49 protein-coding genes (2 of these 49 only partly in view) are annotated in these 56,506 nt (G+C 67.4%); 30 read left to right on the top strand and 19 right to left on the bottom strand.

Features of this window, described 5'->3' with window-relative positions; translation table 11 throughout:
• The 3 genes from recF to ACG3SL_RS20980 all read left to right on the top strand — a co-directional run.
• On the top strand, nt 1-655 hold the 3' portion of the coding sequence (gene recF, locus ACG3SL_RS20990) for a DNA replication/repair protein RecF (RefSeq protein WP_448663082.1). 407 nt of this gene lie to the left of the window's left edge; only the last 655 of its 1,062 coding nucleotides appear in the window; the start codon falls outside the window, past its left edge; its stop codon occupies nt 653-655.
• A 74-nt stretch (nt 656-729) separates the two neighbouring features.
• Nucleotides 730-3,228: a DNA topoisomerase (ATP-hydrolyzing) subunit B gene (gyrB, locus tag ACG3SL_RS20985; protein WP_448663081.1), complete on the top strand. Its 2,499-nt coding sequence runs from the start codon at nt 730-732 to the stop codon at nt 3,226-3,228.
• A 166-nt stretch (nt 3,229-3,394) separates the two neighbouring features.
• On the top strand, nt 3,395-3,709 hold the full coding sequence (locus tag ACG3SL_RS20980) for a hypothetical protein (protein ID WP_448663080.1): 315 nt from the start codon (nt 3,395-3,397) through the stop codon (nt 3,707-3,709).
• A gap of 64 nt (nt 3,710-3,773) precedes the next feature.
• Here ACG3SL_RS20980 and ACG3SL_RS20975 read toward each other — a convergent pair whose 3' ends face one another.
• Complete coding sequence (locus ACG3SL_RS20975) at nt 3,774-4,271, bottom strand: Dps family protein (protein ID WP_448663079.1); 498 nt, start codon at nt 4,269-4,271, stop codon at nt 3,774-3,776.
• Between the two features lie 106 nt (nt 4,272-4,377).
• A complete protein-coding gene (locus ACG3SL_RS20970; RefSeq protein ID WP_448663078.1) occupies nt 4,378-4,941 on the bottom strand; it encodes a TMEM165/GDT1 family protein in 564 nt (187 codons plus the stop codon).
• 173 nt (nt 4,942-5,114) lie between these two features.
• Here ACG3SL_RS20970 and rpmG point away from each other — a divergent pair, with 173 nt between their 5' ends.
• Nucleotides 5,115-5,282 carry a 50S ribosomal protein L33 gene (gene rpmG, locus ACG3SL_RS20965; RefSeq protein WP_025560997.1) on the top strand — a complete coding sequence of 56 codons (168 nt, stop codon included), beginning with the start codon at nt 5,115-5,117 and terminating at the stop codon, nt 5,280-5,282.
• Nucleotides 5,283-5,320: 38 nt separating this feature from the next.
• Here rpmG and ACG3SL_RS20960 read toward each other — a convergent pair whose 3' ends face one another.
• The gene (locus tag ACG3SL_RS20960; protein WP_448663077.1) at nt 5,321-5,707 is read right to left on the bottom strand and encodes a response regulator; all 387 of its coding nucleotides are present in this window, start codon (nt 5,705-5,707) and stop codon (nt 5,321-5,323) included.
• A 38-nt stretch (nt 5,708-5,745) separates the two neighbouring features.
• On the opposite strand from ACG3SL_RS20960, the gene ACG3SL_RS20955 reads away from it, so the two are divergent.
• From ACG3SL_RS20955 to ACG3SL_RS20940, 4 genes are all read left to right on the top strand, one after another.
• Nucleotides 5,746-6,024 (top strand): DUF3572 domain-containing protein, encoded by a 279-nt coding sequence (locus ACG3SL_RS20955; RefSeq protein ID WP_448663076.1) that lies wholly within the window; start codon nt 5,746-5,748, stop codon nt 6,022-6,024.
• Entirely contained in the window at nt 6,021-6,653 is a 633-nt protein-coding gene (locus ACG3SL_RS20950) for an HAD family hydrolase (protein WP_448663075.1), read from the top strand. The genes ACG3SL_RS20955 and ACG3SL_RS20950 overlap by 4 nt, the downstream gene beginning before the upstream one ends.
• Nucleotides 6,654-6,684: 31 nt before the next feature.
• Nucleotides 6,685-7,155, top strand: a complete 471-nt coding sequence (locus tag ACG3SL_RS20945; RefSeq protein ID WP_448663074.1) for a RidA family protein — start codon at nt 6,685-6,687, stop codon at nt 7,153-7,155.
• Nucleotides 7,156-7,438: 283 nt separating this feature from the next.
• Entirely contained in the window at nt 7,439-8,242 is an 804-nt protein-coding gene (locus tag ACG3SL_RS20940; RefSeq protein WP_448663073.1) for a TorF family putative porin, read from the top strand.
• A gap of 125 nt (nt 8,243-8,367) precedes the next feature.
• Here ACG3SL_RS20940 and ACG3SL_RS20935 read toward each other — a convergent pair whose 3' ends face one another.
• Genes ACG3SL_RS20935 through ileS form a run of 3 tightly spaced genes read right to left on the bottom strand, consistent with a single transcriptional unit; the run spans nt 8,368 to nt 12,249 of the window.
• Nucleotides 8,368-8,781, bottom strand: a complete 414-nt coding sequence (locus ACG3SL_RS20935; protein WP_448663072.1) for a DUF3035 domain-containing protein — start codon at nt 8,779-8,781, stop codon at nt 8,368-8,370.
• Nucleotides 8,774-9,310: a signal peptidase II gene (gene lspA / locus ACG3SL_RS20930; protein ID WP_448663071.1), complete on the bottom strand. Its 537-nt coding sequence runs from the start codon at nt 9,308-9,310 to the stop codon at nt 8,774-8,776. The genes ACG3SL_RS20935 and lspA overlap by 8 nt, the downstream gene beginning before the upstream one ends.
• Nucleotides 9,307-12,249, bottom strand: a complete 2,943-nt coding sequence (ileS, locus tag ACG3SL_RS20925; protein WP_448663070.1) for an isoleucine--tRNA ligase — start codon at nt 12,247-12,249, stop codon at nt 9,307-9,309. Before ileS ends, lspA begins: the two co-directional genes overlap by 4 nt.
• 90 nt (nt 12,250-12,339) lie before the next feature.
• Here ileS and ACG3SL_RS20920 point away from each other — a divergent pair, with 90 nt between their 5' ends.
• Nucleotides 12,340-12,804 (top strand): tryptophan-rich sensory protein, encoded by a 465-nt coding sequence (locus tag ACG3SL_RS20920; RefSeq protein WP_448663069.1) that lies wholly within the window; start codon nt 12,340-12,342, stop codon nt 12,802-12,804.
• Here the strand turns inward: ACG3SL_RS20920 and ACG3SL_RS20915 are convergent.
• The 4 genes from ACG3SL_RS20915 to ACG3SL_RS20900 form a co-directional block, all read right to left on the bottom strand.
• Nucleotides 12,795-13,724 (bottom strand): bifunctional riboflavin kinase/FAD synthetase, encoded by a 930-nt coding sequence (locus ACG3SL_RS20915; RefSeq protein ID WP_448663068.1) that lies wholly within the window; start codon nt 13,722-13,724, stop codon nt 12,795-12,797. The genes ACG3SL_RS20920 and ACG3SL_RS20915 overlap by 10 nt on opposite strands.
• Nucleotides 13,725-13,782: 58 nt before the next feature.
• On the bottom strand, nt 13,783-14,952 hold the full coding sequence (locus ACG3SL_RS20910; RefSeq protein ID WP_448663067.1) for a dipeptidase: 1,170 nt from the start codon (nt 14,950-14,952) through the stop codon (nt 13,783-13,785).
• Nucleotides 14,953-15,015: 63 nt separating this feature from the next.
• Nucleotides 15,016-15,498, bottom strand: a complete 483-nt coding sequence (locus ACG3SL_RS20905; RefSeq protein WP_448663066.1) for a dihydrofolate reductase — start codon at nt 15,496-15,498, stop codon at nt 15,016-15,018.
• Nucleotides 15,495-16,289, bottom strand: a complete 795-nt coding sequence (locus ACG3SL_RS20900; protein ID WP_448663065.1) for a thymidylate synthase — start codon at nt 16,287-16,289, stop codon at nt 15,495-15,497. Before ACG3SL_RS20900 ends, ACG3SL_RS20905 begins: the two co-directional genes overlap by 4 nt.
• Nucleotides 16,290-16,410: 121 nt before the next feature.
• On the opposite strand from ACG3SL_RS20900, the gene ACG3SL_RS20895 reads away from it, so the two are divergent.
• A complete protein-coding gene (locus tag ACG3SL_RS20895) occupies nt 16,411-16,812 on the top strand; it encodes a JAB domain-containing protein (RefSeq protein WP_448663064.1) in 402 nt (133 codons plus the stop codon).
• Between the two features lie 131 nt (nt 16,813-16,943).
• Here the strand turns inward: ACG3SL_RS20895 and ACG3SL_RS20890 are convergent, their stop codons facing one another.
• The 4 genes from ACG3SL_RS20890 to ACG3SL_RS20875 form a co-directional block, all read right to left on the bottom strand.
• Nucleotides 16,944-17,708 (bottom strand): class I SAM-dependent methyltransferase, encoded by a 765-nt coding sequence (locus tag ACG3SL_RS20890; protein WP_448663063.1) that lies wholly within the window; start codon nt 17,706-17,708, stop codon nt 16,944-16,946.
• A complete protein-coding gene (gene prfB / locus ACG3SL_RS20885; protein ID WP_448663062.1) occupies nt 17,705-18,832 on the bottom strand; it encodes a peptide chain release factor 2 in 1,128 nt (375 codons plus the stop codon). Before prfB ends, ACG3SL_RS20890 begins: the two co-directional genes overlap by 4 nt.
• Nucleotides 18,833-18,911: 79 nt before the next feature.
• Nucleotides 18,912-21,440: a penicillin-binding protein 1A gene (locus ACG3SL_RS20880; protein ID WP_448663061.1), complete on the bottom strand. Its 2,529-nt coding sequence runs from the start codon at nt 21,438-21,440 to the stop codon at nt 18,912-18,914.
• 116 nt (nt 21,441-21,556) lie between these two features.
• On the bottom strand, nt 21,557-22,804 hold the full coding sequence (locus ACG3SL_RS20875) for an N-acetylmuramoyl-L-alanine amidase (protein ID WP_448663060.1): 1,248 nt from the start codon (nt 22,802-22,804) through the stop codon (nt 21,557-21,559).
• Between the two features lie 502 nt (nt 22,805-23,306).
• Here ACG3SL_RS20875 and ACG3SL_RS20870 point away from each other — a divergent pair.
• The 7 genes from ACG3SL_RS20870 to ACG3SL_RS20840 all read left to right on the top strand — a co-directional run bounded on the left by ACG3SL_RS20870 (nt 23,307) and on the right by ACG3SL_RS20840 (nt 32,511).
• Nucleotides 23,307-25,982 carry an Rne/Rng family ribonuclease gene (locus ACG3SL_RS20870; protein WP_448665193.1) on the top strand — a complete coding sequence of 892 codons (2,676 nt, stop codon included), beginning with the start codon at nt 23,307-23,309 and terminating at the stop codon, nt 25,980-25,982.
• A gap of 189 nt (nt 25,983-26,171) precedes the next feature.
• Nucleotides 26,172-27,569 (top strand): M48 family metalloprotease, encoded by a 1,398-nt coding sequence (locus tag ACG3SL_RS20865; RefSeq protein ID WP_448663059.1) that lies wholly within the window; start codon nt 26,172-26,174, stop codon nt 27,567-27,569.
• Entirely contained in the window at nt 27,566-28,330 is a 765-nt protein-coding gene (locus ACG3SL_RS20860; protein ID WP_448663058.1) for a DsbA family protein, read from the top strand. Before ACG3SL_RS20865 ends, ACG3SL_RS20860 begins: the two co-directional genes overlap by 4 nt.
• A 73-nt stretch (nt 28,331-28,403) precedes the next feature.
• Nucleotides 28,404-29,360: an ABC transporter ATP-binding protein gene (locus ACG3SL_RS20855; RefSeq protein WP_448663057.1), complete on the top strand. Its 957-nt coding sequence runs from the start codon at nt 28,404-28,406 to the stop codon at nt 29,358-29,360.
• Nucleotides 29,357-30,127, top strand: coding sequence for an ABC transporter permease (locus ACG3SL_RS20850; RefSeq protein WP_448663056.1), 771 nt, complete (start codon nt 29,357-29,359; stop codon nt 30,125-30,127). Before ACG3SL_RS20855 ends, ACG3SL_RS20850 begins: the two co-directional genes overlap by 4 nt.
• A gap of 76 nt (nt 30,128-30,203) precedes the next feature.
• Nucleotides 30,204-31,154 carry an isopenicillin N synthase family dioxygenase gene (locus ACG3SL_RS20845; protein ID WP_448663055.1) on the top strand — a complete coding sequence of 317 codons (951 nt, stop codon included), beginning with the start codon at nt 30,204-30,206 and terminating at the stop codon, nt 31,152-31,154.
• Between the two features lie 64 nt (nt 31,155-31,218).
• A complete protein-coding gene (locus ACG3SL_RS20840) occupies nt 31,219-32,511 on the top strand; it encodes a homoserine dehydrogenase (RefSeq protein WP_448663054.1) in 1,293 nt (430 codons plus the stop codon).
• On the opposite strand, the gene ACG3SL_RS20835 is transcribed toward ACG3SL_RS20840, so the two are convergent.
• Nucleotides 32,508-32,837, bottom strand: a complete 330-nt coding sequence (locus tag ACG3SL_RS20835) for a hypothetical protein (RefSeq protein ID WP_448663053.1) — start codon at nt 32,835-32,837, stop codon at nt 32,508-32,510. The two genes, ACG3SL_RS20840 and ACG3SL_RS20835, sit on opposite strands and share 4 nt — an antisense overlap.
• 149 nt (nt 32,838-32,986) lie before the next feature.
• Here ACG3SL_RS20835 and ACG3SL_RS20830 point away from each other — a divergent pair, with 149 nt between their 5' ends.
• The 4 genes from ACG3SL_RS20830 (at nt 32,987) to ACG3SL_RS20815 (ending at nt 42,331) form a co-directional block, all read left to right on the top strand.
• Nucleotides 32,987-36,811 carry a LamG-like jellyroll fold domain-containing protein gene (locus ACG3SL_RS20830; RefSeq protein WP_448663052.1) on the top strand — a complete coding sequence of 1,275 codons (3,825 nt, stop codon included), beginning with the start codon at nt 32,987-32,989 and terminating at the stop codon, nt 36,809-36,811.
• On the top strand, nt 36,808-37,509 hold the full coding sequence (locus ACG3SL_RS20825; protein ID WP_448663051.1) for a LamG domain-containing protein: 702 nt from the start codon (nt 36,808-36,810) through the stop codon (nt 37,507-37,509). The genes ACG3SL_RS20830 and ACG3SL_RS20825 overlap by 4 nt, the downstream gene beginning before the upstream one ends.
• Before the next feature lie 296 nt (nt 37,510-37,805).
• Nucleotides 37,806-40,658 (top strand): TonB-dependent receptor plug domain-containing protein, encoded by a 2,853-nt coding sequence (locus ACG3SL_RS20820; protein ID WP_448663050.1) that lies wholly within the window; start codon nt 37,806-37,808, stop codon nt 40,656-40,658.
• Between the two features lie 89 nt (nt 40,659-40,747).
• On the top strand, nt 40,748-42,331 hold the full coding sequence (locus ACG3SL_RS20815) for a cisplatin damage response ATP-dependent DNA ligase (RefSeq protein ID WP_448663049.1): 1,584 nt from the start codon (nt 40,748-40,750) through the stop codon (nt 42,329-42,331).
• A gap of 81 nt (nt 42,332-42,412) precedes the next feature.
• Here the strand turns inward: ACG3SL_RS20815 and ACG3SL_RS20810 are convergent, their stop codons facing one another.
• Nucleotides 42,413-43,219, bottom strand: coding sequence for a cold-shock protein (locus tag ACG3SL_RS20810; protein WP_448663048.1), 807 nt, complete (start codon nt 43,217-43,219; stop codon nt 42,413-42,415).
• 209 nt (nt 43,220-43,428) lie between these two features.
• Here ACG3SL_RS20810 and ACG3SL_RS20805 point away from each other — a divergent pair, with 209 nt between their 5' ends.
• The 6 genes from ACG3SL_RS20805 to rpoN all read left to right on the top strand — a co-directional run bounded on the left by ACG3SL_RS20805 (nt 43,429) and on the right by rpoN (nt 48,584).
• Nucleotides 43,429-44,262, top strand: a complete 834-nt coding sequence (locus ACG3SL_RS20805) for a TerC family protein (RefSeq protein ID WP_448663047.1) — start codon at nt 43,429-43,431, stop codon at nt 44,260-44,262.
• 52 nt (nt 44,263-44,314) lie between these two features.
• Nucleotides 44,315-44,935, top strand: a complete 621-nt coding sequence (locus tag ACG3SL_RS20800; RefSeq protein WP_448663046.1) for a ribonuclease D — start codon at nt 44,315-44,317, stop codon at nt 44,933-44,935.
• 47 nt (nt 44,936-44,982) lie between these two features.
• Entirely contained in the window at nt 44,983-45,627 is a 645-nt protein-coding gene (lptC, locus tag ACG3SL_RS20795) for an LPS export ABC transporter periplasmic protein LptC (protein WP_448663045.1), read from the top strand.
• The gene (locus tag ACG3SL_RS20790) at nt 45,627-46,166 is read left to right on the top strand and encodes an LptA/OstA family protein (protein WP_448663044.1); all 540 of its coding nucleotides are present in this window, start codon (nt 45,627-45,629) and stop codon (nt 46,164-46,166) included. Before lptC ends, ACG3SL_RS20790 begins: the two co-directional genes overlap by 1 nt.
• A gap of 124 nt (nt 46,167-46,290) precedes the next feature.
• Nucleotides 46,291-47,067 (top strand): LPS export ABC transporter ATP-binding protein, encoded by a 777-nt coding sequence (lptB, locus tag ACG3SL_RS20785; RefSeq protein WP_448663043.1) that lies wholly within the window; start codon nt 46,291-46,293, stop codon nt 47,065-47,067.
• 5 nt (nt 47,068-47,072) lie between these two features.
• Entirely contained in the window at nt 47,073-48,584 is a 1,512-nt protein-coding gene (rpoN, locus tag ACG3SL_RS20780; RefSeq protein ID WP_448663042.1) for an RNA polymerase factor sigma-54, read from the top strand.
• 6 nt (nt 48,585-48,590) lie between these two features.
• Here the strand turns inward: rpoN and ACG3SL_RS20775 are convergent, their stop codons facing one another.
• Nucleotides 48,591-49,586: a ligase-associated DNA damage response exonuclease gene (locus ACG3SL_RS20775; protein ID WP_448665192.1), complete on the bottom strand. Its 996-nt coding sequence runs from the start codon at nt 49,584-49,586 to the stop codon at nt 48,591-48,593.
• Between the two features lie 91 nt (nt 49,587-49,677).
• On the opposite strand from ACG3SL_RS20775, the gene ACG3SL_RS20770 reads away from it, so the two are divergent.
• From ACG3SL_RS20770 to ACG3SL_RS20760, 3 genes are read left to right on the top strand one after another with little or no spacing between them, the layout of a single operon-like run.
• Entirely contained in the window at nt 49,678-52,092 is a 2,415-nt protein-coding gene (locus ACG3SL_RS20770; protein WP_448663041.1) for a ligase-associated DNA damage response DEXH box helicase, read from the top strand.
• A 46-nt stretch (nt 52,093-52,138) separates the two neighbouring features.
• On the top strand, nt 52,139-53,146 hold the full coding sequence (locus ACG3SL_RS20765) for an aspartyl protease family protein (RefSeq protein ID WP_448663040.1): 1,008 nt from the start codon (nt 52,139-52,141) through the stop codon (nt 53,144-53,146).
• Between the two features lie 42 nt (nt 53,147-53,188).
• On the top strand, nt 53,189-54,622 hold the full coding sequence (locus tag ACG3SL_RS20760; RefSeq protein WP_448663039.1) for a mannitol dehydrogenase family protein: 1,434 nt from the start codon (nt 53,189-53,191) through the stop codon (nt 54,620-54,622).
• A 156-nt stretch (nt 54,623-54,778) separates the two neighbouring features.
• On the opposite strand, the gene ACG3SL_RS20755 is transcribed toward ACG3SL_RS20760, so the two are convergent.
• Together ACG3SL_RS20755 and serA are read right to left on the bottom strand one after the other, a co-directional pair.
• Nucleotides 54,779-55,876: an ATP phosphoribosyltransferase regulatory subunit gene (locus tag ACG3SL_RS20755; protein WP_448663038.1), complete on the bottom strand. Its 1,098-nt coding sequence runs from the start codon at nt 55,874-55,876 to the stop codon at nt 54,779-54,781.
• Nucleotides 55,877-55,896: 20 nt separating this feature from the next.
• A protein-coding gene (gene serA, locus ACG3SL_RS20750; protein WP_448663037.1) for a phosphoglycerate dehydrogenase crosses the window boundary here: on the bottom strand, nt 55,897-56,506 show its end. Its footprint extends 968 nt past the window's final position; 610 of the gene's 1,578 nt are visible here — the last part of the coding sequence; its start codon lies beyond the right edge, outside the window — the gene reads right to left on this strand; its stop codon occupies nt 55,897-55,899.

Here is a 56,506-nt window from a genome sequence, read left to right as displayed (position 1 = left end):
GCTGACGCTCGCGCTGACCCAGACCCATGCCCATCACGCCACCCGCTACGAAGCGGCGATGCGCCAGCGCAACCGGCTGCTCGCCGACGATGCGCCCGCCGATCCCGACTGGCTGGCAGCGCTGGAGGCACAGATGGCCGAGCATGGCGGCGCAATCCATGCGGCACGGGTCGAGGCAGTGACGCTGCTCGCCGACCGACTGGCGGCGCAGCCCGAGGGCGCGTTTGCCCGCGCGGGGCTGGCCCTGTCCGGCTGGGACGGCGATGCCGAATCGCTGGCGCACAGCCTGCGCGAAGGCCGCCGCCGCGACGCCGCCGCCGGGCGCACGCTGGAAGGGCCGCACCGCGCCGACCTGATCGTGACGCATCTGGGCAAGGCACAGCCCGCGCACCTCTGCTCCACCGGCGAGCAAAAGGCACTGCTGCTCGGCCTGGTGCTCGCCCATGCCGAGCTGGTCGCGGAGCGGATCGGTCGCGCGCCGATCCTGCTGCTCGACGAAGTGGCCGCGCACCTCGACCCCAGCCGCCGCGCGGCGCTGTTCGCGCGGCTTTCCGGGCGCGGCCAGGTGTGGATGACGGGGACCGAGGCGGCGCTGTTCGATGCGGTGCCGGGGGATGCGACACGCTATGCGCTCGGCGGCGGCGCGATCGGCTGAATGCCCCTCTCCCCACCCGGCCAGCCCCTGCCATTTCGCTTTCGTTCGCGCGCGCGAATCCCTATATGCTTGGCATGGCAGAAACTCCTCCGAACAATATGAACGCCTATGGCGCCGACTCGATCAAGGTGCTCAAGGGGCTCGACGCAGTCCGCAAACGTCCCGGCATGTATATCGGCGATACCGATGATGGCTCGGGCCTCCACCACATGGTGTTCGAAGTCAGCGACAATGCGATCGACGAAGCGCTGGCCGGGCATTGCGACCGGATCATCATCCAGCTGAACGCCGATGGATCGGTGTCGGTCGAGGATAACGGCCGCGGCATTCCCACGGGCATCCACAGCGAGGAAGGCGTGTCGGCAGCCGAGGTCATCATGACCCAGCTCCACGCCGGCGGTAAGTTCGAGAACACGTCCGACGACAACGCCTACAAGGTGTCCGGCGGGCTCCACGGCGTGGGCGTGTCGGTGGTCAACGCGCTGTCCGAATGGCTCGACCTGACGATCTGGCGCGACAATGAAGAACATTACATGCGCTTCGCGCACGGCGATGCCGTCGCCCCGCTCAAAGTGGTCGGCCCGGCAAACGGCAAGAAGGGCACCCGCGTGACCTTCCTCGCGAGCCCGGCGACGTTCAAGATCACCGAATATGATTTCGAGAAGCTCGAGCATCGCTATCGCGAGCTGGCCTTCCTCAATTCGGGCGTGCGCCTGTTCCTGCGCGACGCGCGGCACGAAGAGGTCAAGGAAATCGAGCTGTTCTACGAAGGCGGCATCGCCGCGTTCGTGAAGTGGCTGGATCGCAACAAGGTGCCGTTGATGCCCGATCCGGTCGCGATCTCGGGCACGCGCGACGACGTGACGATCGACGTCGCGCTCGAGTGGAACGACAGCTATTACGAAAACGTCCTCTGCTTCACCAACAACATCCCGCAGCGCGACGGCGGCACGCATCTGGCCGCGTTCCGCGCGGCGCTGACGCGGACGCTCAACAACTATGCCGACAAATCGGGCGCGCTGAAGAAGGAAAAGGTCAGCCTCACCGGCGACGACATGCGCGAGGGGCTGACCGCGATCGTCAGCGTCAAGCTGCCCGACCCCAAGTTCAGCAGCCAGACCAAGGACAAGCTGGTCTCGTCCGAAGTGCGCCAGCCGCTCGAAAGCCTGATGGCCGACAAGCTCGCCGAATGGCTCGAGGAAAACCCCGCCGTCGCGCGTCAGATCATCCAGAAGGTGATCGACGCCGCCGCCGCCCGCGAAGCCGCGAAAAAGGCGCGCGAGCTGACCCGGCGCAAGGGCGTGCTCGACATCGCCAGCCTGCCCGGCAAGCTGGCGGATTGCCAGGAACGCGATCCGGCCAAGTCCGAACTTTTCTTCGTCGAGGGTGACTCGGCCGGCGGCTCGGCCAAGCAGGGCCGCGATCGCCACTTCCAGGCGATCCTTCCCCTGCGCGGCAAGATCCTCAACGTCGAGCGCGCGCGGTTCGACCGGATGCTCGCCAGCCGCGAAATCGGCACGATCATCACTGCGCTCGGCACCGGCATCCGCGACGATTTCAACATCGAGAAGCTGCGCTACCACAAGATCGTCATCATGACCGACGCCGACGTCGACGGCGCGCATATCCGCACACTGCTGCTGACCTTCTTCTACCGCCAGATGCCCGAGATCATCACCAACGGGCACCTCTATATCGCCCAGCCGCCGCTCTATAAGGCGACCAAGGGCCGCTCCGAAGTGTATCTGAAGGACGACGCCGCGCTCGACCAGTATCTGGTCGATGCGGGCGTGGGCGGCAACATCCTGGAGACGACGAGCGGCTCGCGCAGCGGGCAGGACCTCCGCGACCTGGTCGAGCATGCCCGCCGCATGCGCACGCTGATGCGCTATGTCCCGCGCCGCTATGATCCGATGATCATCGAGGCGCTGGCGCTCGGTGCCGGGCTCGATCCGGCGGCCACGCGCGAAGCACGGATGGCCAGCCTGACCTCGGTAGTCACGCGCCTCGACGCCGCCGACAGCGAAGCACGCTGGTCGGCGCGCGTCACCGAAGATGGCGGCTATCATTTCGAGCGGCTGTGGCGCGGCGTGACCGATCATCACATCGTCGAGGCGGCGTTCCTGGTCTCCGCAGAAGCGCGCCGGCTCCACAGCCTCGCGCAAGAGCAGGCCGCCAGCTACATGACGCCGTCCAAGCTGGTGCCGTCCAAGGCAGCGGCGCTCAGCGACGTCGAGGCGGCGCTCGCCGCCGATGCCGAGGAATCGGACGAGCCGGTGACCGTAGGCAAGGGCGAGGCACTCGTATCGCGCCCCAGCCAGCTGCTCGACGCGATCCTGGCGGCGGGCCGCAAGGGGCTGGCGATCCAGCGCTACAAGGGGCTGGGCGAAATGAACGCGGAACAGCTGTGGGAAACCACGCTCGATCCGCAGAACCGCTCGATGCTCCAGGTCGAAGTCGGCCAGGCCGATGTCGCCGACGCGATCTTCACCCAGCTGATGGGCGACGTGGTGGAGCCGCGCCGCGAGTTCATCCAGGACAATGCGCTGAACGTCGCCAATCTCGACGTCTGATCGCGCGATCCGCAACAAAAAGGGCCCGGCGCGCCGCATCGCGCGCCGGGCCCTTTTTTGCGACTCCCGCGCGCGCATCGGGCTCGCGGTGCGGGCGTGCCGGCGTTATAGTCGGGTACGGCGGTACGCAGCGCGCGGCCCGCTCGCACAAAAGGATCATACCTGCATGAAGCTCGTTTTCCTGACCGCCGCAGCGCTCGCCTGCACGCCGGCCGCTGCCTTTGCCCAGACCGCGCCGGCACCGGCGCCGACCGCCCCGGTTGCGGCGGCGAAGTTCAATCTCGACACGCCGGTCGAGGCGCTGGTCGCGGATGCCAAGGCAAAGGCCGTGCTCGACGCCGACCTGCCGGGCCTGACGACCCACGAATCGTACGACATGTTCAAGTCGATGAGCCTGCGCGAGTTGCAGCCGATGTCCGGCGGCAAGCTGAGCGACGAAGTGCTCAAGAAGGTCGAAACCGACCTCGCCGCGATCAAGTAACCACGCGAAACGGGGCCGGACGCACAGGCGGCCGGCCCCGTCGTACCGTCAATCGACGTCAGGCTCAGCCCTTGCGGCTGGCCTCGAACAGGAACCAGGCGCGTTCCTCGGCCTGGTCGGTCCATTCGTCGACGATGCCGCTGGTGGCATTGTCGCCCGCCTCTTCGGACGCTTCCTTCACGACGCGGAAGCTCTCGACCAGCTTGAGATTGTCGTCGCGCAGTTCGGCGAGCATCGCCTCGGGCGTCACGAAATCCTTGTCATTGTCGCTGATCGTCTGGCGGCGCGCGATGTCGCCGATCGAGCGCAGCGTGGTGTTGCCGGTCTTGCGCACGCGCTCTGCGATCGCGTCCGTGATGCCCAGGATCTGCGTCGCCTGATCGTCGAGCATCAGGTGATAATCGCGGAAATGCGGGCCCGAGACGTGCCAGTGGAAATTCTTGGTCTTGAAATACAGCGTGTAGCAGTCCGCCAGCGCACTGTTCAGCGCGTCCGCCACGCTCTTGGTGGCGTTGCTGTTGAGGTCGGTGGGCGTCTTCAGCGCCGCTTTGGTGTCAGCCATGCTATTCCTCCGGAAAATTGGTACGTGCGCACAACGAACGGATATAGTGTCGGGTCCATCCCTCGCTAAGCGGAAATATCCCTATCCGTGATCGACTGGCTGGCACTCACACCAGCCCGACCGCGCCCAGCCCGATATAGGCTGCCGCCGCGAGCAACAGCAGGGCTATTCCAGTGCGAACAGCACCCTGTGGCAGCGCCTGCCACCCCGATTCGCCGAGCACCGCCGCGACGAATGCGACGCCAAGCGACCCGAGCGTCGCCCCGATGGCGGCGAACCACGGCAGCCCCCCGGCGGCGATGGCGAAGGTCAGGAACTGCGTCCGCTCGCCCAGCCCCAGCGCGAACACGCCGATCAAGGGCCCAGCCACCGCGCCCAGCTTCCAGCGCGCGACTCGGGCCGGTGCCTTCATCGGCCACAGCCCGGCCCCGCCGGCAAAGCCCAGCGCGAGCGCGAGCAGCAGCGATCGGGCATTGGGGGTAAGCATCGGTGCCGCGACCGAGCCGCCCACCGCCGCCAGCGCGTTGCCGGTGCCATGCGCGATTGCGGCGAGCAGCGCGACCAGCAGCGGCCGGCGATAGCGGTCCGCCAGAATCGCCGTAAGCATCGCCGGCCGGTCCCCGATCTGGGTCAGCACCGCGAGGAGAAAGGCCGGGACGATCGCTTCCATAATCCTCCCCTGCCCGGCTTCCGCTTTCGCACGCGCGCGTTAAAAGGGCGTGAACCGGGGCGAATCGTCCGTGCGCCTTGACTTTTGCGCCGAACTCGCGCACTTCCCCCGGCCTGTCAGCGGTGCGCTAGCGCGTGCCGCTCTTTCTTTTCAAGATTCAAGGGTTTCGGGTCATGGCCAAGCCGACCACTGTCAAGATCAAGCTCGTCAGCACGGCGGACACGGGTTTCTTCTACGTCACGAAGAAGAATCCGCGCACCCAGACCGAGAAGTTCTCGTTCCGCAAGTACGATCCCGTCGTGCGCAAGCACGTCGAGTTCAAGGAAGCGAAGATCAAGTAATCGCGCGTCCCCGCATTGCGGGGACCGTCTGCCGGCGCTCAGCCCTGCGGGGCGAGCGCGGCGGGTATCAGCGCGCGGACTTCATCCATGAAGCGCGCCAGCGAAATCGGCTTCGAGACATAGGCGTTCGCACCTGCCGTGCGGATGCGCTCTTCGTCGTCGCGTCCGGCATAGGCCGTGACCGCCATGATCGGAATCGCGCGCAGCCGCGAATCCAGCTTCATCTCGCGAATCAGGTCCAGCCCGCTGACATGCGGCATCTGGATGTCCATCACGACCAGGTCGGGATCGAATGCCCGCGCCCTTGCCACCGCCTCGCGCCCGTCGCGCACCGGTTCCGGCGCAAAGTCGTGCGCCCGCAACAAATCGCAGAACAGTTTCAGATTGAGTTCGTTGTCCTCGACAACGAGCACCCTTTTTGCCACGCCCGGTTACCTTGATGATGTTCGGGACTACTTAAGCGATGGCGACGCCGGAAACAAATCGCGCGATCGGCGCGGAGACGCTGGCGCTCCAGGCGCTGGTGTGGACACTGGGCGAACCTACCCGCGCGACGCGCCTGCTCGACCTGACCGGGCTCAGCCCCGATGCCTTGCGCGAACGCGCCGGCGACCCGACATTGCTGGCAGCGACGCTGGGCTTCCTCGAAAGCTATGAGCCCGATCTGATCGCCTGCGCCGACGCGATCGGTGCGACGCCTGCCCAACTCGTTGCCGCCCGCGCGGCGCTGGAGATTCGATGAAACCCCTGCTCATCACCGATTGCGACGAAGTGCTGCTGCACATGGTGCGGCATTTCGGCACCTGGCTGGGCGAGGCGCACGACATCGATTTCACCCCCAATGGCGGCGATTTCGCCACATCGATGCGCCGCCGCGCCGACCAGAGCCTGATCGAGCGCGAGACGATGTGGGCGCTGCTCGACGGCTTCTTCCCCGACCAGATGGGCCGCCAGACGCTGGTGCCGCACGCGCGCGAGGCGCTGGAGGCGCTCGCGGAACAGGCCGACATCGTCGTGCTGACCAATCTGGGCGACCATTGCCGCGCGCACCGCATCGATCAGCTGGCGACGCACGGCATCGTCCACCGCGTCGAGTGCAACCAGGGGCCGAAAGGGCCGCCGGTGGCGCGACTCGTCGAATCGATGGGCGGGCCGGTGACGGTGTTCGTCGACGACCTGGCGGTGCATCACCAGTCGGTCGCCGAACACGCGCCGGGCGTGCACCGGCTCCACATGGTCGCCGAACCCAGCCTGGCCCCGGACATTCCCCCGGCGCCGGCGGCCCATGCCCGGATCGACGACTGGCGCGAGGCACAGGCGTGGATCGCGGCGCGCTTTGCCGCCGGAACCGCCGCCGCCACCGGGGCTTGACCCCCGCGCGCGGCGGTGGTTGATCCGCCGCATGACCGACATCATCGACGCGAAGCTGGCCGAACTCGGCCTTTCCCTCCCCGAAGCCGCGGCGCCCGTCGCCGCCTATGTCCCGACGGTGGAAACCAACGGACTGCTCTATGTCTCGGGCCAGCTGCCGTTCAAGGACGGCGCGCTGATGACCGGCCGGCTGGGGCAGGATCGCGACATCGCCTATGGCCAGGACGCGGCGCAGCGCTGCGCACTGATGCTGGTGGCGCAGATCAAGAAGGCACTGGGCGGAGACCTGAGCCGCGTCGAGCGGATCGTGAAGCTGGGCGTGTTCGTCAATTCCGCCGCCGACTTCACCGACCAGGCGAAGGTCGCGAACGGCGCGTCGGAGCTGTTCCAGGCGCTGTTCGGCGACGCCGGGCGCCATGCGCGCAGCGCCGTGGGCGTGCCCGTCCTGCCGCTGGGCGCAGTGGTCGAGGCCGATCTCGTGCTCGCCATCCGGCCCGCCTGACGCGCCACAGCCCTTCGAAATACTGACCAGCCAGCGGGCGGTGCGGGAGCGATCCCGCGCCGCCCGTTGTCGTTTCGCCGCTCTGGCTCAGCAATACTATGTTGCGATGCCGCAACACATTTCCACGAATATAGGGCGGTATGCCAAAAATCTTGTGCGCTGCGGGCAGTTCCGGCAATGTTATGTTACCGAACGGACAAGCTGTGCGGACCTTTCAGGTCTGAATAGACGCGGCACCGACGGCTGCAGGTGGGGACCCTGTTTTGAATTGAAAGGGATTTCCATGCGCTTTTCGATGATCAGCCTCGGCGCGCTCATGCTCGCCTCCACCGCGCCGGCAATGGCGCAGGAAGCGGCGGAGGCACCCGCCCCCACGCCTGAAGTCACCGTCACCGGCAATTTCGGCGTGACCAGCGACTATCGCTTCCGTGGCCTCAGCCAGTCGCACGAGCATTTCGCCGGCCAGGGCACGATCAACGTCAATCACAGCTCGGGCGCCTATGTCGGCACCTGGGCGTCGACGATCGACGACGATTACTCGCTGCCCGGCTATGGCGATGCCGAAGTCGACTTGTACGCCGGCTTCACCAAGACGCTGCCGAACGGCCTCGGCTTCGACGTCGGCATGCTCTATTACTATTACGCCTTCGCACCGCAGCATCGCGCCGACGGATCGAAGAACACCACCGACTTCTTCGAGCCCTATGCCTCGGTCAACTACACCGTGGGCCCGGTCAACGTGAAGGTCGGCGGCAATTATGCGTGGAAGCAGAAGGGCCTGGCCGACGACGACAGCCTGTACCTGTACAGCAACGTCGCCGTGACCGTGCCCAAGTCGCCGATCCCGCTCAAGCTGCTCGGCCATGTCGGCCGCTCGGCCGGCGCGCTCGGCAAGTTCAACCTGAATGCGGCGGACGAGAATTATCTCGACTGGTCGCTGGGCGCGGAGACCTCGTTCAAGGGCTTCACGCTGGGCGTGTCCTATGTCGACACCGACATCACCAACCAGCGCATCGCCGGCGATCGCTTCAGCAACACCAAGGGCGCGGACAGCACCGTGCTGGGCTATCTGACCTACGCCTTCTGATCCCTGTCGCCGGCGGGTCGCCCCCGCCGGCACGGCAAAGAAAAACCCCGGCCTGCGCAATGCGGGCCGGGGTTTTTCTTTTGTCTCCAAGGGGGCCGGAGGCGCGGACGCCCCGGCCCTTGGGCTTATTTGGGCGTGCTCGCGCGCGCGTCCTTGCCGTCGCCTTCCGGGGCGGCGACGATGTCGCGCGTGGTCGATCCCTTGTCGACGACGTTGGTGCCCGGGCTGCCCGCCGTGGTGCGCGCGGCGGGATCGGCAGCGGTGCGACCGGCAGCGTCGAGCGCGGCGTTCTCCGACGGGCTACGCGCGGCCGATCCGCCGAACAGCGCGTCCAGGCCCTGATTCGCGGCCGACGTGTCCTGCGGACGCGGCGCGCCCGGCTGCGGCGGGACCAGCGCGAAATCGGGCGGGATCACCAGCGGCGCGGCGCGGGCAACGGCGAATTCGTCCGGGCGCGCCCGGTCATAGCCGCGCTTGCCGCAGGCGGAGAGCGAGCCGACGAGCGCGATGCCCGCAGCGAGGGTGATCAGCTTACGCATTGACTTCATTCTCCAGAGGGGCCGGCTTGGCGTCGGACTTCGCCGGCGTCTTATCGCGCACGAACAGGGCGCGGATCAACAGGATCAGCACGCCGAAGGTAATCGCCGCATCGGCGACGTTGAAGACCAGGAACGGGCGCCACGTCCCGAAATGCAGGTCGGCGAAATCGACGACATAGCCCAGCCGGGTGCGGTCCAGGATGTTGCCGATCGCCCCGCCGAGCACGAGGCCCAGCGCCAGCACGTCGGGGAGCTTGCGCTCCTTCAGCATCCACCACAGCACGCCCACGGCGATGCCGGCGGTCAGCAGCACCAGCAGCCAGCGGGTGGCATCGCTATTGGCCTGCAACAGCCCCAGCGAGACGCCGACATTCTTGACGAAGCGCAGGTCGAAGATCGGCAGGATCGTCATCGACGCATCCTGCACGTTCAGCCCCAGCGGGCCGGTGACGTAATATTTGGTGCCCTGATCCAGCAGGAACACCAGCAGGGCCACCAGCAGGCCCGTCATCCGCGTCGTCATGTTCATGCGCCCACCACCTTCGTGCAGCGGTCGCATAGCGCGCCGTCCTGTGCAACTTCGGGAAGATGGCGCCAGCACCGGCCGCATTTATGGCGCTGGGTGGGCACGACCGTGACCGATTCGCCCTGCGTCACCTTCGATACGATGAACAATTCGGTCAGCTCCGCGGCGGCCATCGGCAGCGTGGGCACCGTGATTTCGGCCTCCAGGCTGGAGCGCACCGTCTTTTCGCGGCGATAGGGTTCGATCGCCTCGGTCACGGTCTGGCGCAGCGCGCGGACCTCGGCCCAGTCGCTCGCAACCGTAGCGCCCTCGGGCAGCACCGGCCATTCCAGCATGTGGACCGACTCGTCCTCGCTCGGGAAGCGCGCCTGCCACACTTCCTCTGCAGTGAAGGCCAGGATCGGCGCGGCATAGCGGACCAGCGCGTGGAACAGCACGTCCAGCACGGTGCGATAGGCGCGCCGCTTGGGATCGGTCGCGGCGTCGCAGTACAGGCAGTCCTTGCGGATATCGAAGAAGAAGGCCGACAGGTCCTCGTTAGCGAAATCGGTCAGCGCGCGGCTGTAGCGGTTGAACTCGAACGCCTCCGCCGCATCGCGCAGCTCGGCATCGAGCGCCGCCAGCTTATGGAGGATATAGCGCTCCAGCTCGGGCATCTCCGCCACGGGCAGCCGCTCGCTCTCCGCAAACCCGTCGAGCGCGCCGAGCAGGTAGCGGAAGGTGTTGCGCAGCTTGCGGTACGTGTCGCCGGTGCCCGCCAGCACTTCCTTGCCGATGCGGACGTCGTCGAAATAGTCGGTCTGCGCGACCCACAGGCGCAGGATGTCCGCGCCGCTCTCGCCGATGATCTTGAGCGGATCGACGACGTTGCCGAGCGACTTGGACATTTTCTTGCCCTGGCCGTCGAGCGCGAAGCCATGCGTCAGCACCGCGTCATAGGGCGCCCGGCCGCGCGTGCCGACCGATTCGAGCAGCGACGACTGGAACCAGCCGCGATGCTGGTCCGACCCTTCGAGGTACAGGTTCGCGCGGACGCCCTCACCATAGCGCGCCTCGATCACGAAGCTGTGCGTCGAGCCGCTGTCGAACCACACGTCGAGAATGTCGGTGATGACCTCATAATCGGCGAGCTTGTAGTCGGGGCCGAGCAGCGCCTGATGGTCCGCCTGGAACCATGCATCGGCGCCCCCGGCGCGGAAAGCGTCGAGAATGCGCGCGTTGACCGCGGGGTCCGCCAGATACTCGCCGGTGGCGCGGTTCACATACAGCGCGATCGGCACGCCCCAGGCGCGCTGGCGGCTGATGACCCAGTCCGGGCGGCCCTCCACCATCGAACGGATGCGGTTGATCGAACGCTCGGGCACCCAGCGGGTATGCTCGATCGCGTCGACCGCGAGTTGGCGGAGCGTTGCGCCATTCGAATGGGCAAGCCCCTCCCCTTCAGGGGAGGGGTTGGGGTGGGGCAGTGTCTCACCGAGACCAACCTCTGGTCTGGAATCCCTCCACCCCAACCCCTCCTCCGAGGAGGAGGGGCTAGAGGAAGGCTTATCCATCGGGATGAACCATTGCGGCGTCGCGCGAAAGATGATCTTCGCCTTGGACCGCCAGCTGTGCGGATAGCTGTGGTGGAAGTCGTCCGAGGCGGCGAGCAGCGCGCCGGCGGCGCGCAAGTCCGAACAGATCGGGCCTTCGGCGCTGGTGAACTTCTTGTTGATGACGCTGCCCTGGCCGCCCAGCCACGCCCAGTCGGCGCGGTACATGCCGGCGCCATCGACCGCGAACACGGGGTCGATGCCGTACTGTTTGCACAGCAGGAAGTCGTCCTCGCCATGATCCGGCGCCATGTGGACAAGGCCGGTACCCGCATCGGTGGTGACGAAGTCGCCCGGCAGGAACGGCCGCGGCTTGGCGAAGAACGCAAGCGCGGCCTCGCTCACCCCTCCGTCACCCCGGCCTTCGCCGGGGTGACGGAGGAAGTTGTAGATCGGGTGACGGGCAGTGGCACCGGCGAGCTGGGAACCGGAGAAGTAGCTGCCCGACAGCCTATCGAAATCGATCTCATCGACACCGACGCGCTGAACCCGCGCGCGGAACGCCTCAACAAGATCCTTTGCTACGACAAAATCGCGATCACCGATGGTGACGACGGTGTAAATCACCTCCGGCCCATAGGCCAAAGCCTGGTTCACCGGGATCGTCCACGGCGTGGTCGTCCAGATCACCGCATAGGCGCCCTTCAGCTCCGGCGCGTTCGGTGCATCCAGGATCTCGAACGCCACGTCGATCTGGGTCGACACGATGTCCTCATATTCGACCTCGGCCTCGGCCAGCGCGGTCTTTTCGACCGGCGACCACATCACCGGCTTGGCGCCGCGATAGAGCTGGCCGCTCTCGGCGAACTTGAGCAGCTCGCCCGCGATCCGCGCCTCGGCGTCGAACTTCATGGTGAGGTACGGGTCTTCCCAATCGCCTATCACGCCCAGCCGCTCGAACTGGCCCCGCTGCACCGCCACCCATTTTTCCGCATAGGCGCGGCATTCGGCGCGGAAGGCGACGGGGTCGACTTCGTCCTTGTTGAGCTTCTTGGCGCGGTACGCTTCCTCGACCTTCCATTCGATCGGCAGGCCGTGGCAGTCCCAGCCGGGGACATAGGGCGCGTCCTTGCCCATCAGGGTCTGGCTGCGGACGATGATGTCCTTCAGCACCTTGTTCATCGCATGGCCCATGTGAATGTCGCCATTCGCATAGGGGGGGCCATCGTGCAGGATGAAGCGTTCGCGGCCCGCACGCTGCGCCCGCAGTTTGTCGTACAGCCCGATCTTCGCCCAGCGCTCGAGGATCGCCGGCTCCTTGGCGGCGAGCCCTGCTTTCATGGGGAAATCGGTCTTCGGCAGGAAGACGGTGTCGCGCCAGTCGCGCGTGCTGTCGGTTTGATCGCTCATGAGTGGGCCGCAATTAGAGTAGACAGGGCTATATTCAAAGCCCCCGCTGCGATTCGCACGGCACGAGGCCGAAATCGGAGAGGACCGTCGATGGACCACGCCACCGCAGAAGCGCCGCCACGTGCCATTGCGCTGAACATCGCGCTGTTCGTCGGGGCCGCGCTGATCGGCAACGGGCTGATCTTCGCCACCGGATCGGGCAATAGCCCGCCCCCGCCGGGCGCCGAGGGATTGTTGCCGCCTGGCCCCGTCGTGGGGGCGGTGTGGCTGGTGCAATTCGCATTGATGGGGCTGTCGCGGGCCTGGCTGGTCGCGGATGCCCCACGCGATCGCCGCCGCTGGCTGCCCGTGGCGATCGCCCTGCTCTGCCTCGCCTTTCCGCTCTACACCAGCGGGCTGTCAGACCCCGCAGCGGGCGCGATCGGGACGCTGGCGACGTTGGTGGTGACGGTGGCGGCGATGCTGGCGATCGGCGCGCGTTCGGCGCGTGCGGCCTGGGCGCTGGTGCCGCTGGCGTGCTGGCTCGGCTATGTCGCGGCGGTCTATTACCGCTGAGCGAGCAGGCTCCGCGCCCGTGCGGCGTCCGCATCCATCTGGACGATCAGCGCGTCGAGGCTGTCGAACTTCGCCTCGGGACGCAGATAGTCGAGCAGCGCAATCTCGATCGTCTGGCCATAAAGGTCGCCCGAAAAGTCGAAGAAATGCGTCTCCAGCAGTTCCTCGGGCACTTCGATCACCGGGCGGATGCCCAGATTGGCGACGCCGTCGATCACCCGGCCGTCCGCCATCCGCCCGCGCACGACATAGACGCCGTATGCCGCGCGCAGATAGTTGTTCAGCACCATGTTGGCGGTGGGATAGCCCAGCTGCCGCCCCAGCTTGGCCCCGCCGGTCACCACGCCCTGGATCGCGAACGGGCGCGTCAGCAACGTGGCAGCCTCACGCGGGCGGGCGGCGCGCAGATGCTCGCGGATGCGGCTGGATGACACGATCTGTCCGTCCAGCGTCACCGGCGCGACGACATCGGCGGAAAAGCCCAGCGTCTGGCCCAGCGCGGCCAGCGTCGCCACATCGCCCTCGCGCCCCTTGCCAAAGGTGAAGTCGGTGCCGCTCACCACCCCGCCCGCGCCGATCCGCTCGACCAGATGCTCCTCGGCAAAGCCGCGTGCGCCCAGCGCCGCCATCGCCGCGTCGAAATGGAACACCAGCATCGCATCGGCCCCGGCCTCGGCGAACAACCGCTCGCGCTGGTCCAGCGTGGTCAGGCGGAACGGTTCGGCATCGGGCTGGAAATAGCGGCGAGGGTGCGGATCGAACGTGGCGATGATCGCCGGGCGCCCCTCGGCCCGGGCGCGCTCGATCGCGCGGCCCGCCACGGCCTGGTGCCCCAGGTGAAACCCATCGAAATTGCCCAGCGCGACGATCGCGCCGCGAAGCCGCGCCGGAACCGCCGAGCCGCTGTCCAGCCGCTCCATACCGAACCGGCTATAGGGCGCACATCGGCGGGCCGAAACCCCTTTGTGGCCCTTGTTTTTACGGGCGCGGCGCGATCCCGGCGTGCAGGACGCGCAGCACGTTGCCGCCCATCACCTTGGCGATCTGTTCGGGGGTGAAGCCGCGATCGACCAGCGCCTGCGTCACGGCGACCAGTCCCGCGCTGTCGAACCCGGTGGTCACGGCGCCATCGAAGTCGGAGCCCAGCCCGACATGGTCGATCCCCACCAGATCGCGGACATGCGCGATGGCGCGAGCGACTGCGGCGGGATCGGTCGAGCACACCGCCCCGTCCCAGTAACCGATGCCCACCACCCCGCCGGTGCGCGCCACGCCGCGCACTTCGTCGTCGGTCAGGTTGCGATTGACCTTGCACGTCGCCTGCACCCCGCCATGGCTGGAGACGACCGGGCGCCTCGCCATGCGGAGGATGTCGGCAACCGACTGGTGGCTCGAATGCGCGATGTCGACCACCATCCCCAGCGCCTCCATCCGCCGCACCGCCTGCGCGCCCATCCGCGTCAGCCCGCCCTTGTGCAGGCCATGCATCGACCCGGCGACGTCATTGTCGAAGAAATGCGCCAGCCCCGCCATGCGAAAACCGGCGGCGTAGAGCGTCTCGAGATTGGAGAGCCGCCCCTCCAGATCCTGTAGCCCCTCGATCGACAACATGCCCCCGACCACCTTCGCACCGCGCGCGCGATCGGCGAGCAGCCGGTCGAGATCGGCAGGGGTGCGGATCACGCGCAGCTGCCCGCCCGAGTCGGCGGCAGCGCGCTCCAACTTCTGCGCGTGCCACAGCGATCGCTGGAGCAACGATGTCCAGGTGCGCGGCGGCTGGAGCTGGGCGATCGTCAGCAGCGTGATGTTGTCGGTATCGGCGCCATTGGCGTCGTAATTCTGGTGCTTGGGCGTCTTGGTGACCGAGGAAAAGACCTGGAGCGCCACATTGCCCTCGATCAGCCGGGGCAGGTCCACTTGCCCCCGCGTCGCGCGCGTCAACAGGCTGCGGCGCCACATCAGCGTGTCGGCATGCATGTCGGCGATGGCGAGCCGGGCGTGGAGTGCGCGCGTCTGGGCGGTGACGGCGGGCTGCGTGGTGGGCACCACCACGTTCATCCCCCGCTCGACCAGCGCGGGGGCGATTCCGAAAAAGCCGATCGCGACCAGCACCACCAGTGCCGCCACGCCCCACAGCAACTTGCGCATCCGCCCACTCTCCCCCAGCCGCTCGTTAACCGAGCCTGTGTCTGGCGGCGATCCTATGCCGGTTCAGGCCCTGCGCACCAGCGTGACGAAGCTATAGGCCGGGCGCTCGCCCTCTACCGGATGGTCCTCGCGCGCGGTTTCGTGCCATTCGGGGCCGAAGGGGGGCATGGTCACGTCACCCTCGGCGTCGATATGCACTTCGGTCAGCTCGATGGCGTCGGCGCGATCCAGGAACAGCGCGAACACCTCCGCCCCGCCGATGATCGCGACGTCCCCCGCCCCGGCCAGCGCCAGCGCCAGCGCCGCATCGGGGCTGTGCGCCACTTCCGCGCCCTCCGCCTGCCAGCCCGCATCGCGCGTCAGCACGATATGGCGGCGGCCCGGCAAGGGGCTGGGAAAGCTCTCGAACGTCTTGCGGCCCATCACCATCGGCTTGCCCATGGTCTGCGCCTTGAACCGCTTGAGGTCCGCCGGCAGCCGCCATGGCAGCGCGCCATCGCGCCCGATCACGCCATTGTCGGCGCGGGCGAGGTGGAAGGTAATCAAACCGCCACCGGCGCCTTGATATGTGGCTGGGCCACATAGTCGTGGATCACGAAATCCTCATAGGCATAGGCGTCGATCGACGGCGCGTGGCGCAGGATTTCCAGCCGGGGCAGCGGGCCCGGCGTGCGGGACAGCTGCTCGCGCGCCTGGTCGAGATGGTTCAGGTACAAATGGCAGTCGCCGCCGGTCCAGATGAACTCGCCGACCTCCAGCCCCGCCTGCTGCGCGAGCAGATGGGTGAGCAGCGCATAGCTGGCGATGTTGAACGGCACGCCCAGGAAAATGTCGGCGGAACGCTGGTAGAGCTGCAGGCTCAGCCGGCCGTTCGCGACATGGCACTGGAACAGGCAATGGCACGGGGCCAGCGCCATCGCGTGCAGCTCGCCGGGGTTCCACGCGGATACGACCATCCGGCGCGAGGCGGGGTTGGTCTTCAGCGTCTCGATCAGTTCGGCGATCTGGTCGATATGGCGCCCATCGGGCGCCTCCCAGTCGCGCCATTGCTTGCCATAGACGGGGCCCAGGTCGCCGGCCTCGTCGGCCCATTCGTCCCAGATGCTGACGCGCTGTTCCTGGAGCCAGCGGACATTGGTGTCGCCGCGAAGGAACCACAGCAGTTCGATCAGGATCGAGCGCAAATGCAGCTTCTTGGTGGTGAGCAGCGGAAAGCCCTCCGCCAGATCGAATCGCATCTGGTGCCCGAACACCGATCGCGTGCCGGTGCCGGTGCGGTCCATCGTTTCGGCGCCGTGGTCGAGCGCGCGGGCCATCAGGTCTAGATATTGACGCATCGCCAGAGCCTAGCCGCGCAGCGGCGCCGCGCCAAGGCGCGTGCGCGATGGTCCGAAACGGACGTCCGAAGCGGAGCCGAATCGACTTCGGGCGCGGCGCGCGACCTGCCAGCCTGCGGCAATGCTGTTGCCCGCGCCCGCGCTGTTCTCGACTCGGGTCGCAAACGCCGAGTCGGCAGCGCTGCTGTTCGCGCCGCTGGTGATGGAGACGTGCGAGACGCTCGCCTTTGCCTATGTCGATGCCATGCAAAACCTATTGGGGATGCGCCACGCCCGCTCTAACTGCGCGGACGCGATGCAGATCCCGATTCGCGCAGTCGCCGCCGATGCGATCGCGTTCGACGCCTGCGGCGTGGTGATGGCGCACAACCACCCCAGCGGCGACCCCAGCCCGAGCAGCGCCGATCGCGAGGCGACGCGGCTGCTCGCACGCGGGCTCGACGCGCTCGACGTGCGGCTGATCGATCATCTGATCCTCGCCCGATCGGGCAGCATCAGCTTCCGGGAATTGGGGCTGCTTTAGCGCCTGTTCCCGTGAAACGGAAACAGGACGGTGCCGGCCCGCTCCCCCGCCCGGCCACCCAGCGACAGCATCCTATGGGTGGCCGGGTGGGGGCGGGCCGGCACCGATTCAGCGCAGCTGAAAACAGGCCTCTATTCCTCGCCCTTGGTGCCCTTGCCCAGCGCGGTCGGCGTAGCGGTGGCGCCGGTCCGGCATGCCTTGATCGTCTCGGGCTCGGGGCGCGTGCCGCTAACCTTGAACATCGCCATATAGCCGCCCGCCGAAGGCATCGGGCGCATCGACGCCAGCGCATAGCCGACCGCCGCGAATTCGCATTTCAACAGCGACGGCGGCGTGCCGTGCTGTTCGGTCGGGCGGTTCGCATCGACCACGATCACCAGGCCCTCGGCAGTGAGCGAAGGGCGCAGCCGCCACAGGAATTCGTACGGGCTCTCGATCTCGTGATACATATGCACCATCAGCACGCGATCGAAACTCGCCTCGGGCAGCCGGGGGTCTGCGGGCAGGCCCAGCCGCACGCTGACGTTGTTCAGCCGTTCGCGCACCACGCGCTTGGCCAGCGCATCGATGATGTCGGGGACGATATCCTCGGCCACCACGCGGCCCTTGTCGCCCACGCGCTGCGCCATGCGGATCGTGTAATAGCCTTCGCCCGCGCCGATATCGGCGACGGTCATCCCAGGCTTGATCCCCGCCAGGTTCATCACCTGCGCCGCTTCGTTCAGCCGATCGCGCGATTCCTCGTTCGACCAGCGCGCGGAGACGATCGTCGCGACCGGCCGGTCCGCCGCCGGAAAGCCGGTATGCGCCTCCGCCTGTTTCCCGCCCGGCACGCGCGCGCCCCCGTCGCACGCGGCGAGCAGGAGCACGGGGGCCAGAGCGAGCGCCAGCTTCAATCGACATCCTCCACTTCGACCGTCTCGCCGGTCACGCGCTGCGAAAGCGCCGCCGCCATGAACGGATCGAGTGCACCATCCAGCACATCACCGGGCGCAGTGGAAGTCACTCCGGTGCGCAGGTCCTTCACCAGCTGGTACGGCTGGAGCACGTACGAACGGATCTGGTGCCCCCAGCCGATATCGGTCTTGGTCGCGTTCTGGGCGCTGGCGATCGCCTCGCGCTCGGCCAGTTCGCGCTCGTACAGCCGGGCGCGGAGCTGGTTATAGGCCTCGGCCTTGTTCTTGTGCTGGCTGCGCTGGTTCTGGCACTGCACGACGATGCCGGTGGGCAAGTGCGTGATGCGCACTGCCGAATCGGTGGTGTTGATGTGCTGACCGCCCGCGCCCGATGCGCGATAGGTGTCGATGCGCAGTTCGCTTTCGTTGATCTCGATGTCGATATTGTCGTCGATCACCGGATAAACCCACACGCTGGAAAAGCTCGTGTGGCGCCGCGCCGCGCTGTCATAGGGCGAGATGCGCACCAGCCGGTGCACGCCGCTCTCCGTCTTGGCATAGCCATAGGCGTTCTCGCCCTTGATGAGCAGCGTGGCGGACTTGATCCCCGCCTGTTCGCCGGCGTGATAGTCGATCAGCTCGACCTTCATACCGCGCCGCTCCGCCCAGCGGGTGTACATCCGCTGGAGCATCCCGGCCCAATCCTGGCTCTCGGTGCCGCCGGCGCCCGAGTTGATCTCGACATAGGTGTCGTTGGGATCAGCCTCGCCCGACAGCAGCGCCTTGACCTTGTCGACCTCGGCACGCGCGGAAAGCGCGGCAAGCGCCGCGGTGCCTTCGCTCGCCATTTCCTCATCGCCCTCGGCCTCGGCCATCTCGATCAGCTCGGCGGTGTCGCTCAGCTCGGTCTCGATCGCTCGCGTCGCGGTGATCGCCTCGTCCAGCCGGCGGCGTTCGCGCATCACGTCCTGCGCGGCCTTGGCGTCGTTCCAGAGCGTCGGGTCCTCGACCCGCGCATTGAGTTCGTCGAGGCGGCGGAGCGCGCGATCCCAATCGAGGAACCGGCGCAGCAGCGCCAGTGCATCGTTGATCTTGTCGACATGAGCCTGCGCTTCAGCGCGCATGGGATTTCTCCAAAAATACAAAAAACAGCGGTCGCGAACGGCGCGGCCATACCGGACAAATAGGAACGAAGCGCGCGCGCTAGTAGATTCCGCCCTCGCGTTGCAAGAAATCGCTGTCGCTCTGGCGATCCGCCTTGGGTGCCGCCTTCTTCTCGACCGCCTTGGCGGCAGCCTCTTCTTCGGGGCTGCGGCGGCCGCGGCGCGGTTCGCTTTCGGGTTTGAACGCTTCCCAGATCACCGGCGACAGCGGATCGTTGGACGGCCACGCGCCAGAGACCGGCTTGCCGCTCGCGCGGTCGATCCGCACCATGCGAATGCCGGCGGGCGCCGTGAAGGGCAGCTTTTCCATCCCCTCGAACGCCGGGATCGCGAATTGCTTGAAGATCGGCGCGGCAATCGATCCGCCCTGGGCATAGCCGCCCAGATTGGAGGGGCTGTCAAAGCCCAGATACAGCCCGCCGATCATCTGCGGCGCACCGCCCACGAACCACACGTCGGTCGGGCCGTTGGTGGTGCCAGTCTTGCCCATCAGCGGACGATCCAGGTCGCGCAGCACCGTCGCGGTGCCGCGCTGGATCACGCCTTCGGTGATGTGGACGATCTGGTACGCGCTCTGCGCATCGACCACCTGGCGCGCGCGGGTGATCGGGCGCGGCATTGCCCCGCCGTCCCAGTCGCGCGCGTTGCAGCGATCGCACGGCCGCCAGTTTTCCGGCCAGATCACCTGGCCGCGCCGGTTCTGGACGAAATCGATCAGCGTCGGATTTAGCGCGCGGCCATGGTTCACCAGGATCGAATAGGCGTTGACCATCCGCATCACGGTCGTCTCGCCCGCGCCCAGCGCATAGCTGAGATAGGGCGGAAACTTGTCCCGAGACACGCCGACGCGCTGGATCAGGTCGACGACATGGTCCATCCCCACCTGATTCGCGGCCTGCACCGTCATCAGGTTGCGCGACTGTTCGATGCCCCAGCGCAGCGTATGCGGCCCGGCGCCGCGCGAATTGCCGAAGTTGCGGAAGCACTTGTCGCCCAGCCCCGCGCCCTGCCACACGCAGAACGGGCCATCGACGATGATCGATGCGGGGTTCATCCCCTGCTCCATCGCGGCGGCATAGACCAGCGGCTTGATGGTCGATCCCGGCTGGCGCATCGCCTGCGTCGCGCGGTTGAAGCTCTGCAGGCGCGAATCGAACCCGCCCTGCATCGCCAGCACGCGGCCGGTGCGCGGGTCTTCCACCACCATGCCGCCCGAAATCTTGGGCACGCTGCGCAGCGCATAGGTGCCACCGCTGCCCTCGGGCGCAACGGCGATGATGTCGCCCGGCTTGATGGTGTCGAATGCCTGACCGCCCTGGTTGCGCACCGGCATCGTCGCCGCCCATTTGGGCAGCGTGCCGGTGGAACCGTCGTCGAAGCCGATCTGCCACGCATCGCCTTCGCGCGCGATCACGACGGCGGCGCGCCAGTCCTCGTAATCGACGCCGATATTGGTGTTGAGGAACGGCTGGAGCCAGCCGTCCGACACGTCCAGCCGGTTCTTGGCGTTCAGCGGCCCGTTCCACCCGCGCCCGCGATCATAGCGGAGCAGCCCGTCGCGCAGCGCTTTCTGCGCATATTGCTGGAGTTTCGGGTCGAGCGACGTGCGCACCCACAGCCCGCCCGCATAGACGCTGTTGGGGCCGGCATCTTCCTTTTCGCCGAACCGGTCGATCAGCTGGCGGCGGACTTCCTCGATGAAATAGCCGCCGACGCGCTCGTATTTCGGGGTCTGGCGCGGGATCGTGCCCAGCGGCGCGGCGATGGCGGCGTCGTGCTGGGGCTGAGTGATGAAGCCATTGGCCAGCATCTGCCCCAACACCCAGTTGCGCCGTTCCAGCGCGCGCGCGGTATGGCGCTCGGGATCGTAATTGGCCGGCCCCTTGGGCAGGATCGCCAGATAGGCGGTCTGCTCGAGCGAGAGCTGGTCCAGTTCCTTGCCGAAATAGGCCTGGCTCGCCGCCTCGACGCCGCCGGCGTTGCGGCCCAGCTCGATGGAGTTGAGGTACAGCTCCAGGATCTGCGGCTTGGTCAGCGCGTTTTCGATCCGCCACGCCAGCACGGCCTCGCGCGCCTTGCGCAAATAGCTGGCCTCGTTGCCGACGACGAGGTTCTTTGCCACCTGTTGCGTGATCGTCGAGGTCCCGCGCGGAGTCGATCCGCTGATCACACCTTGCACCGCTGCGCGCACCAGACCGGGGAAATCGACGCCGTGATGGCTGAAGAACGTCTTGTCCTCCGCCGACAGGAACGCGTTGACCAACAGCGGCGGATATTCGCCGAAGCTCAGCTCGACCCGGCGCTCGCGCGCATAGCTGTGGATCGGCAGCCCCTCGGCCGAACGGACATTGGTGGGCAGCGGTGGCTCGTACGTACGCAGTGTGTCGATCGACGGCAGGTTGCGCGCGATGAACAGCCAGACCAGGAAGATGAACAGGCCCGTCACCAGCGCAAGCGCCGCCAGGATGCGGAACCACCACCGGGTGCGAATGCGCCCAAGGAATCCGCGAAGACCGCCGATCTCCCGCTTGATCCTTAGCTTTTCGCTGGAAACACTGTCTTCGGCCATCGGAGGCGCGGTGTAGCAACTTTCCCGCCGGATGCCAGCCGATCAAAACGCCTGCGAAACCAGCTTGGCGATTCTTCGTCTATAATTGTCGTGTGGGGATGATCGGAACAACTCGGCTATCGGGAAGCCATGCGCGTGGCGAAGTGGATTTCCACTGCCTTGCGCACGCTTTGCGCCACCCGCCGGCGCCCGTCCTCGGACGCCAGGAACTCCGCGTCGCGCCCGTTGGAGAGATAGCCGGTCTCGAACAGCACCGATGGCATGTCGGGCGCCTTGAGCACCATCAGCGACGCCATCCGGTGGTAATTCTCCTTGATCGGGATCAGCGGCTGCGCCTCGCGGCCCAGCAGGCGGGCAAAGCCGGCCGACAGGTTCATCGTTTCGCGCTGGGTAAGGTCGATCAGGATCGACGATATGTCGGGACTGGCCTCGCCCAGGTCTATTCCCGCCAGGATGTCCGCCTTGTTCTCGCGCGCCGCCAGCCGCGCGGCTTCCTTGTCCGATGCGACTTCGGACAGCGTATAGACCGTCGCGCCCGACGCATCGCTGTTGCCGGCACTGTCGCAGTGGACCGAAATGAACAGATCGGCCTTGAGCCGCCGCGCAAGGCCATAGCGTTCCTGGAGCACCAGGAACCGATCGTCGTCGCGGGTGAGCGCCACGCGCACCCGGCCCGAGGCGAGCAACGCATCCCGGATCGCCAGCGCGACCTTGAGCGTCAGGTCCTTCTCGCGCAGCCCGCTGGGCGCGATCGCGCCGGGATCATGCCCGCCATGCCCGGGATCGATGACGACCAGCGGACGCCCGGCATCGCCATAGACCGCAGGCAGCAGCGCGGGCGCCGCACGGCGCGGCACCGGCATCGACACGCTATAGGCGTGCCGGGTGGCGGGCTGGAGATAGGTGAAGGGCGGCAGGAAGCTCAGCCGCCGTTCGGCGGCGGCACGCGCGAAGCGGGCGTCGTCCACGGTGCGCAGCTGGAGCGTCAGCGTGCGGCCGTCACTGCCGAAACCGCCCTCGGTCACGATCGCTGGTCGCGCCAGATCGAGGACGATGCGCGCACCGTCGGCCCCCTGTGCGCCCTGGCGGATCGACGCGACGACGCCCCCGGCCAGCGCGCTGCGGCCCGGCGTGGCGCCCTGCACGTCCAGCGCGATGCGTTGCGGCCCGGCGAGCATGAAGGCGCTGGCCCGCGCGACCGGCGCATCGAAGGTGATGACGACGCGGTCCCCGCGCACGCGCACCTGTTCGACTGCGCCTGCCCAGCTCGGAGCGCCGGTCAACCAACCGGCAAGAAGGGCAAGCAAGAATAGCACCCGCGCGATATGCCGTGTCTGTCGGCGGGGGGTCCAGCCCAAATCCATGCACCGTACTCAACAACAAAGGTGACCCTGACCGGACCAGTGCTAGGCGGCGCCCCTCAAGCGGCGATGAAGCAGTGCGGTTAATGCGGCGGCAGGCATGTTTTTGCCGGCAATCCGGCAAGGCCTTGCCGCTCGGGGCAATAATCGCAGGAAAAAGCGGCGCAGTTGCCGCGCCGCGCGGGGGGTGCTACGCAGTCTCCGCTCCCTTCATTATAGGGGGGCCGTACCCGCGATTTATCTATCGCGACTTTTCAGGTTGACGTTTGCATGAGGCATTTTCCCCACCGTCCGCGCGCCCAGGCCATGCTGGCCGGCCATGCGACGGCTGCGGAGCTTCCGGACCGCAGGTCCGGGCGTGCGCATGCGGCAACAGCATATTTTGAAACCTGCGGGACCGCAGCCGGCGTCGCCGGCCCTGGCCGCATCGTAACTCGCGCGCTTGCGCCCCAGCTCCTGACAGGAACAGGCCGGCGCGCCCGGAGAAAACTAAATGACCATGCGTATGCTTATCGACGCACGCCACCGGGAAGAAACCCGTGTGGCTGTCGTCAAAGGGAACCGAATCGAGGAGTTTGATTTCGAGTCCGCCGAGCGCAAGCAGCTCAAGGGGAATATCTATCTGGCCAAGGTGACGCGCGTCGAGCCGTCGCTCCAGGCGGCGTTCGTCGATTACGGCGGCAACCGCCACGGGTTCCTGGCTTTTTCCGAAATCCACCCCGATTACTACCAGATTCCCAAGGAAGACCGCGAAGCGCTGCTCGCCGAAGAGGCCGAGCATGCTGCCCAGGAAGCCGCGCTGCGCGACGATGACGACGATGACGACCACGACCATGAGGGCGAGGACGGCGTAGAAGTTCTCGAGCGTCCCGAGGACGAGGACGGCGAGCACGACGAAGACCGCGCCGAGGGTGAGGAATCGTCCGAGGGCGGCAACAATCGTCGTCGCGGCAAGCGCGGCGGCAATGGCGACGAGGCGGAGGCACTGCGCCAGCGCCGCATGAACCTGCGTCGCCGGTACAAGATCCAGGACGTGATCCGCCGCCGCCAGGTGCTGCTGGTCCAGGTCGTCAAGGAAGAACGCGGCAACAAGGGCGCGGCGCTGACGACCTATCTCAGCCTCGCCGGCCGTTACTGCGTGCTGATGCCCAACACCGCGCATGGCGGCGGCATTTCGCGCAAGATCAGCTCGGCCGCCGATCGCAAGCGGCTCAAGGGCATCATGTCGGACCTCAAGCTGCCGCCGACGATGGGCTGCATTGTCCGCACCGCCGGGCTCCAGCGGACCAAGGTCGAGATCAAGCGCGACTTCGATTACCTCGCCCGGCTGTGGGACGGCATCCGCGAGACGACGCTGCAATCGTCGGCGCCGGCGCTCGTCTATGGCGACAGCGACCTGATGAAGCGCGCGATCCGCGACATCTATAACCGCGATATCGACGAAGTGATCGTCGAGGGCGAGGACGGCTATCGCCAGGCCAAGGAGTTCATGCGGCTCCTGATGCCCAGCCACGCCAAGAAGGTGAAGCAATATGCCGACGCGGTGCCGCTGTTCCAGCGCGCCGGGGTCGAAGAACAGCTGTCGGCGATGTACCACCCGGTGGTGCAGCTGAAGTCCGGCGGCTATCTGGTCATCAACCCGACCGAGGCGCTGGTGTCGATCGACATCAACTCGGGCCGTTCGACGCGCGAGCATTCGATCGAGCAGACCGCGACGGCGACCAATCTGGAAGCCGCGCAGGAAATCGCGCGCCAGCTGCGCCTGCGCGACATGGCCGGCCTGGTCGTCATCGACTTCATCGACATGGATCATGGGTCCAACGTCCGTAAGGTCGAAAAGGCGATGAAGGAGGCGCTGAAGAACGATCGCGCCCGCATCCAGGTGGGCCGCATCTCCGCATTCGGCCTGATGGAAATGAGCCGCCAGCGCCTGCGCACCGGCGTGCTCGAAGCATCGACGCGCCAGTGCCCGCATTGCGAGGGCACCGGGCTGGTCCGCACCGCATCGTCGGCGGGCCTTTCCGCACTGCGCCTGATCGAGGACGAGGCCGCACGCGGTCGCGGGTCGCAGATCACGCTGCGCGCGAGCCAGGAAGCCGCCTTCTACCTGCTCAACCGCAAGCGCGCCGAACTGGCCGAGATCGAGGATCGCTACGGCGTCCTGATCGAAGTCATCTCGGACGGCGAAGTCGAAGGCGCGCGCATGTCGGTCGAGGCATCGGGCCCGCCGCCGGCGCACGCGCCCAAGTTCGAGCGCCTCGTCGAGGAGCCTGAGGACGACTATGTCGAGGAGATCGACGAGGAAGAAGAGGCAGAGGACGAGGAAGCCGAGGCCGAGGCCGAAGCACCCCGCGCCCGCGAGCCGCGCGAGCGTCGCGACGACGCCGAAGGCGAAGGGCGCGGCAAGCGCCGTCGTCGCCGCCGGGGTCGCGGTCGCCGTCGTGAGGAAGGCGAAGAGGGCAGCGAAGGCGGCGAAGGCGATGCCGACTCCGAAGGCGAAGACGTGGTCGACACCGCAAACGCAGCCGAGACGGCTGAGGCAGCGGACGCCGGCGAGGCGGACGCCACCGAGCGCAGCGAAGGCGAAGGCGGGCGCAAGCGTCGTCGTCGCGGTCGTCGCGGCGGTCGTCGCGGTGCCGGTCAGGGCGAGGACGCCGCACAGCAGTCCGATGCCGAAACGGCAGCCGACGAGGCGGTCGAGGCACCGGTAGCAGCGGAGCCCGAAGCGCCCGTGGTCGAGGAAGCCGCCGAGGAAGTAGCGCCCAAGCCCAAGCGGACCCGCCGCAAAAAGGCCGACGCCGCTGTTGCCGAAGTCGAGGCACCGGTCGCCGAAGCCCCGGTCGAGGCCGAGGTGGCGCCGAAGCCCAAGCGCACCCGCAAGAAGAAGGCGGATGTCGAAGCCGAGGCAGCCCCTGCGGTCGTGGAAGCGGAAGCCGCGCCCGAAGTGGCTGCCAAGCCCAAGCGGACGCGCAAGAAGAAGGCAGACGCCGCTGCGGAAACGCCGGCCGAAGCGGTGGCGGGAGCAACGGCCGCCGCTTCCGCCGACACCCCCAGCAAGGCCGAGCCGGCAGCGCAGGACAGCGCACCGGCCGATAGCGACGACACGACGCCCGCCGCCGCAAGCGACGAAGGTACGTCCACGCCGCGTCGCGGCTGGTGGCAGCGGACCTTCGGGGCCTGATCGCAAAGGGGGGGAGGGGCGGCGCGAGCGCGTCGCCCCTTCCTCATGCCGCGCTTCACCCCATGTTCAGCGCGGCTGCGCGAATGGGCTCCCCGCCGCGTTGAACCCAGGGCGGAACCCGCCGGTTCATGCCGGTGCGCCCGGCATAAAGCGTTGCGGGCAAGGGAGTTTGCGACAATGATGCCGCGCATGAAGCGCCCGAAACCTCCCGCCGCGACGCTCAGAAAGGCTGCCGCCCTGCTGGCGCTGCTATGCCTGACCAGCCTCGCCGCCGGGCCCGCCGCCGCCCAATCGGTGCTGCGCGATGCCGAGACCGAGGCATTGCTGACCGACATGGCCAGGCCGCTGTTCCAGGCCGCCGGCCTCGCTCCCGCCAGCGCAAAGGTGGTGCTGATCCAGGACAGCTCGATCAACGCCTTCGTTGCGGGCGGGCAGATCGTCTATATCCATTCCGGGCTGATCGACGCGGCAGACACCGCCAACGAAGTTCAGGGCGTGATCGCGCACGAAATCGGCCATATCGTCGGCGGCCACGCCGTGATGCAGGGCGATGGCGGCTATACCAACATATCGATCCTCAGCCTGTTGCTGGGCGCCGCGGCGATGGCCGCAGGCTCGCCCGAGGCGGGGACCGGCATCCTGATGGCGGGGCAGCGCGCCGCGATCGGCAAATATCTGGCGTTCAGCCGCGTGCAGGAGAGCTCCGCCGACGCGGCGGGGGTCCGGTTCCTCAACACGGCGGGGATCACTGGCAAGGGCATGCTGTCGTTCTTCGACAAGCTCACCGCGCTCCAGCACCGGGCCGGCTTCTACAGCACCAATCCCGAAATGGACCCATTTGCCCAGACGCACCCGATGTCCGCCGACCGCGTCGAGACGCTGAAGGGCGATCTGCAATCCGCGCCGAGCTGGGGCAAGCCGCTCAACCCCGATCTGGAGCGCCGCTTCAAGCGCGTGCAGGCCAAGCTGCGCGGCTATGTCAACGATCCGAAGACCACGCTGCGGCTGTACCCGCCGTCTGATCAGTCGGCCCCCGCCCATTATGCGCGTGCCTATGCCTATCACAAATCGGGCTATCCCGAGCAGGCGAGCGCCGAGACCGAGGCGCTGGTGAAGCTGGCCCCCAACGACCCCTATTTCCTTGAGCTGGAGGGGCAGATAATGCTCGAATCGGGCCGCCCGGTCGATGCATTGGTGCCTCTGCGCAAGGCGACCGAGGAAACCAGCTACCAGCCGCTGATCGCCGCCACCTTTGGTCACGCGCTGCTCGCCACCGAAGATCCGGCGCAGCTTCCCGAAGCGGAAAAGGTACTGCGCCAGGCCGTGGCGCGCGATCGCGAGAATCCGTTCGCCTGGTATCAGCTCGGCACGGTCTATGAGCGCAAGGGCGATACGCCGCACACCGCGCTCGCCACGGCGGAGCGCGCGCATTTGATGGGCGACGCCCGCACCGCGCTGTTCAGTGCGCGCACGGCGATGGCCGGGCTTCCGCCGGGGTCGGTCGACTGGATTCGGGCGCAGGATATTCAGATGGTGTCGCAAAACGCCGTGGAAGAAGACAAGAAGGGTCGGCGTAGGCTGAAATGATCGACAAACTGACAGGAAACCGCCTCGCGCTTGCGGGCGCCCTATTGCTCGCAGCCCTGCTGGGCGCGGGGCTGTTCGCCGCGTTCCAGCTGCTGGCGACGCGCCAGACGCTGACCGGCGACACCATCCGCGCCTATCTGCTCGAGCATCCCGAAGTCCTGCCCGAGGCGATGGAGCGGCTCCAGGCGCGCGAAAACGCCCGCGCGGAAAAGGCACAGGCCGACGCGCAGACCGGCGTGACCCAGCATATCGCATCGGTCGAGCGGCCCTATGCGGGCGCATGGGCGGGCAACCCGAACGGCGATGTCACCGTCGTCGCCTTCATGGACTATGCCTGCGGCTATTGCCGCGCCAGCCTGCCGGGCATTGCGGAGCTGTTGCAAAAGGACCCCAAGGTCCGCGTGGTCTATCGCGAATATCCCGTGCTCGGCGCCGAAAGCGTCGTCGCCGCGCGCTGGGCGCTGGCGGCGGCCGAACAGGGCAAGTTCCGCGCCTTCCACGACGCACTGTACGCCGCCGGTGGCCCCAGCGCCGAGACGATCGCGCAGGCCGCCGACAAGGCCGGGCTCGACAAGACCGCTGCCGCCGCCGCGATCAAATCGCGCGCGGTCGAGGCGGAAATCGTCTCGAACCACAAGCTGGGCGAGAAGCTGGCGATGACCGGCACGCCAAGCTGGGTGATCGGCGGCAAACTGCTGTACGGCGCCCGCGACTATCAGGGACTGGCCGACGCCGTGGCGGCGGCACGCGCGGGGAAATAAGCGCGCCAGGGCGGGTTGTTCGCGTGCCGTAGCGTTCCTAGGTTACGGCTCCCTCCCTATCGGGTTTCCGGCCATGCAATCCATCCTGTCGCTTTCCGGCGTGAGCAAGACCTATGGCTCGGGCCATCAGGCGCTGTCGCACGTCGATCTCGAAATTCGTCGCGGCGAAATCTTCGCGCTGCTCGGGCCCAATGGCGCGGGCAAGACGACGCTGATCAGCATCGTCTGCGGCATCGTCACGCCCAGTTCGGGCTTGATCCTGGTCGACGGCCATGACGCGATCCGCTCCCCGCGGGAGGCGCGCTATCGCATCGGGCTGGTGCCGCAGGAAATCGCGGTCGACATGTTCTCCACCGTGCTGTCGACGGTGCGCTTCTCGCGCGGGCTGTTCGGGCGTGCGCCGGACAATGCGCATTGCGAACAGGTGCTGCGCGACCTGTCATTGTGGGACAAGCGCAACGCCAAGATCCTGGAGCTGTCGGGTGGCATGAAGCGCCGCGTGATGATCGCCAAGGCGCTGGCCCACGAGCCCGACATCCTGTTCCTCGACGAGCCCACTGCGGGGGTCGACGTGTCGCTGCGCCGCGACATGTGGAAGATGATCGGCCGCCTGCGCGAGCGCGGCGTCACGATCATCCTGACGACGCATTACATCGAAGAGGCCGAGGAAATGGCCGACCGCGTCGGCGTCATCAACAAGGGGCAGTTGCTGCTGGTCGAGGAAAAGGCCGCGCTGATGCAGAAGCTGGGCAAGCGCGAGCTGGACCTGAGCCTGGTCGAGCCGCTGGCGGCGATCCCGGCGGGGCTGGAGGAATGGCACCTGACGCTGGCCGACGAAGGGCATCGCCTGCGCTACACCTTCGACGCGCAGGCCGAGCGCACGGGCATCCCCTCGCTGCTGCGCGCGCTGGCGGAGCTGGGCATTGCCTTCAAGGATCTCGATACCTCCAAGTCGAGCCTGGAGGATATTTTCGTCGACCTGGTCGAGCACCGCGACACCCCCGCCGCTGCACAGGGAGCAGCCGCATGAACGGCATCAATTTCCATGGCATCTGGGCGATCTACAAGTTCGAGATGGCCCGCACGCTGCGTACGCTGTGGCAGAGCATCGTCACGCCCGTCATCACCACGTCGCTGTACTTCATCGTCTTCGGCGGCGCGATCGGCAGCCGGATCGATTCGATCGGCAGCGTGAATTACGGCAGCTTCCTGGTCCCCGGCCTCATCATGCTGTCGCTGCTGACCCAGAGCATCGCCAATGCCTCGATCGGCATCTACTTCCCCAAATTCACCGGCACGGTGTTCGAGCTGCTGTCGGCCCCCATCTCGGCGGTCGAGCTGGTGGTGGGCTTCGTCGGCGCGGCGGCGACCAAATCGGTAGTGATCGGGCTCATCATCCTCGCCACCTCGGCGCTGTTCGTGCCGCTGCGCGTGGATCATCCGCTGGCGATGATGGCGTTCCTGCTGCTCACTGCGATCACGTTCAGCATGTTCGGATTCATTATCGGCATCTGGGCCAAGGGGTTCGAGCAGCTGAACATCGTGCCCGCGCTGCTGGTGACGCCGCTGACCTTCCTGGGCGGCGCCTTCTACTCGATCGACATGCTGCCCCAGCCGTGGAAGACAGTGAGCCTGTTCAACCCGGTCGTGTACCTCATCAGCGGCTTCCGCTGGAGCTTCTTCGGCCATGGCGATGTCGGCATCGAATGGAGCCTGGGCTTCACCGCCGCCTTCCTCGCGCTGTGCCTGGGGCTGATCGTCACGATCTTCCGCACCGGATACCGGCTGAAGAGCTGAGGGGAATCAGGGAATGCCCGCCTTGTTAGCCTGCCCGCAGCGGGTCTAACGAGGGGGCAACATTTCGGAGACTCACATGCTCGATACTCTTTCCGACATTCCGGCGCTGTCGCTCGCCGATCAGGCGTCGGACCCGGAAGGCTTTGCCCGGCGCTTCGGCGAATCGTTTCAGCGCTTCGGCTTCGCGGTCGTGCGCGACCACGGCATCCCGCAGGAGCTGATCGAGCGCGCCTGGGCAATGACCAAGGCGTTCTTCGCGCTGCCCGAGGCGGAAAAGCGCGCCATGTATGTCGAGGGCGGCGGCGGTGCGCGCGGCTATACGCCTTTCAAAACAGAGATCGCCAAGGGCGCGAAATATGTCGACCTGAAAGAGTTCTGGCATATCGGGCGCGAGCTTGCGGCGGGCCATCCCTATGCCACGCGCATGGCCGCCAATATCTGGCCCGACCAGCCGGAGGGGTTCCGCGACACGTTCCTGACGCTGTTCCAGGCGTTCGACGACGCGGGCGACAAGCTGCTCTCCGCCATCGCCCGCTATCTGGGGCTGGAGCCCGAGTGGTTCGATCCGGCGGTGAAGGACGGCAATTCGGTGCTGCGCCTGCTCCACTACCCGCCGATCGAAGGCGACGCCCCCGAAGTCCGCGCGGGCGCGCATGAGGACATCAACCTCATCACCCTGCTGCTCGGCGCCGAAGAGGCCGGGCTGGAACTGCTCGACAGCGACGGCAAATGGCTGCCGGTCAAGCCGCCCGAAGGCGCGATGGTGGTCAATGTCGGCGACATGCTCCAGCGGCTGACCAACCATGTCCTGCCCTCGACCACGCACCGCGTCGTCAATCCGCCGGTCGAGCGGCGCGGGCATTCGCGCTATTCGATGCCGTTCTTCCTGCACCCGGCGCCCGATTTCCTGATCGAGACGCTGCCCGGCTGCATCACTGCCGAGCGCCCGAATCGCTATCCCACGCCGATCACCGCGCACGATTATCTGCACGAGCGGCTGGTCGAGATCGGGCTCATCAAGAAGTAACGACGGTTTCCATGGTTGCGGGGGCGTGCCGGTTTCCTCTAGCGGCTGGCGCGGAGGAGATTGCATGACACAGGCATTGCGCGTTGCGCTGGCAGGACTGGGGACCGTGGGCGGGGGCGTCGTGCGCCTGCTGGACACGAACGGCGAGCTGATCGCCCGCCGCGCCGGGCGCCCGATCGAAGTCGTCGCGGTCTCCGCGCGCGACCGCAGCAAGGATCGCGGCTTCGATCTGTCGCGCTTCGCCTGGGTCGATGATCCGGCCGAGCTGGTGCGGCAGGGCGATGCCGATGTCGTGGTCGAGCTGGTCGGCGGGTCGGATGGCCCCGCGCTGGCCCTCGCCCGCGCGACGCTGGGCGCGGGCAAGAGCCTGGTCACCGCGAACAAGGCGATGATCGCGCATCACGGGCTTGAACTGGCCCGCGCCGCCGAGGCCAAGGGCGTCGCGCTCAAGTTCGAGGCGGCGGTGGCCGGCGGCGTGCCGGTCATCAAGGGGCTGCGCGAAGGCGCGGCGGCGAACGTCATCGGCAGCGTGTTCGGCATCCTCAACGGCACCTGCAATTTCATCCTGTCGAAGATGGAGGCCGAGGGCCGCGACTTCGCCGAGATTCTGGCCGAGGCGCAGCAGCTGGGCTATGCCGAGGCCGATCCCAGCTTCGACATCGACGGCGTCGATGCGGCGCACAAGCTGTCGATCCTCGCCAGCATCGCCTTTGGCGCGCAGCCGGCGTTCGGCGACGTGGCGATCACGGGCGTCCGGCATGTCATCGCCGCCGACATCGCCGAGGCAGCAGCGCTCGGCTATCGCGTGCGCCTGCTGGGCGTTGCCGATTCGGGGCCGCACGGGCTGTTCCAGCGCGTCCACCCGCACCTTGTCCCGCTCAGCCACCCGCTGGCGCATGTCGTGGGATCGACCAACGCCGTCGTGGCGGAGGGCAATTTCGTCGGACGGCTGCTGTTCCAGGGCGCGGGCGCGGGCGACGGTCCCACTGCCAGCGCCGTGGTCGCGGACCTGATCGACATCGCGCGCGGCGAATTCGGCCCGCCCTATGCGATGCCCGCCGATCTGCTGGCGAACCAGCCCCCCGCCGACACCGGCGAGCGGCGCGGGCGACACTATCTGCGCTTCACCGTGGTCGACAAGGTGGGCGTGCTGGCCGAGATCGCGGCGGCGATGCGCGATGCCGGCGTGTCGATCGAAAGCCTGATGCAGCGCGGCGCCAATCCCGATGGCAGCGTGCTGGTGGCCATCGTCACCCATGACGTGCCCGAGCGTTCGGTTTCGCACGCGCTGGAAAAGCTGCGCGGATCGTCCAGCCTGGCGGGTGAGCCGATGTGGATGCCGCTGGTCGCGGGTTAATCCTCGCCGAGCGGGGTCTTGACCAGTGTACGGCCCCGCGAGGGACAGACGGGCATGCCGGTGACCCCGCATGCCTTCCAGTCCGTCTGCGCAGCGCGCTCCTTGCGAGTGAGTTGCATTTCGGGCGCTATTGCTAATCGATAGCGATTTGCGGGATCGCAGGCGGCCCCCGTGCAACGCGGCGTCATGCTGAGGCGCGAGAGCGCGGTCTTGCGCGACAGCTTCGCGCGAATCGGGCGATAGCGGCGGGCGTGCCGCTGGGGCGCGACATCGGCGGCGGGCAGGGCCGCCGGCGCGGCAGCCATAAGGGCCAGGGCAAGGAACATCGAAAAAACTCCCGGGCGGCGCACCCGCCCTGCCCCGTAACGCCGATCGCCTGCGCGAGTTGCATACCGCCATCCGCCACCACGGGATTGCGGATGACACCGGTTTCCCATAGTCTGCGGCCAAACAATTGATTTCAGGAGAGACGCCCATGGCCCGTGTTCCGAACGGGAAGCCGGCTTTGTCCCTGGCGCGCACGTCGCTGGCGGCACTTGCCCTTGCCCTGATGGCCCAGCCCGCCGCCGCACAGGATTCCACCGGCCTGCTGTTCCGCGTCTCCGCCGACAAGAGCCTGAACGCGGACGTCGCCACCGGCGACCCGGTGCCCAATTTCCGCAGCCGCGTCTCTGTGGTCCCCGATGGCGCGATCGGCGGCGCCGCGCGCTGGGAAGACGATGGCTATGTCGCGTGGAAGGCGCCGGGCAATATGCGCGCCCAGCGCGGCACGCTCGCCTTTTTCTGGCGCGCGCGGACCGCCGTGGGCGAGGCGCCGTTCAACATCTTCCGCGCCAGCTTCGCCGATCACACCAGCTGGGACATGGCGTTCCTGCGGATCGACTGGAACGGCCATGGCTTCGACGCCTTCGTCACCGACGCGAACCTTTCGCGCGTGCGCGTGTCGTGGCGAATGGAAACGCCGCCGGCGCCCGACGCATGGCACCATATCGCGTTCGGCTGGGACGAGACGCAGGGCGTGCAGCTGTTCGTCGACGGGCGCCAGGTCGCGAAGCTGGAGCAAAAGGCCGATCTCGATTCGGGGCTCGACCAGTTCGGCATGGCCGGGCGCGTGCTCTCCCCGCACCAGGTGCAGAGCCGATATAACTTCATGCGCGGATCGGACCTGGACGAAATCCGCGTCTATGACCGGATGCTCGACGCGCCTGCCATCGCCGCGCTGGCCGACAAGCGCGAACCCGCGCCCAGCCCGCTTGGCCCCGACGCCGCCCGCCGTGCGGCGTGGCTCCACCGCTATGGCTGGGACACCGGCGCGCCGCCGGTGCTCGACGCCCCCATCACGCGTGTCCGCAAGGTCGAGTTCGCCGACGCCAAGGACCTGAAGCAATGGATGTGGAAGGGCGTGGACGGCATCGCCGAGACGACCTGGCCCGGCGTGTACAACCGGTCGCGCCTGCCCGGCCGCGACGATTATTTCGAGCTGCCCGACTGGAACGTCTATGTCGAAGGCGGCAAGCGCTATGACCTGACCGTGCCGGCGGGCGAGCGGATCAACCAGGTCGAAATCCGGGGTGCCGCCTATGGCAGCCTCGACTGGACCGATGGCGGCGCGCCGGTCACGCTGGCGAAGCGCGCGAAGGGCGTGGTGCGCAGCATCGATCGCTTCGCCCCGCGCACCGGCGGCACGCTAAGCTTCACCAACGTGATGCAGGAACAGCCGATCCAGGAACTCTGGGCCTATGACGTGGGTGCCGGCACGGAGCCCACCGGCAGCTTCAAGCTCGACTATACGATCCGCAGCAACGTTGCGCCGACGCTGGCGGCACTCGATTCGCTCAACGGCTTCATCGCCGGCCGCTATGCGCCCAACGCGCGCAGCACCGTGATCGCCATGCCGACATCGGGCGTGAAGGCGGCAGTCGGCGCGGGCGCCGCCGGGGGCGCGGCGACGGTCGAGCGCCCGGCAGGCAGCGAACCGTTGGTCCATATCCTGATCCCCGCCAGCTTCGGCGACGCACCCGCGGACCAGCCGATCGCCCGCGCATGGGATTATGGCTGGCAGAATATCCATGACGGGCTGGACGGCATCGCCATCGATCTGCCGGCACTCGACCTGCCCGGCGACGCGCAGGGGCGGATCGCGCTAAACCTCAGGATCAAGGACCCGATCTGGCCGGGCCGCGACATGATCGACCTGTCCTTCTCGGTTCCGCGCGGCACCAAGCGGACGCTGTGGCTCGACCTGCGCGACCGTATCCTCTCGCACGACAGCCTGTACCTGACGCTCGCCTCCGCCGCGCCGGGCTTCGACGCCAGGGCGCTCGACGGCGCGCGCATCCGGCTGGTGTTCAAGCCGCGCGACGCAGCCAAGGCCGAGCATGTCGCCGACCGATTCAACCAGGTCCGCGACAATTGGGGGTTCCTGGTCGAGGAGCATACCGCGTCGAAGCGCGCCACGCTGTACCAGCGGCTGTTCGCCGACATCACCGATTTGCTGCGCGTCGATCCCGACCATGCGCGGGCCCGCGCCTATTGGGCGGACATCAATTACCGGCCCGAAAACATGCCCCCGGTCGACCTTCCCCCGGTCCCCGCCGGCGAACCCGCCTGGGCCGCGCGCCAGCTGGACGACCTGAAGCTGGTGCGCCGTTTCGTCGAATGGTGGATCGACCATCGCCAGGTCCCTTATGGCGATTTCGGCGGCGGCATCTCCGACGATGTCGATCTGGCCCAGCAATGGCCCGGCCTCGCGCTGATGGGCGTGATCCCGGACAAGGTGAACGCATCGCTGCGCGCGCTGTCCGACGCGGTGTACAAGAACGGCATGATCGTGAACGGCCTGGGGTACATCACCACCGACGAGCTGCACGCCTATGAAGAGGGGCTCAACACCAACGCCGCCCGGCTCTACCTCAACTGGGGCGAGCCCAAGGCGATCGAGCGGCTGATGGACAATACGCGCGGGCTCCAGCGCGTGCTGCTGACGAACAAGGCGGGGCACCTGCACTTCGCCTCCAGCTGGTATGGCGGGCGCAAGATATACCGCGACGAGCCGTGGAGCTGGCAAAAGCCCTATGCCTTTACCGTGCTGCACGGGCCGACACTGCTCGGCGTCTATAATGGCAGCCCGGCAGCGCGCGCGCTGGTGACCGGCGCGGCCGACGGCGTGCTGGCGCATGGCAAGCAGGACGCCAAGGGCGTGTGGAGCTATCCCAACGAAATCAACTGGTTCACCGATGCCGAGCGTGCGGGCGACGGCGGCGGCGCATCGGTGCCGCTGCAGAGCATCTGGGCGGCGTGGCATTTCACCGGCGACGCCAAATATCTGCGCCCGATCGAGGGTCGCGTCGCAAAGGCCGGGCCGGGCGCGCTGAACGAAATCACCGACAATGTGTTCGACCTGCTGCCGCAGGGGCGCACATGGCGCGACACGCTGGCCGGCGGAAAGGGCGACGATCCCTTCGCGCTCTATGCGAAGTGGCAGACGACCGGCGACACGGCGGCGCTCGTCCGGCTCCACGCCGATGCCATTGCCGACAAGATGCAGCACGAATGGATGTACACCGAAGGCCATTGGTGGTCCGACCGTGTCGAGCAGCCCGCGCAGATCCTCCAGCGCGAGCGGCTGGGCGGAATCGCGCTAGCCCGCAACCTGCACTGGCCGGGCAACGCCGTCAGCTGGCGCTTCGCCGAGCCCGATGGCGCCGAACAGGTCGCGATCCTCGTCCCCGGCGCGACACAGGAGCGCATCCGCGTGATCGCCTATAACCGCAGCGACCATGAACAGCCGGCGACACTCTCCACCTGGAATGTGACGGCGGGCGAATGGCGCGTGACTACCGGCACCAGCACCGACGAGGGCAAGACCGTGCAGCCGGGCACGACCGGTACCGCGATGCTGGAGCGCAGCGCCGGCCTGCCCATCCGCTTCGCACCGCGTACCACGACGGTGATCGAACTGGCGCTGGTCCGGCCCACAACGCCGGTCGCGGAGCGCCCCGACCTGGGCATCGGCGCCGACGACGTTACCGTGCGCGGGCGACAAGTGGAGGTGACCGTGCACAGCCTGGGCGCCGTGGCGACCGGCGGTGGCGAGGCGCAGCTGGTGCGCGGCGACACGGTGCTGGCCCGCACGGCGCTTCCGGCGCTCGCCGCGCCGACCGACCTGTTGCCCAAGACTGCGCGCGTCCGGCTGACTCTGCCCGCCGGCACGGCGCGCGAGGGTGTCAGCGTGCGCGTCACGCTGCCCGGCGGCGCGGCGGAAGTGACGCAGGCGAACAACCGGGTGCCCCTGCCATGACGCGCCGGTTCCTTGCGGCGATGGCAGTGCTGCTGGCGGTCCTGCCCGCGCTCCCCGCCAGCGCCCAGCCCCGCGCCGCGCACTGGGTGTTCGACCGCCTCGACCGCATCGCCGGCCTGCCCGTGCAAGTCGAAGGCGATCCCCGGATCGTCGCCACGCCGCTGGGCAAGGCGACGCAGTTCGATGGCGTGGACGACGGACTGTTCGTCGACACGCATCCGCTGGCGGGCGCCAAGACCTTTACCTTCGAGGCGTGGATTCGCCCCGATGGCGGCGAATTTGCCCAGCGCTGGTTCCATCTCGAATCGAGCGGCCCGCCCGGCACCCCCTCGATCGAGACGCGCATCCTGTTCGAGCTGCGCGTGGTGGGCGACCAATGGTATCTCGACGCCTTTGCCAATGGGCCGGGCTATGCGCGCACGCTGGTCGCCCCCACCAAGCTGCATCCGCTGGGCCGCTGGTATCATGTCGCCCAGACCTTCGACGGGACGACCTATCGCAGCTATGTCGACGGCGTGTTGCAGGACGAAGGGCCGCTGGCGTTCACGCCGCAGCCGGCGGGCAAATCCTCGATCGGGGTGCGGATCAACCGGGTCTATCATTTCAAGGGCGCGATCCGCGCGGCATGGTTCACGCCCCGCGCGCTGGCGCCTAACCGCTTCCACCGCCTGCCGAAACGGCTCCGCGCCCGGATTTAGGGCCGCGCGCGCTCATGCCGCGCGGCTATATGCGGGCCAAGCCAAAGAACATGCCGCCCGCTTGACGATCGGCAGGCGAAACCTGCACCTTGCTGCACGACAACATATCGGCCAGCAGCGCCGACGCTCGCCCCCTCCCGGGCGCGGCTGAACACCGGACGCTGCGGTCCAATAAAAACGGGACGTGCATGGGCACTTCGTCGGCACCCGCGCAATGCGGGACGATCGTTGCACCCGCATGACACCCGGTCGGTGCCGCAGGACGGACAGACATGGAAAAGATCGGGGAGCGACCTATGACACATCGTTTTTGGCGCACGTGCGGTTCGCGCGTCAGCCTTGCCGCGCTCGCAATTGCCGGGCTCGCCGCGCAGGCACATGCCCAGACCACGCCGGCGCCCGCCGCCGAGGAAGCGGCACCATCGACCGACGACAGCGAACTGGTGGTCACCGGATCGCGCATCGCCCGTGACGGCTTTCAATCGCCGACGCCGCTGATCGTGCTGACCGAAGAGGCGATCCGCGCGCAATCGCCGTCGAACAACCTCGCCGATTTCGTCAACCAGATCCCGGCCGTGGCGGGCAGCATCCGCCCCGCCAACTCGCGGCTGGCAATCAGCTCCGGCCTGGCGGGCATCAACGCGATCAGCCTGCGCAACCTTGGCACCGAACGCACGCTGGTGCTGCTCGACGGGCGGCGCTCGGTCGGGTCCAGCATCACCGGCGCAGTCGACATCAACGATTTCCCGCAATCGCTGGTCCGCAGCGTCGAAGTTGTCACCGGCGGCGCATCGGCGGCCTATGGCTCGGACGCGGTGTCGGGCGTGGTCAACTTCGTCCTCGACAGGAAGTACACCGGCCTCAAGGCGAGCGCCGAAAGTGGCATCACCGATGAAGGCGACGGCTTCAACTATGCCTTCAGCCTGGCCGGGGGCACCAGCTTTGCCGGCGGGCGCGGGCATTTGCTGCTCAGCGGGGAATACGCCCACCGCGACGGCATCTTCCAGATGGACCGGGACTGGAACCAGACCGGTTATCGCACGATCACCAACCCCGCCTACACCGCCACCAACGGCCAGCCGCAGAACCTGGTCGTGACGCGGGCGGGTACGTACAACCAGCTGCCCGGCGGCATCATTACCGCCGCCACGCGCCGCGGCGGCGGCGCCGTCACTGCGCTCAACGGCACCTATTTCGGCCCCGGCGGCAGCATCAACACCTACAATTTCGGGTCGATCACCAACACCACCACCACCGTGGGCGGCGACTGGCAGATCGCCGATGGCCAGCGCCGCATAGGGCTGGATTCGAGCGACGATCGCCGCAGCCTGTTCGGGCGGCTGAGCTTCGAGCTGGCCGACTGGATCGAAGTGTTCGGCGAGGCGAGCTATGCGTGGCACCATTCGCTGTTCAACGCCGGCCCGTCGCTGGGCACCGCGACGCTCGCGTCGGACAATGCCTATCTGATCCAGACTTTGGGCCAGGCGACGCTGACCAACCTCAACATCAACACCGTCACCATCGGCACCTCGGGCGGCGACCTGCGCTATCGCAAGAACGACAATACGCGCGACGTGCAGCGTTATGTCTTTGGCGGCGAAGGCAAATTCTCGGCGCTGGGCAGCGACATCCAGTGGGATGGCTATGTCCAGTATGGCGTGACCAAGACGCATGAAGTCGCGGCAGACATCATGAATACGTCGCGGATGGCGCTGGCCACCGACGCCGTGTTCGCGCCCGCCGGCAATGCGCTGGGCGTGGCGGCGGGCACGATCGTGTGCCGTTCCAGCCTGACCAACCCGACCAATGGCTGCATCCCGCTCAACCGGCTGGGCACCGGCGTCGCCAATCCGGCGGCGGTCGATTATGTGCTGGGCGACCCCCAGCGCTACCAGACGTTCAAGCAGACCGTCGCGGGCCTCAATTTCCGGCTCAATCCGTTCGCGACCTGGGCCGGCCCGGTCTCGCTGGCGGTCGGCGGCGAATACCGCCGCGAAGAGGTGTCGGGGTCGGTCGAGACGCAGTACCGCACCGGCTGGGCCGTGGGCAATTTCCTGCCCACCTTCGGCAGCTACCATGTCAAGGAGGCCTATCTCGAAACCGTGGTGCCGCTGGGGCTGGGCCTGGAGTTCAACGGCGCGGTGCGCGGGACCGACTATAGCACCTCGGGCTATGTCACGACGTGGAAGGGCGGCCTGACCTGGCAGCCGATCGACGACATCCGCCTGCGCTTCACGCGCTCGCGCGATATCCGCGCGCCCAACCTCAACGAACTCTATGCAGCAGGCACCTCGCGTACCAACACGCTGCTCGATCCGTTCAACAACCGGGCGTCCACCCAGTATCTGGAGACGACCACCGGCAATCCGAACCTGAAGGCCGAAGTCGCCGATTCGCTGAACCTCGGCATCGTGCTCCAGCCGCGCTTCCTGCCGGGCTTCTCCTTCTCGGTCGACGGGTTCGACATCAAGGTGAAGGACGCAATCGGTCAGGTCCGCGCCGAGGAAATCCTCAATCGCTGCTATCAGGGTCTCCAGGAATATTGCGCCGCCTTCACGCGCAATCCGGGCGGCACGCCCGAACTCAGCGTGTCGGTCAGCCCGTTCAACTTCTCGAACATCCACACGCGCGGGCTCGATTTCGACGCCAGCTACCGCGTGCCCGTAACCGACGACGCAGCCGTCACGCTGCGCGGCATGGCGACCTATTACGACACCAACTATACCAACAACGGCATCGACGCGCCGGTCGAGGCAGCCGGCGCCAATGGCGGCGGCGTGCCGAGTTGGATCTATCGCGCCTCCGCCACGCTCAACGCCGGCGATTTCGCGATGACCGGCACCGGGCGCGGCGTCAGCTCGGGGACGATCGCCAACAGCTATATCGTGTGCACCACCGGCTGCCCGGCGGCCACCGTCGCCAATCCGACGATCAACGAAAACCACATGCCGGGCGCGATCTATTTCGACCTAAACCTGACCCAGACGATCCGGGTGGGTTCGAAGCAGGGCCAGATCTTCTTCACGGCGACCAACCTGTTCGATCGCGATCCGGTGTTGCAGCCGACGACCGGCCTGTCGACCAACGCCAATTATTACGACGTGCTCGGCCGCACCTTCCGCCTGGGGGTTCGGTTCGAGATCAAATAACCCGGAATCGGGGCCGGCCCCTATGGTCCGGCCCCATCCCGCCTGCGGGCTGGCGGAACCCATCGCCACGGCGCATCTTTACTGTCGCAATGCATGCCTTTTCTGCCCTGCTCGACAGCCTGATCTACACGCGCTCGCGCAACGCGAAGTTGCGACTGATCGCCGATTACCTGATCCGCACCCCCGATCCCGATCGCGGATGGGCGATGGCAGCCCTCACCGGCGGGCTGGACCTGCCCGCGATCAAGCCCGCGCTGATCCGCGCAATGGTGGAGGCGCGCGTCGATCCCGTGCTCTACGCGCTGAGCCGCGACTTTGTGGGCGATTCGGCGGAGACGATCGCGCTACTCTGGCCCGCCCCCGCAACTCCGCCAGCGGAGGCAAACGCGCTGACGCTGTCCGAAGTCGTCGCGACGCTCGGGGCACTGTCGCGCTCCGATGCCCCTGCCGTGCTTGCGGCGATGCTCGACCGGCTCGATGCGGACGAGCGATTCGCACTGCTCAAGCTGGCGACCGGCGGCCTGCGCGTCGGCGTATCGGCGCGGCTGGCCAAGACTGCGCTGGCCCAGGCCTTTGCGCTCGACGTCGATGCCGTGGAAGAGGTGTGGCACGGGCTGACCCCACCCTATGCCCCGCTGTTCGACTGGGCCGAGGGGCGCGGCGCCCAGCCGACCGCGCGCGACGTGCCGGTGTTCCGCCCCTTCATGCTCGCCCATCCGCTGGAGACAGCGGAGGTGAGCCTGGACGACTATGCCGCCGAGTGGAAATGGGACGGCATCCGCGTCCAGCTTGTCCATGTCGCCGGCGACACCCGGCTGTACAGCCGCGCGGGCGACGACATCACCCACAGCTTTCCCGAAGTCGCCTCTGCCTTCGCCACGCGCGCCGTGCTCGATGGCGAGTTGCTGGTGCGCGGCACCGCGCAGGGCGGCGAAGGTGGGGCGGGCAGCTTCAATGCGCTGCAACAGCGGCTGGGCCGCAAGACCGTGTCGGCCCGGATGCGCGCCGAGTTTCCGGTGTTCGTGCGGCTGTACGACATCCTGTTCGACGGCGACGACGACCTGCGCGGGCTCCCCTGGGCAGAACGGCGCCCGGCGCTAGAGCGGGTGGCGGCGGCACTCGACCCCGAACGATTCGACGTCTCCGCGATCATCGACGCCCCCGATTTCGCCGCGCTCGAGGAAATCCGCGCCGGCGCGCGCGATGCCGCGATCGAGGGCGTGATGCTCAAGCGCCGCGACTCCCCCTATGTCGCCGGGCGCCGCGCGGGCCTTTGGTACAAATGGAAACGCGATCCGCTGAACGCCGATTGCGTGCTGATGTATGCCCAGCGTGGCAGCGGGAAGCGCAGCTCCTTCTATTCCGACTTCACCTTCGGCGCCTGGACCGAGACGGGCGAGTTATTGCCGGTGGGCAAGGCCTATTTCGGCTTCACCGACGACGAACTGAAATGGCTCGACCGGTTCGTCCGCAATCACACGGTCGCGCGATTCGGGCCGGTGCGCGAAGTCGAAAAGACGCTCGTGCTGGAAGTCGCGTTCGATTCGATCCACGAATCGAAGCGGCACAAATCAGGGCTGGGGATGCGATTCCCCCGAATCAGCCGTATCCGCGTGGACAAGCCGGCAAGCGAGGCTGACACGATCCTGGGGCTCAGGCGGCTGGTCACCTGACCCTCCGCGCCTGCCCGGCCCGCGCAACAGAAAAGGGCCGGACGTCGCCGCCCGGCCCCTTCTGATTCGCTGTTGCGAGCCTTACTGCTGCGGCGTCAGGTTGACGGCAGCATATTTCCCGCGACGATCGACTTCGAGTTCGAACTCGAGGCGGTCGCCTTCGTTCAGCGTCGGCATGCCTGCACGCTCGACGGCCGAGATGTGCACGAATGCGTCAGGCTGCCCGTCATCGCGCTGGATGAAGCCGAAGCCCTTCATCGCGTTGAAGAACTTGACCGTACCGGTCGCCTTCTCGCCCGTCAGCTGACGCTGCGGACCACCCGCGCCACCGGCTGCACCGCGCGGCGCACCCGGACCTGCATCGCGATCGCGCGGCGGACCGCGGTCTTCGACTGCCATCGGCTCGCCGTCGATCTTCAGCTCGGTGGCCGAAATACGACCGCCGCGATCGACGAGCGTGAAACCCATCGGCTGACCTTCGGCCAGACCGGTCAGGCCGGCCTGCTCGACTGCGGAGATGTGCACGAACACATCCTCGCCGCCGTCATCACGCACGACAAAGCCGAAGCCCTTCTGCGCGTTGAAGAACTTGACCACGCCGGTCGCTTCGCCAACCACCTGGGGAGGCATGCCGCGACCACCGCCGCCTGCGCCGCCACCAAAGCCGCCGCCACCGCCGCTGCGGAAACCACCGCCGCCGCCGGGGCCGCCGCCGAAGCCGCCACCACCGCCAAAGCCGCCACCGCTGCGGAAGCCACCGCCGCCGCCGAAGCCGCCACGATCTTCAAAGCCGCCGCCGAAGCCGCCGCCGCCTTCATCACCAAAACCGTCGCGCTTGTCTCTGCCGCGCCCACCGCGATCCCCGCGGCGCCCTCGATCAAAACTCATGCCCTGTTCGTCTTCCGTTTCGCCCCTTGTCACCAATCAAAACCCAAGCGCCGGACGAAAAACGCAGGTGTTCGGGCACAAAAAAAGTGCCACGGGAATCAGCCATAACCCAAAAAAAGACAACGCGCGAACGAAATTCGCCTTGATTGCGGCAATTGCATTCAACTGTGGTCCTTGCGCCATAGCCCGCCGCGCGGCAGAGGTAGGATATGGACGCAATTCTCGCCCTTCTCGCCAGCCCCGCCGCCTGGGCCGCGCTCATCACCCTCATCGTGATGGAGGTGGTGCTGGGCATCGACAACCTCATCTTCATCTCGATCCTGTCGAACAAGCTGCCCGAGGCGCAGCGGAAAAAGGCGCGTACGATCGGCATCAGCCTGGCGCTGGTGATGCGACTCGGGCTGCTGACGATGATCGCGTGGATAGTCGGACTGGTGCATCCCGTGATCGACCTGGGCTGGGTCGGCCCGGTCGGCGCGCATGGCGAACCCGCGTTCGAGACCGCCTTTTCGTGGCGCGACCTGATCCTGATCGCCGGCGGCCTGTTCCTGGTGTGGAAGGCGACCAAGGAAATCCACCATTCGGTCGACACGCACGACAGCGACGCGCTGCTCGACAAGAAGCACGTCGCCTCGATCACCTTCACTTCGGCGATCGTCCAGATTCTGATGCTCGACGTGGTATTCTCGATCGATTCGATCCTGACGGCAGTCGGAATGACCGAGCATGTCGAGATCATGTACGTAGCGGTGATCTTCGCCGTCATCGTGATGCTGCTGGCGGCGACTCCGCTCGCCAATTTCATCAACGGCAACCCGACGGTGGTGATGCTGGCGCTCGGCTTCCTGCTGATGATCGGCATGGTGCTGATCGCCGAGGGCTTTGGCGCGCACATCCCCAAGGGGTATATCTACACCGCGATGGCCTTCTCCGCGGGCGTCGAGTGCCTCAACATCTGGTCGCGCCGGGCGAAAGAGCGCAAGGCGGCGGCGCAGGCCAAGGCAGAGGCGTCCGCGCCGTCGCCGACGCCGACCACGCATTGAGTAACGCCCCGAAGGCATTGAGGTGGCGGCGGATCGCGGCTAGGCGGTCCGCATGACTGTTTACTTCCACGAAGAAGACCTGCCCGAGGGCGTGTTCGCGCCGGGCGCATCGATCGCCGTCGATACCGAGACGATGGGCCTCGTCACGCCGCGCGACCGGCTGTGCGTGGTCCAGCTCTCCGACGGCTCGGGCGACGAGCATCTGGTGCGATTCGGCCCGCGTTCCAGCTATGACGCGCCCAATCTGCGCGCGGTGCTGAGCGACCCCGAGCGGCTGAAGCTGTATCACTTCGCCCGATTCGATCTGGCGGCGATTCGCTTCTACCTCGGCGTCACGGCGGCGCCGGTCTATTGCACCAAGATCGCGTCGCGGCTGGTGCGCACCTATACCGATCGCCACGGGCTCAAGGATCTGGCGCGCGAGCTGGTCGGTGCCGAGATTTCCAAGCAGCAGCAATCGTCCGACTGGGGCGGCCCCGATCTGTCCGACGCGCAAAAGGATTATGCCGCGTCCGACGTCCGCTATCTTCATGCGATGAAAGTGGAACTCGACAAGCGTCTCGAGCGTGAAGGACGGATGCCACTGGCCCAGTCCTGTTTCGATTTCCTCCCCTGGCGCGCCGAGCTCGATCTGTCGGGCTGGCCCGAAGTCGATATCTTTGCGCATATCTGACGCCATGGACACGCCGATCCCTTCGGCCCCGCGCGACGGGATCGCCCGTGTCTGAGGTTGCGGCACAGGCCCGATCGCAGCGCCGCCGCTGGGCGCACCCCGGCAGCGGGCACGACCGGATGGTCCGGCTTGCGCTGATCGCGTTGCCGCTGGGCATCGGCGTGCTCGGCGCATTCCTGGTCGTCGCGCCGATGATGATGAGCGGCGACGTCAGCTTCCTGCTCGACAAGAACCAGGTCGAAATTTCGAAGGACCGGCTGCGAATCGAAGCCGCCGAGTATCGCGGCGAGGATTCGAAGGGCCAGCAGTTCCACCTGCACGCCGGGTCCGCGGTTCAGCGCAGCTCCGCCGAGCCCGTCGTCCAGCTCAACGAACTGACCGCCGAGATCAAGCTGCCCGAGGGGCCCGCCTCGCTAAAGGCGGATCGCGGCCATTACGACATGGATACCGAACAGGTCTCGGTTCAGGGGCCGCTGCACTTCCAGACCAGCGACGGCTATACGCTCAACACCACCGACGCGACGGTCGATCTGAAGACGCGCAAGCTCGCCAGCGGCGGCGCCGTGACCGGCGATACCCCCACCGGCGTGTTCAGCGCGAACAAGCTGACTGCCGACCTGGAACAACGAACTATCCGCCTGGATGGCAATGCGCGCTTGCGGATAATCCCCAAGCGCGCAAATAGGCGATGATGATCCGCGGTCTTGCCCCGTTCGCCCTTGCGCTGTCGCTGACGTTTGCCGCGTCTGCACCCGCTTTTGCACAGACGCGCCACGATTCGTCGGCGCCGATCGACTTCGCGTCCGATCATATCGAGCTGCAGGATCGCGCGAATCGCGTGCTGCTGACCGGCAATGTGCGAATCACCCAGGCCGAGATGCTCCTCACGGCCGCGCGGATGACCGTGATGTACACGGGCCAGATCACCGAGGGTTCGCCCCAGGTCTCGCGCCTCGACGCCGCCGGCGGCGTCACGGTGAAGCGGCCGGACCAGACCGCGAATTCGCAATATGCAGTGTACGACCTCAATCGCCGCGTCATCACCATGGTCGGCGGCGTGACGCTGCGCCAGGGGACGAACAACGTCTCGGGCGCGCGCCTGTCGATCGACCTCGACACCGGTCGAGCGACGATCGACGGTTCGGGCGTGGGCGGGTCTTCGTCGGGCGTGCAGAGCCAGGGCGGGCGCGTGACGGGCCGCTTCTCCGTACCGAAACGCAACGGGCAATAAACGTCCGGACCGGTCGGGCCGGCGCATACCCCCTTCCCACCGCCGCAAACTTCATGCAGGAATCCTGCCAAAGCGCGCCTGTACTCCGGGCCCTATCCTAATCGAGTCCATCAGGGACGCTGCCATGACCGACGTCGCCTCGCTTGAAACCCCCGTCGCCGATCCGGTGCCGTTGCCCGACAAGGGACTTTCGGTCATCTCGATCGCCAAATCCTATGAAAAGCGCGTGGTGCTGACCGACGTGTCTGTATCGGTCGGGCGCGGCGAAGTGATCGGGCTGCTCGGCCCCAACGGCGCGGGCAAGACCACCTGCTTCTATTCGGTGATGGGGCTGGTGAAGCCCGATTCGGGCCGCATCATGCTGGATGGCGAGGATATCACGCGCCTGCCCATGTATCGCCGCGCGATCCTGGGGCTTGGCTATCTGCCGCAGGAAACCTCGATCTTTCGCGGGCTTTCGGTCGAAAAAAACATCCTCGCGGTGCTTGAACTGAGCGAGCCCGATCGCGACGCGCGCCAGGCACGGCTGGAAACGCTGCTCGACGAATTCGGCCTCACCCGGCTGCGCACCTCGCCGGCGATGGCGCTGTCGGGCGGCGAGCGGCGGCGCGCCGAAATCGCCCGCGCGCTGGCGGCAGACCCGACGATCATGCTGCTCGACGAGCCTTTCGCGGGCATCGATCCGATTTCCATCGCCGACATCCGCGATCTGATCTGCGAGCTTCGGAATCGCGGAATCGGCGTGCTGATTACCGACCACAACGTCCGCGAGACGCTCGACATCGTCAATCGCGGCTACATCATTTACGACGGGCGCGTGCTGTTCGCGGGATCGCCCGACGATCTGGTCCGCGACGAAAATGTGCGCCGCCTGTACCTGGGTGAAAGCTTCTCGCTCTAAGCGCCATGAGTCTCGCGCCTCGCCTCGACCTGCGGCAGTCGCAATCACTGGTGATGACCCCCCAGCTTCAGCAGGCGATCAAGCTGCTGGCCCTGTCGAATCTCGAGATCGAGACCTTTCTCGCCGAGGAGCTGGAGCGCAATCCGCTGCTCGACGCGCAGGGCGGCGGGGGCGAGGACGCTGGCGACTCGGCGCCCGAACCCGAGGGCGATTTCGTCGAGCCGCGTGACGGGCCTGCGGAAACCGGCGAACTGCTCAGCAACGGCGCCGACGCGACCGGCGAGGCGCCGCTCGACGTCGATATGGGGGCCGAGGCCTTTCACCACGACAGCCCCTCCGATAGCATCGGCAGCCTCGACGGCAGCCTGGGGCTCAGCGGGGCGAGCGGCGGCGGATCGGAGGACGGCACCGATTTCGACAGTTTCAGCAGCGCGGCGCTGACGCTGGCGGATCATCTGATGGCACAGGCGGGAGCGAGCGTCGCGGGCTCGGATCTGTTCATCGCCGCGCATCTGATCGACCAGATCGACGAGTGCGGGTATCTGACGGTGCCGCTGCTCGACGTCGCGACGCGGCTCAACGTGCCGCTGGCGCGCGCCGAGGCGGTGCTGGCGACGATCCAGACCTTCGACCCCACCGGCGTCGGCGCGCGCAACCTGGCCGAATGCCTGGCGCTGCAGGCGAAGGAAGCGGATCGCTACGATCCGTGCATGGCGCGGCTGATCGACAATCTCGATCTGGTCGCGCGCGGCGACATGGCGCGGCTGAAGCGGCTGTGCGACGTCGATGACGAAGACCTGGCGGACATGATCCGCGAGCTGCGCAATTACGATCCCAAGCCCGGATGTCGCTATGGCGGCGAGCCGACCATGGCCGTCGTGCCCGACATTTTCGTCGCGCGGCGCGGCAATGGCTGGGCGGTCGAGATCAACGCCGCGACGCTGCCCCGCGTGCTCGTCAACCGCGCCTATTATACCGAGATTTCGGGCGGCAAGCAGGACAAGACCAGCAAGGCGTGGCTGTCCGACATGCTCGCCAGCGCCAACTGGCTGGTCAAGGCGCTGGACCAGCGCCAGCGCACGATCATCAAGGTCGCGAGCGAAATCGTGAAGCAGCAGGAAGCGTTTTTCCTGAAGGGCGTCGCGCACCTTCGCCCCCTGACGCTCAAACAGGTCGCCGAGGCGATCGAGATGCACGAATCGACCGTCAGCCGCGTCACCAGCAACAAATATCTGAGCTGCGCGCGCGGGCTGTTCGAGCTGAAATACTTCTTCACCAGCGCGATCCAGTCGGCGGACGGCGGCGACGCGGTATCGGCCGAAGCGGTGAAGAGCGCAATCCGATCGCTGATCGCACAGGAGGACCCGAAAAAGATCCTGTCCGACGATACGCTGGTCGAACTGCTCAACGCCAAGGGCTTCGACATCGCCCGGCGCACCGTGGCGAAATATCGCGAGGCAATGGGAATCGGCAGCTCGGTCCAGCGTCGCCGGCAAAAGGCGCTGGAAGGGGCCTAACGCCCCTCAATCATCCTCGTCCTCGAACCCGACCATATCCAGCGCGCGCGCCTTGATCTGGTGGAGGGCGCACCAATGGACCAGCGCATCCTCGCGGCCATGGGTCACCCATACTTCCTTCGGCGCGATCTCGCGGATCGTGGCGGTCAGCTCGTCCCAGTCGGCATGGTCGGACAGGATCAGCGGCAGCTCGACATTGCGCTGGCGGGCGCGCTGGCGGACGCGCATCCAGCCGCTGGCCATCGCCGTCACCGGATCGGGCAGCCGGCGCGACCAGCGATCGTTGAGCGCGCCCGGCGGGGCCAGGAGGATGCGCCCCTCCAGCTCGGCCTTGGCCACCCCCGTCGCGGGGCGCAGGTCGCCCAGGTCGACGCCGTGCGCGACATAGAGGTCGCACAGCCGCTGGAGCGCACCGTGGATATAGATCGGGTCGTCGAAACCCATGACGCGCAGCTCGCGAATCACGCGCTGCGCCTTGCCCAGCGCATAGGCACCGACCAGCACGCACCGCCCCGGCTCGGCGCGCAGCCGGGCCAGCAGCTTGTCCAGCTCGTCATGCGTCTCGGGATGCCGGAACACCGGCAGGCCGAACGTCGCCTCGGTAATGAAGACGTCGCACGGCACCGGCTCGAACGCGGCACAGGTCGGGTCCGGGCGGCGCTTATAGTCGCCCGACACCACGATCCGCTCGCCGCGATGCTCCAGCACGATCTGTGCCGAGCCGAGCACATGGCCGGCGGGCACGAACCGGACGTCCACCTCGCCCATGCGCAGCGACTCGCCATAGGGCACCGGATGCGCCGATTGCGCGCCATAGCGGCATTCCATGATCGCCAGCGTCTCGGGCGTCGCCCACACCGCGCCGTGTCCGCCGCGCGCATGATCGGCATGGCCATGCGTGACGAGCGCGCGCGGCACCGGCTGGCTGGGGTCCACCCACGCATCCGCCGAGGGGATATAGATGCCCGTCGGACGGGGTTCGATCCAGCTGCCCAATGCCATGCCGCCGATATGGGAAGGGCTTGCGAGCAATTCCAATGGGATCGCCCCCAGCCCCCCTTATAACGCGCGCCCGATGCGCTAGATTGGGAAGGTGGACGCCCCCGCCCTTCCCCCCGTGCTGACCGACTGGTTCGCCGCCCGAGGCTGGACGCCGCGCCGGCACCAGCGCGAGATGCTCGCCGCCGCGCGCGCGGGCGACCATGCGCTGCTGGTCGCACCCACCGGCGCGGGCAAGACGCTGGCCGGCTTTTTGCCGACGCTGGCCGAACTGGTCGAGGCGCCGGGCGAGGGCCTGCACACCCTGTATATCTCGCCGCTCAAGGCGCTGGCGGTGGATGTGCAGCGCAACCTGCTGACTCCGATCGAGGAAATGGGGCTGCCCATCCGCGTCGAGACGCGCACCGGCGACACCCCGCACGAACGCAAGGTCCGCCAGCGCGCGCGCCCGCCGCACATCCTGCTCACCACGCCCGAATCGCTCAGCCTGTTGCTGTCGTACGAAGACAGCCTGATGATGTTCGACACGCTCAAGACCGTGGTGATCGACGAAGTCCACGCCTTTGCCACCGGCAAGCGCGGCGACCTGCTGGCGCTGGCGATGGCGCGGTTGCAGGCACTGGCGCCGGGGCTGCGGCGCGTGGCGCTGTCGGCGACGGTCGCCGACCCGGACGGATACCGCGCCTGGCTGGCGCCGCATGGCGACATCGACACGGTGACATTGGTGCGCGGCGATCCGGGCGCCGATCCCGACATCGCCATCCTGCTGCCCGAGGGGCGCGTCCCCTGGGCCGGGCATTCGGGCACCTATGCGATCCCACAGGTGATGGCCGAGATCGAGACGCATCGCACGACGATCGTCTTCTGCAACACGCGCGGGCTGGCCGAGCTGATCTTCCAGCAATTGTGGAAAGTGAACGAGCTGAAGCTGCCGATCGGCGTCCACCATGGCAGCCTGAGCCTGGAGGCGCGGCAGCGCGCGGAACAGGCGATGGCCGATGGCAAGCTGCGCGCGCTGGTCGCCACCGCCAGCCTCGACCTGGGGCTCGACTGGGGCGATGTCGATTGCGTGATCCAGATGGGCGCGCCCAAGGGATCGTCGCGGCTGCTCCAGCGGATCGGGCGCGCCAACCATCGGCTGGACGAATCGAGCGAGGCCGTGCTCGTGCCCGGCAACCGCTTCGAATATCTGGAGGCACGCGCCGCTCTCGACGCAGTCGAACAGGGCGAGCTGGACCCCGACATCTTCCGCCCCGGCGCGCTCGACGTGCTCGCGCAGCATCTGATGGCCTGCGCCTGTGCCCAGCCGTTCGACGCGGGCACGATGCTGGACGAAGTGCGGGCCGCCCTCCCCTATTCGGCGCTGACGCAGGAGACGTTCGAGCGCGTGCTCGGCTTCATCGCCGATGGCGGCTATGCGCTGCGCGCCTATGACAAGTTCAAGCGGCTGACGCGCGGCAAGGACGGGTTGTGGCGCGTCACCCGGCCCGATTTTGTTGCGCAGCATCGGTTGAACGCCGGCATCATCGTCGAAGCGCCGATGCTGGAGGTCCGCTTCCGCAACGGGCGCCGGCTGGGCAAGGTCGAGGAAGGGTTCGGGAACAGCCTGTCGCCCGGCGACACCTTCTTCTTCGCCGGCACCGCGCTGGAGGTCGAGCGCGTCGAACAGACCGACATCATAGTCCGCGCCACCAGCAAGAACGCGCGCATCCCGTCCTATATGGGCGCGCGGCTGGCGATCACCGCGAACCTCGCCGATCGCGTGCGCAGGTTCCTGCACGACCGCAGCCAATGGGCGCGCTTTCCCGACGATGTGCGCGAATGGCTGGAGGTGCAGGCGCATCGCTCCGCGCTGCCCGCGCCGGGGCAGTTGCTGGTGGAGACCTTCCCGCACGAGGGGCGCCACCACATGGTCGCCTACAGCTTCGAGGGCTGGAACGCGCACCAGTCGCTGGGGATGCTGGTCACGCGGCGGATGGAGGCAATGGGATTGAAGCCGCTGGGCTTCGTCGCCAACGACTACGCGCTCGCCGTCTATGGGCTGGAGAAGATCACCGATCCCGCCGCACTGTTTTCCCCCGACATCCTCGAGCATGAGTTCGTCGATTGGGTGCAAAGCTCGGCGCTGCTCAAGCGGGCGTTCCGTGAAGTCGCGATCATCGGCGGGCTGGTCGAGCGCCAGCATCCGGGCAAGAAGAAGACCGGGCGACAGGTCACCTTCTCGACCGACCTGATCTACGACGTGCTGCGCAAATACGAGCCCGATCACCTGCTGCTGCGCGCCGCGTGGGAGGATGCCCGCGCGCGGATGACCGATGTGGGGCGGCTGGGCCACCTGCTCGATACCGCCGCCGACACGATGCTGCACGTCGATCTGGAGCGCGTAAGCCCGCTGGCCGTGCCCGTGCTCATCATGATCGGGCGGGAGACCGTGGCGCAAAGCAGCGCCGAGGACGCGCTGCTGATGGAGGCCGAGGCGCTGGCCGAAGAGGCGATGCGACTATCGTAGTTTTGCAGAATTGCTGCGCACAATGCATCGGCCTACGCTTGGTGTTATGCTTGGAGTCGTTCGCCCGTTGCTGCTGCTGTTGCTGCCGTTCGGCACGCTTGCGGACGCGCGCGGCCCGGCGGGGCAGGACCCCGATCCCACCACCAGCGCGACGACGCTGGCGGAGACGATGCTGGCGCTGGGCGAGACCGATGCCCGGCTGACCGTGCCGGTGGCCGTGGGCACGGCGGGCCCGTATAACTTCATCATCGACACCGGGGCCGAACGCACCGTCGTCTCGCGTGAGCTTGCCGGCGCGCTCGGCCTGTCGCGCGGCGCGCCGGTCATGCTGACGTCGATGACCGGCACCAGCCGCGTGGACACAGTGGTCGTCCCCGCGCTCTCGATCCAGTCGATCGGGCAGCAGCACAGCATCGTCGCGCCCGAGCTGGACGCCCGCAATCTCGGCGCGGTCGGCCTGCTCGGGATCGACACGCTGCGCAACCATCAGGTGACGATCGATTTCGACGCAGGCACGATGGCCGTCCGCCCCAGCACGAAGCGCAACCGGCATGCCAAGCGCGACCCCGACGAGATCGTCGTCACGGCCAAGAGCCTGATGGGGCAGCTGATCGTCACCGATGCCTATTATGAGTCGACGCGCATCCAAGTGGTGCTCGACACCGGATCGCAGGTGACCATGGGCAATTCGATGCTGCGCAAGCGCGTGGGCCGCCGGGCGATGGGGGGACAGCAGATCCAGCTGACCAGCGTCACCGGCCAGACCGCGCTCGCCGACTATACCCAGGTGCCGAACGTCAAGATCGGGCAGGTCGGGTTCGACGCGCTGCCCGTCGCCTTTGCCGATGTGCGCCCGTTCGAGCGATTCGGCCTGACCAAGCGCCCCGCACTGTTGCTCGGCATGGACGCGCTGCGCAGCTTTCGCCGGGTGGAGATCGACTTTCCCAATCGCCAGGTCCGCTTCCTGATGCCGCGTGGCGTCGCGGTCCCGATGAAGAGCTGGGCCTCACGCTTGCTGCCGGAAACGACGAGTGGTTCGGGCAAGACGCTCTGAATGCATTGACTTCCTCCCCCATGCGCTGCTTGGGCGAAAGCCATGAACAGCCTGTCGCGCAACACGCTCGCCGCCCTGCCCGCCACGATCGCCCGGCCGGGGCATGATCCCGCCGCGATCCGCACCGGCGTGGTCCATTTCGGCCCCGGCGCGTTCCACCGCGCGCATCAGGCGGCGGTGTTCGACCGCGTGCTGGACAGCGATCCCCGCTGGGGCATTGCGGCAGTGTCGCTGCGCAGCGGGACGACCACCGACGCGCTGAAGCGCCAGGACGGCCTCTACACGCTGGCGGTGATCGATCGCGTGCCGTCGATGCGCATCATCGCCGCGCATTCGGAAGCGATCGGCCCGGGTGAGGGCGCGCGGCTGCGCACGCTGCTGGCCGACCCCGCCGTGCGGATCGCCACCAGCACCGTGACCGAAAAGGGCTATTGCCTCACCGGCACCGGCACGCTCGATCTCAACCATGCCGATATCGTCCACGATCTGGGCCGCCCGGCGGAACCGGTCAGCGTGATCGGCTGGATCGTCGCCGGGCTCGCCGATCGCCATGCGGCGGGCGCAGCGCCGTTCGCAATGCTGTGCTGCGACAACATGACGGGCAATGGCGCGAAGCTGCGCGCCGCCTGCGCCGCCTTTGCGGGCGAACTCGACCCCGCGCTCGCGCGGTGGATCGAAAGCGACGTGGCATTCCCCGATTCGATGGTCGATTCGATCACCCCGGCCAGCGACGCGGCGTTCCTGGCAAAGGTGCGCCACGACCTGCACGTCACCGACGACGCCGCCGTCCAGCGCGAGGCCTTCACCCAATGGGTGCTCCAGCGCTTCGACATGGCCGATCGCCCCGATCTCGCGGCGGCGGGCGTGACGCTCACCAACGATGTGCGCGGCTATGAACAGGCCAAGCTGCGCATCCTCAACGGCGCGCATTCGACGCTCGCCTATATCGGGCTGGCGCGCGGGCTGGAGACGGTGTTCGAGGCGATGTCCGATCCCGCGCTCGAACATTTCGTGTCGCGACTGATGCATTACGACATCGCCGCCTCGCTCAAGCCGGTCGAGGGGCTCGATATTGCCGGCTATGCCGACGCCGTGCTCGATCGCTTCCGCAACCCGGAAATCCGCCATCTGCTGAGCCAGATCGCGTGGGACGGCTCGCAGAAGCTGCCCTATCGCCTGCTCGACACGATCCAGGACGCGCTCGACGCCGGGCGCAGCGTCGAACGGCTGGCAGTGCCGGTCGCGGCGTGGATGGCATTCGTGCGGCGCAAGGCGCAGGCGCACGAGACGATCACCGATCCGCTGGCCGACACGCTGGCCAAGGCCGCGAGCGGCAGCGACGTTGCCACAGCGATGCTCGCCATCCGCCAGGTCTTCCCCGAACGCCTCGCCACCGATCCGCGCTTCCGCCACGCAGTGGTCGAGGCGATGGTCGCGTTCCTCGACGGCAATATCGAAAAGCTGCTGGCGCGCTGAGCGCTGTTTGAAAATTCGCGAAAGAGCGAATTTCTAGGCCGCACCAGCCCGCTCCCCCACCCGGCCACCCAACGGCAGCGTATTCTATGGGTGGCCGGGTGGGGGAGCGGGCCGGTGCCGCGAAATGCGCTACCGCGCATTTCCAAAGAGACGCCCTTACAGCGGCTGCGGCACGCCCTCGCGCAGCACATGGCTGCACAGCTGGGCCTCCGGCGTGTCGTCGGCTTCCAGCGCCGCGACGGTGACCCAGCCCTGCGCACGCAGCGCCGCGCCGGCCTCCAGCGAAGTACCATGGGGCAGGAACAGCCGCGTGCGCTCGCTCGTGCCCAGTCCCGCGTCGAGGATCGGATCGGCGAACAGCGAGAATCCGACCGCGCGTTCCTCGCGTCCTTCGCCGTGCAGGATGGTGTAGGTGCCGCCCCGGCCGATCTCGCCGCGCACGCCCTGCGCGAAGATCGAGAAGCCCAGCCAGCTCTGATATTCGAATCCGTGCCGCTCGGTCGGGTCCAGCGTCAGCGCGGCCTGTCCGTCGATGCTGGCCGCGATCGCCGCCAGCCCGTCGAGCCGGCTCGCCAGCGCATTGCCCGCATCGAACGCGCGCAGCCGCGCCATTGCGGCATCGAACGGGCCCGCCGCTTCGATAAGGGGGAGGTAATGCGAATCGATCGCCGCCACCCCGCCGGCGTCCTTGGCGTCCAGCCGGCCGCGCAGCGCAGCCAGCTTCTCGGGAGGCATGGCACCGCCCGCCAGCGTCTCGACCAGGTCGGGCAGCGTGAAATCGACCGACAGGCCCGTGACGCCTGCCGCCTGCAGCGCCTCGATCGCGACGCGCACGATCTCGGTCGCCGCCGCGACCGTATCGAGCCCGATCAGCTCGCACCCGATCTGGCGCATCGCCCGCTCGGGATGCAGCGCCGATGCGCTGAGCTTCAGCACCTGCCCGGCATAGGACAGCCGCACCGGGCGGGGATGGTGGCCCATGCGCGTGGCGGCGATGCGGCCGACCTGCGCGGTAAGATCCGGGCGGATCGCCAGCGTGCGCTGCGATACCGGATCGACGAAGCGCACTGCATCCTGCATCCGCGCCGCCTTCAGGCGCGAGGCAAGTTCGTCGGCAAATTCGGCGAGCGGGGGATCGACCTGTTCATAGCCATAGAGGCGCGCGACGCCCAGCGCGCGCGTCTCCAGGCGGGCCGCCGCATCGGCGGCGGGGGGCAGGCGATCGTGAAAGCCTTCGGGGAGGAGTCCAGTCATGGCCGCCTCCCCTAATGGCTTCAGAACGCGAGCGCCATGGCGGTCTTCACGCCCGGCAGCGCGCGGACGGCGGCGATCAGGTCGGCACCGACCTGGTCGTCAACCGACAGCAGCAGCACCGCCTCGCCCCCCGCCGAGCGGCGGCCGAGGTGGAAGGTGCCGATGTTGACGCCCGCTTCGCCCAGCGTGGTGCCCAGACGGCCGATAAAGCCCGGCGCGTCCTCGTTGACGATGTAGAGCATGTGACCGGCCAGATCGGCCTCGACCTTGATGCCGAACAGCTCGACCAGGCGCGGCGCGAGGTTGCCGAACAGCGTGCCCGCCACCGAACGGTCGCCCGCATCGGTGCCCACGGTGACGCGGACCAGCGTGTGGTAATCGCCTTCGCGATCGTGCCGCACTTCGCGCACATCGAGCCCGCGCTCCTTCGCCAGGAAGGGGGCGTTGACCATGTTCACCGTGTCCGAATGGACACGCATCAGCCCCGCGAGCACCGCGCCGGTGATCGGCTTCTGGTTCAGCTCGGCCGCCGCACCCTCGACTTCGATCGAGATGCTGTTGAGTGCGCCGTGCGAGAGCTGGCCCACCAGGCTGCCCAGGCGTTCGGCCAGCGCCATGTACGGCTTGAGC

The organism is Sphingomonas degradans, assembly GCF_053502645.1.
Note: the sequence above shows the minus strand (reverse complement) of the source record. Positions and strands in the feature narration are given on the sequence as shown.

Bases quoted from the DNA above. Each gene is read 5' to 3' on its own strand.
- gyrB (WP_448663081.1), top strand. From the start codon at position 730: ATGGCAGAAACTCCTCCGAACAATATGAACGCCTATGGCGCCGACTCG.
- ACG3SL_RS20980 (WP_448663080.1), top strand. From the start codon at position 3,395: ATGAAGCTCGTTTTCCTGACCGCCGCAGCGCTCGCCTGCACGCCGGCC.
- ACG3SL_RS20975 (WP_448663079.1), bottom strand. From the start codon at position 4,271: ATGGCTGACACCAAAGCGGCGCTGAAGACGCCCACCGACCTCAACAGC.
- ACG3SL_RS20970 (WP_448663078.1), bottom strand. From the start codon at position 4,941: ATGGAAGCGATCGTCCCGGCCTTTCTCCTCGCGGTGCTGACCCAGATC.
- rpmG (WP_025560997.1), top strand. From the start codon at position 5,115: ATGGCCAAGCCGACCACTGTCAAGATCAAGCTCGTCAGCACGGCGGAC.
- ACG3SL_RS20955 (WP_448663076.1), top strand. From the start codon at position 5,746: ATGGCGACGCCGGAAACAAATCGCGCGATCGGCGCGGAGACGCTGGCG.
- ACG3SL_RS20950 (WP_448663075.1), top strand. From the start codon at position 6,021: ATGAAACCCCTGCTCATCACCGATTGCGACGAAGTGCTGCTGCACATG.
- ACG3SL_RS20945 (WP_448663074.1), top strand. From the start codon at position 6,685: ATGACCGACATCATCGACGCGAAGCTGGCCGAACTCGGCCTTTCCCTC.
- ACG3SL_RS20940 (WP_448663073.1), top strand. From the start codon at position 7,439: ATGCGCTTTTCGATGATCAGCCTCGGCGCGCTCATGCTCGCCTCCACC.
- ACG3SL_RS20935 (WP_448663072.1), bottom strand. From the start codon at position 8,781: ATGCGTAAGCTGATCACCCTCGCTGCGGGCATCGCGCTCGTCGGCTCG.
- lspA (WP_448663071.1), bottom strand. From the start codon at position 9,310: ATGAACATGACGACGCGGATGACGGGCCTGCTGGTGGCCCTGCTGGTG.
- ileS (WP_448663070.1), bottom strand. From the start codon at position 12,249: ATGAGCGATCAAACCGACAGCACGCGCGACTGGCGCGACACCGTCTTC.
- ACG3SL_RS20920 (WP_448663069.1), top strand. From the start codon at position 12,340: ATGGACCACGCCACCGCAGAAGCGCCGCCACGTGCCATTGCGCTGAAC.
- ACG3SL_RS20915 (WP_448663068.1), bottom strand. From the start codon at position 13,724: ATGGAGCGGCTGGACAGCGGCTCGGCGGTTCCGGCGCGGCTTCGCGGC.
- ACG3SL_RS20910 (WP_448663067.1), bottom strand. From the start codon at position 14,952: ATGCGCAAGTTGCTGTGGGGCGTGGCGGCACTGGTGGTGCTGGTCGCG.
- ACG3SL_RS20900 (WP_448663065.1), bottom strand. From the start codon at position 16,289: ATGCGTCAATATCTAGACCTGATGGCCCGCGCGCTCGACCACGGCGCC.
- ACG3SL_RS20895 (WP_448663064.1), top strand. From the start codon at position 16,411: ATGCTGTTGCCCGCGCCCGCGCTGTTCTCGACTCGGGTCGCAAACGCC.
- prfB (WP_448663062.1), bottom strand. From the start codon at position 18,832: ATGCGCGCTGAAGCGCAGGCTCATGTCGACAAGATCAACGATGCACTG.
- ACG3SL_RS20880 (WP_448663061.1), bottom strand. From the start codon at position 21,440: ATGGCCGAAGACAGTGTTTCCAGCGAAAAGCTAAGGATCAAGCGGGAG.
- ACG3SL_RS20875 (WP_448663060.1), bottom strand. From the start codon at position 22,804: ATGGATTTGGGCTGGACCCCCCGCCGACAGACACGGCATATCGCGCGG.
- ACG3SL_RS20870 (WP_448665193.1), top strand. From the start codon at position 23,307: ATGCTTATCGACGCACGCCACCGGGAAGAAACCCGTGTGGCTGTCGTC.
- ACG3SL_RS20865 (WP_448663059.1), top strand. From the start codon at position 26,172: ATGAAGCGCCCGAAACCTCCCGCCGCGACGCTCAGAAAGGCTGCCGCC.
- ACG3SL_RS20860 (WP_448663058.1), top strand. From the start codon at position 27,566: ATGATCGACAAACTGACAGGAAACCGCCTCGCGCTTGCGGGCGCCCTA.
- ACG3SL_RS20855 (WP_448663057.1), top strand. From the start codon at position 28,404: ATGCAATCCATCCTGTCGCTTTCCGGCGTGAGCAAGACCTATGGCTCG.
- ACG3SL_RS20850 (WP_448663056.1), top strand. From the start codon at position 29,357: ATGAACGGCATCAATTTCCATGGCATCTGGGCGATCTACAAGTTCGAG.
- ACG3SL_RS20845 (WP_448663055.1), top strand. From the start codon at position 30,204: ATGCTCGATACTCTTTCCGACATTCCGGCGCTGTCGCTCGCCGATCAG.
- ACG3SL_RS20840 (WP_448663054.1), top strand. From the start codon at position 31,219: ATGACACAGGCATTGCGCGTTGCGCTGGCAGGACTGGGGACCGTGGGC.
- ACG3SL_RS20835 (WP_448663053.1), bottom strand. From the start codon at position 32,837: ATGTTCCTTGCCCTGGCCCTTATGGCTGCCGCGCCGGCGGCCCTGCCC.
- ACG3SL_RS20830 (WP_448663052.1), top strand. From the start codon at position 32,987: ATGGCCCGTGTTCCGAACGGGAAGCCGGCTTTGTCCCTGGCGCGCACG.
- ACG3SL_RS20825 (WP_448663051.1), top strand. From the start codon at position 36,808: ATGACGCGCCGGTTCCTTGCGGCGATGGCAGTGCTGCTGGCGGTCCTG.
- ACG3SL_RS20820 (WP_448663050.1), top strand. From the start codon at position 37,806: ATGACACATCGTTTTTGGCGCACGTGCGGTTCGCGCGTCAGCCTTGCC.
- ACG3SL_RS20815 (WP_448663049.1), top strand. From the start codon at position 40,748: ATGCATGCCTTTTCTGCCCTGCTCGACAGCCTGATCTACACGCGCTCG.
- ACG3SL_RS20810 (WP_448663048.1), bottom strand. From the start codon at position 43,219: ATGAGTTTTGATCGAGGGCGCCGCGGGGATCGCGGTGGGCGCGGCAGA.
- ACG3SL_RS20805 (WP_448663047.1), top strand. From the start codon at position 43,429: ATGGACGCAATTCTCGCCCTTCTCGCCAGCCCCGCCGCCTGGGCCGCG.
- ACG3SL_RS20800 (WP_448663046.1), top strand. From the start codon at position 44,315: ATGACTGTTTACTTCCACGAAGAAGACCTGCCCGAGGGCGTGTTCGCG.
- ACG3SL_RS20790 (WP_448663044.1), top strand. From the start codon at position 45,627: ATGATCCGCGGTCTTGCCCCGTTCGCCCTTGCGCTGTCGCTGACGTTT.
- lptB (WP_448663043.1), top strand. From the start codon at position 46,291: ATGACCGACGTCGCCTCGCTTGAAACCCCCGTCGCCGATCCGGTGCCG.
- rpoN (WP_448663042.1), top strand. From the start codon at position 47,073: ATGAGTCTCGCGCCTCGCCTCGACCTGCGGCAGTCGCAATCACTGGTG.
- ACG3SL_RS20775 (WP_448665192.1), bottom strand. From the start codon at position 49,586: ATGGCATTGGGCAGCTGGATCGAACCCCGTCCGACGGGCATCTATATC.
- ACG3SL_RS20765 (WP_448663040.1), top strand. From the start codon at position 52,139: ATGCTTGGAGTCGTTCGCCCGTTGCTGCTGCTGTTGCTGCCGTTCGGC.
- ACG3SL_RS20760 (WP_448663039.1), top strand. From the start codon at position 53,189: ATGAACAGCCTGTCGCGCAACACGCTCGCCGCCCTGCCCGCCACGATC.
- ACG3SL_RS20755 (WP_448663038.1), bottom strand. From the start codon at position 55,876: ATGACTGGACTCCTCCCCGAAGGCTTTCACGATCGCCTGCCCCCCGCC.